At 52.7% G+C, this 57,671-nt stretch carries 50 protein-coding genes and 1 riboswitch (1 of these 51 only partly in view); of the genes, 33 read left to right on the top strand and 17 right to left on the bottom strand.

Features of this window, described 5'->3' with window-relative positions; genetic code table 11:
• From HCZ99_RS20170 to HCZ99_RS20160, 3 genes are all read left to right on the top strand, one after another.
• A protein-coding gene (locus HCZ99_RS20170; RefSeq protein ID WP_167448825.1) for a LysR family transcriptional regulator crosses the window boundary here: on the top strand, nucleotides 1–689 show its 3' portion. Its footprint begins 220 nt before the window's first position; the window shows 689 of its 909 coding nt (coding positions 221–909); the start codon falls outside the window, past its left edge; it ends in the stop codon at nucleotides 687–689.
• A gap of 152 nt (nucleotides 690–841) precedes the next feature.
• On the top strand, nucleotides 842–1,663 hold the full coding sequence (locus HCZ99_RS20165) for an AzlC family ABC transporter permease (RefSeq protein ID WP_167448824.1): 822 nt from the start codon (nucleotides 842–844) through the stop codon (nucleotides 1,661–1,663).
• Complete coding sequence (locus HCZ99_RS20160) at nucleotides 1,660–1,989, top strand: AzlD family protein (RefSeq protein WP_167448823.1); 330 nt, start codon at nucleotides 1,660–1,662, stop codon at nucleotides 1,987–1,989. Before HCZ99_RS20165 ends, HCZ99_RS20160 begins: the two co-directional genes overlap by 4 nt.
• Here the strand turns inward: HCZ99_RS20160 and HCZ99_RS20155 are convergent.
• The 4 genes from HCZ99_RS20155 to HCZ99_RS20140 all read right to left on the bottom strand — a co-directional run bounded on the left by HCZ99_RS20155 (nucleotide 1,986) and on the right by HCZ99_RS20140 (nucleotide 8,284).
• Nucleotides 1,986–3,035 carry a hypothetical protein gene (locus tag HCZ99_RS20155; protein ID WP_167448822.1) on the bottom strand — a complete coding sequence of 350 codons (1,050 nt, stop codon included), beginning with the start codon at nucleotides 3,033–3,035 and terminating at the stop codon, nucleotides 1,986–1,988. The two genes, HCZ99_RS20160 and HCZ99_RS20155, sit on opposite strands and share 4 nt — an antisense overlap.
• A gap of 1 nt (nucleotide 3,036) precedes the next feature.
• Entirely contained in the window at nucleotides 3,037–5,202 is a 2,166-nt protein-coding gene (locus HCZ99_RS20150; RefSeq protein WP_167448821.1) for a sensor histidine kinase, read from the bottom strand.
• Nucleotides 5,199–6,482 (bottom strand): DNA cytosine methyltransferase, encoded by a 1,284-nt coding sequence (locus HCZ99_RS20145; RefSeq protein WP_167448820.1) that lies wholly within the window; start codon nucleotides 6,480–6,482, stop codon nucleotides 5,199–5,201. The genes HCZ99_RS20150 and HCZ99_RS20145 overlap by 4 nt, the downstream gene beginning before the upstream one ends.
• A gap of 206 nt (nucleotides 6,483–6,688) precedes the next feature.
• Entirely contained in the window at nucleotides 6,689–8,284 is a 1,596-nt protein-coding gene (locus HCZ99_RS20140) for a peptide chain release factor 3 (protein WP_167448819.1), read from the bottom strand.
• Between the two features lie 364 nt (nucleotides 8,285–8,648).
• On the opposite strand from HCZ99_RS20140, the gene HCZ99_RS20135 reads away from it, so the two are divergent.
• The 7 genes from HCZ99_RS20135 (at nucleotide 8,649) to HCZ99_RS20105 (ending at nucleotide 18,249) form a co-directional block, all read left to right on the top strand.
• The gene (locus HCZ99_RS20135; protein ID WP_167448851.1) at nucleotides 8,649–9,002 is read left to right on the top strand and encodes an ArsR/SmtB family transcription factor; all 354 of its coding nucleotides are present in this window, start codon (nucleotides 8,649–8,651) and stop codon (nucleotides 9,000–9,002) included.
• Between the two features lie 110 nt (nucleotides 9,003–9,112).
• A complete protein-coding gene (gene arsB / locus HCZ99_RS20130) occupies nucleotides 9,113–10,168 on the top strand; it encodes an ACR3 family arsenite efflux transporter (protein WP_167448850.1) in 1,056 nt (351 codons plus the stop codon).
• The gene (locus HCZ99_RS20125; RefSeq protein ID WP_167448818.1) at nucleotides 10,165–11,208 is read left to right on the top strand and encodes an ArsJ-associated glyceraldehyde-3-phosphate dehydrogenase; all 1,044 of its coding nucleotides are present in this window, start codon (nucleotides 10,165–10,167) and stop codon (nucleotides 11,206–11,208) included. Before arsB ends, HCZ99_RS20125 begins: the two co-directional genes overlap by 4 nt.
• A 14-nt stretch (nucleotides 11,209–11,222) precedes the next feature.
• Entirely contained in the window at nucleotides 11,223–12,461 is a 1,239-nt protein-coding gene (gene arsJ, locus HCZ99_RS20120) for an organoarsenical effux MFS transporter ArsJ (protein WP_167448817.1), read from the top strand.
• A 339-nt stretch (nucleotides 12,462–12,800) separates the two neighbouring features.
• Nucleotides 12,801–13,556, top strand: a complete 756-nt coding sequence (locus HCZ99_RS20115; protein WP_167448816.1) for a PhoH family protein — start codon at nucleotides 12,801–12,803, stop codon at nucleotides 13,554–13,556.
• Nucleotides 13,557–13,722: 166 nt separating this feature from the next.
• Nucleotides 13,723–13,936, top strand: a riboswitch (cobalamin riboswitch).
• A 110-nt stretch (nucleotides 13,937–14,046) separates the two neighbouring features.
• Nucleotides 14,047–17,046 carry a ribonucleoside-diphosphate reductase subunit alpha gene (locus tag HCZ99_RS20110; protein WP_167448815.1) on the top strand — a complete coding sequence of 1,000 codons (3,000 nt, stop codon included), beginning with the start codon at nucleotides 14,047–14,049 and terminating at the stop codon, nucleotides 17,044–17,046.
• A 48-nt stretch (nucleotides 17,047–17,094) separates the two neighbouring features.
• Complete coding sequence (locus tag HCZ99_RS20105) at nucleotides 17,095–18,249, top strand: ribonucleotide-diphosphate reductase subunit beta (RefSeq protein ID WP_167448814.1); 1,155 nt, start codon at nucleotides 17,095–17,097, stop codon at nucleotides 18,247–18,249.
• Nucleotides 18,250–18,351: 102 nt separating this feature from the next.
• Here HCZ99_RS20105 and HCZ99_RS20100 read toward each other — a convergent pair whose 3' ends face one another.
• Nucleotides 18,352–19,368, bottom strand: a complete 1,017-nt coding sequence (locus tag HCZ99_RS20100; protein WP_167448813.1) for a cation diffusion facilitator family transporter — start codon at nucleotides 19,366–19,368, stop codon at nucleotides 18,352–18,354.
• 206 nt (nucleotides 19,369–19,574) lie between these two features.
• Between HCZ99_RS20100 and HCZ99_RS20095 the strand changes: the two genes are divergently transcribed.
• From HCZ99_RS20095 to HCZ99_RS20080, 4 genes are all read left to right on the top strand, one after another.
• On the top strand, nucleotides 19,575–21,557 hold the full coding sequence (locus HCZ99_RS20095) for a heme lyase CcmF/NrfE family subunit (protein ID WP_167448812.1): 1,983 nt from the start codon (nucleotides 19,575–19,577) through the stop codon (nucleotides 21,555–21,557).
• Nucleotides 21,558–21,578: 21 nt separating this feature from the next.
• A complete protein-coding gene (gene ccmI / locus HCZ99_RS20090) occupies nucleotides 21,579–22,880 on the top strand; it encodes a c-type cytochrome biogenesis protein CcmI (protein ID WP_167448811.1) in 1,302 nt (433 codons plus the stop codon).
• Nucleotides 22,881–23,211: 331 nt separating this feature from the next.
• On the top strand, nucleotides 23,212–23,658 hold the full coding sequence (locus tag HCZ99_RS20085; RefSeq protein ID WP_167448810.1) for a response regulator: 447 nt from the start codon (nucleotides 23,212–23,214) through the stop codon (nucleotides 23,656–23,658).
• A 24-nt stretch (nucleotides 23,659–23,682) separates the two neighbouring features.
• Nucleotides 23,683–26,337 (top strand): ABC transporter permease, encoded by a 2,655-nt coding sequence (locus tag HCZ99_RS20080; protein WP_167448809.1) that lies wholly within the window; start codon nucleotides 23,683–23,685, stop codon nucleotides 26,335–26,337.
• Between the two features lie 119 nt (nucleotides 26,338–26,456).
• Here HCZ99_RS20080 and atpC read toward each other — a convergent pair whose 3' ends face one another.
• From atpC to HCZ99_RS20965, 7 genes are all read right to left on the bottom strand, one after another.
• On the bottom strand, nucleotides 26,457–26,861 hold the full coding sequence (gene atpC, locus HCZ99_RS20075; protein ID WP_167448808.1) for an ATP synthase F1 subunit epsilon: 405 nt from the start codon (nucleotides 26,859–26,861) through the stop codon (nucleotides 26,457–26,459).
• Nucleotides 26,862–26,902: 41 nt separating this feature from the next.
• Nucleotides 26,903–28,321 carry a F0F1 ATP synthase subunit beta gene (gene atpD / locus HCZ99_RS20070; protein WP_167448807.1) on the bottom strand — a complete coding sequence of 473 codons (1,419 nt, stop codon included), beginning with the start codon at nucleotides 28,319–28,321 and terminating at the stop codon, nucleotides 26,903–26,905.
• Nucleotides 28,322–28,373: 52 nt separating this feature from the next.
• Nucleotides 28,374–29,270 (bottom strand): F0F1 ATP synthase subunit gamma, encoded by an 897-nt coding sequence (locus HCZ99_RS20065; RefSeq protein WP_167448806.1) that lies wholly within the window; start codon nucleotides 29,268–29,270, stop codon nucleotides 28,374–28,376.
• 30 nt (nucleotides 29,271–29,300) lie between these two features.
• Nucleotides 29,301–30,833, bottom strand: coding sequence for a F0F1 ATP synthase subunit alpha (gene atpA, locus HCZ99_RS20060; RefSeq protein ID WP_167448805.1), 1,533 nt, complete (start codon nucleotides 30,831–30,833; stop codon nucleotides 29,301–29,303).
• The gene (locus HCZ99_RS20055; RefSeq protein WP_167448804.1) at nucleotides 30,833–31,390 is read right to left on the bottom strand and encodes a F0F1 ATP synthase subunit delta; all 558 of its coding nucleotides are present in this window, start codon (nucleotides 31,388–31,390) and stop codon (nucleotides 30,833–30,835) included. Before HCZ99_RS20055 ends, atpA begins: the two co-directional genes overlap by 1 nt.
• Before the next feature lie 443 nt (nucleotides 31,391–31,833).
• Nucleotides 31,834–32,472 carry a glutathione S-transferase family protein gene (locus HCZ99_RS20050; RefSeq protein ID WP_167448803.1) on the bottom strand — a complete coding sequence of 213 codons (639 nt, stop codon included), beginning with the start codon at nucleotides 32,470–32,472 and terminating at the stop codon, nucleotides 31,834–31,836.
• Nucleotides 32,473–32,513: 41 nt separating this feature from the next.
• Entirely contained in the window at nucleotides 32,514–32,834 is a 321-nt protein-coding gene (locus tag HCZ99_RS20965) for a MazG-like family protein (protein WP_368484292.1), read from the bottom strand.
• 67 nt (nucleotides 32,835–32,901) lie between these two features.
• Between HCZ99_RS20965 and HCZ99_RS20040 the strand changes: the two genes are divergently transcribed.
• A complete protein-coding gene (locus HCZ99_RS20040) occupies nucleotides 32,902–33,732 on the top strand; it encodes a substrate-binding periplasmic protein (RefSeq protein ID WP_167448802.1) in 831 nt (276 codons plus the stop codon).
• A gap of 31 nt (nucleotides 33,733–33,763) precedes the next feature.
• Here HCZ99_RS20040 and HCZ99_RS20035 read toward each other — a convergent pair whose 3' ends face one another.
• Nucleotides 33,764–35,995: a primosomal protein N' gene (locus HCZ99_RS20035; protein ID WP_167448801.1), complete on the bottom strand. Its 2,232-nt coding sequence runs from the start codon at nucleotides 35,993–35,995 to the stop codon at nucleotides 33,764–33,766.
• Between the two features lie 196 nt (nucleotides 35,996–36,191).
• Here HCZ99_RS20035 and fsa point away from each other — a divergent pair, with 196 nt between their 5' ends.
• The 8 genes from fsa to HCZ99_RS19995 all read left to right on the top strand — a co-directional run bounded on the left by fsa (nucleotide 36,192) and on the right by HCZ99_RS19995 (nucleotide 42,167).
• A complete protein-coding gene (gene fsa, locus HCZ99_RS20030; protein ID WP_167448800.1) occupies nucleotides 36,192–36,848 on the top strand; it encodes a fructose-6-phosphate aldolase in 657 nt (218 codons plus the stop codon).
• A gap of 139 nt (nucleotides 36,849–36,987) precedes the next feature.
• A complete protein-coding gene (locus tag HCZ99_RS20025; protein WP_167448799.1) occupies nucleotides 36,988–37,677 on the top strand; it encodes a DUF484 family protein in 690 nt (229 codons plus the stop codon).
• Nucleotides 37,656–38,606: a tyrosine recombinase XerC gene (locus HCZ99_RS20020; RefSeq protein WP_167448798.1), complete on the top strand. Its 951-nt coding sequence runs from the start codon at nucleotides 37,656–37,658 to the stop codon at nucleotides 38,604–38,606. The genes HCZ99_RS20025 and HCZ99_RS20020 overlap by 22 nt, the downstream gene beginning before the upstream one ends.
• A gap of 84 nt (nucleotides 38,607–38,690) precedes the next feature.
• Complete coding sequence (locus HCZ99_RS20015; RefSeq protein WP_254869780.1) at nucleotides 38,691–39,008, top strand: YrhK family protein; 318 nt, start codon at nucleotides 38,691–38,693, stop codon at nucleotides 39,006–39,008.
• A 119-nt stretch (nucleotides 39,009–39,127) separates the two neighbouring features.
• Complete coding sequence (locus HCZ99_RS20010) at nucleotides 39,128–39,733, top strand: glutathione S-transferase N-terminal domain-containing protein (RefSeq protein WP_167448797.1); 606 nt, start codon at nucleotides 39,128–39,130, stop codon at nucleotides 39,731–39,733.
• A 100-nt stretch (nucleotides 39,734–39,833) separates the two neighbouring features.
• Nucleotides 39,834–40,325 carry a class I SAM-dependent methyltransferase gene (locus HCZ99_RS20005; RefSeq protein ID WP_167448796.1) on the top strand — a complete coding sequence of 164 codons (492 nt, stop codon included), beginning with the start codon at nucleotides 39,834–39,836 and terminating at the stop codon, nucleotides 40,323–40,325.
• Nucleotides 40,326–40,339: 14 nt separating this feature from the next.
• A complete protein-coding gene (locus HCZ99_RS20000) occupies nucleotides 40,340–40,696 on the top strand; it encodes a nuclear transport factor 2 family protein (RefSeq protein WP_167448795.1) in 357 nt (118 codons plus the stop codon).
• An 82-nt stretch (nucleotides 40,697–40,778) separates the two neighbouring features.
• Nucleotides 40,779–42,167 (top strand): glutamine synthetase family protein, encoded by a 1,389-nt coding sequence (locus HCZ99_RS19995; protein ID WP_167448794.1) that lies wholly within the window; start codon nucleotides 40,779–40,781, stop codon nucleotides 42,165–42,167.
• A gap of 153 nt (nucleotides 42,168–42,320) precedes the next feature.
• Here HCZ99_RS19995 and HCZ99_RS19990 read toward each other — a convergent pair whose 3' ends face one another.
• Entirely contained in the window at nucleotides 42,321–42,647 is a 327-nt protein-coding gene (locus HCZ99_RS19990) for a hypothetical protein (protein ID WP_167448793.1), read from the bottom strand.
• Nucleotides 42,648–43,147: 500 nt separating this feature from the next.
• Between HCZ99_RS19990 and nadA the strand changes: the two genes are divergently transcribed.
• The 4 genes from nadA (at nucleotide 43,148) to HCZ99_RS20765 (ending at nucleotide 46,877) form a co-directional block, all read left to right on the top strand.
• Nucleotides 43,148–44,170: a quinolinate synthase NadA gene (gene nadA / locus HCZ99_RS19985; protein WP_167448792.1), complete on the top strand. Its 1,023-nt coding sequence runs from the start codon at nucleotides 43,148–43,150 to the stop codon at nucleotides 44,168–44,170.
• A gap of 79 nt (nucleotides 44,171–44,249) precedes the next feature.
• A complete protein-coding gene (gene nadC / locus HCZ99_RS19980; protein WP_167448791.1) occupies nucleotides 44,250–45,089 on the top strand; it encodes a carboxylating nicotinate-nucleotide diphosphorylase in 840 nt (279 codons plus the stop codon).
• Between the two features lie 20 nt (nucleotides 45,090–45,109).
• The gene (locus HCZ99_RS19975; protein ID WP_167448790.1) at nucleotides 45,110–45,514 is read left to right on the top strand and encodes an NUDIX hydrolase; all 405 of its coding nucleotides are present in this window, start codon (nucleotides 45,110–45,112) and stop codon (nucleotides 45,512–45,514) included.
• A gap of 667 nt (nucleotides 45,515–46,181) precedes the next feature.
• Entirely contained in the window at nucleotides 46,182–46,877 is a 696-nt protein-coding gene (locus HCZ99_RS20765) for a response regulator transcription factor (RefSeq protein WP_254869779.1), read from the top strand.
• 45 nt (nucleotides 46,878–46,922) lie between these two features.
• Here HCZ99_RS20765 and HCZ99_RS19965 read toward each other — a convergent pair whose 3' ends face one another.
• Complete coding sequence (locus HCZ99_RS19965) at nucleotides 46,923–47,438, bottom strand: hypothetical protein (RefSeq protein WP_167448789.1); 516 nt, start codon at nucleotides 47,436–47,438, stop codon at nucleotides 46,923–46,925.
• Nucleotides 47,439–47,667: 229 nt separating this feature from the next.
• Entirely contained in the window at nucleotides 47,668–48,222 is a 555-nt protein-coding gene (locus HCZ99_RS19960) for a helix-turn-helix domain-containing protein (protein ID WP_217701536.1), read from the bottom strand.
• A 434-nt stretch (nucleotides 48,223–48,656) separates the two neighbouring features.
• Between HCZ99_RS19960 and HCZ99_RS19955 the strand changes: the two genes are divergently transcribed.
• The 3 genes from HCZ99_RS19955 to HCZ99_RS19945 all read left to right on the top strand — a co-directional run bounded on the left by HCZ99_RS19955 (nucleotide 48,657) and on the right by HCZ99_RS19945 (nucleotide 50,724).
• Entirely contained in the window at nucleotides 48,657–49,439 is a 783-nt protein-coding gene (locus tag HCZ99_RS19955) for a CsgG/HfaB family protein (RefSeq protein WP_167448787.1), read from the top strand.
• Nucleotides 49,436–50,191: a hypothetical protein gene (locus HCZ99_RS19950; protein WP_167448786.1), complete on the top strand. Its 756-nt coding sequence runs from the start codon at nucleotides 49,436–49,438 to the stop codon at nucleotides 50,189–50,191. The genes HCZ99_RS19955 and HCZ99_RS19950 overlap by 4 nt, the downstream gene beginning before the upstream one ends.
• Nucleotides 50,192–50,271: 80 nt before the next feature.
• A complete protein-coding gene (locus tag HCZ99_RS19945; RefSeq protein ID WP_167448785.1) occupies nucleotides 50,272–50,724 on the top strand; it encodes a hypothetical protein in 453 nt (150 codons plus the stop codon).
• 126 nt (nucleotides 50,725–50,850) lie between these two features.
• Here HCZ99_RS19945 and HCZ99_RS19940 read toward each other — a convergent pair whose 3' ends face one another.
• Nucleotides 50,851–53,556: a DUF3772 domain-containing protein gene (locus HCZ99_RS19940; RefSeq protein ID WP_167448784.1), complete on the bottom strand. Its 2,706-nt coding sequence runs from the start codon at nucleotides 53,554–53,556 to the stop codon at nucleotides 50,851–50,853.
• A gap of 165 nt (nucleotides 53,557–53,721) precedes the next feature.
• On the opposite strand from HCZ99_RS19940, the gene HCZ99_RS19935 reads away from it, so the two are divergent.
• From HCZ99_RS19935 to mdh, 3 genes are all read left to right on the top strand, one after another.
• Nucleotides 53,722–54,711 carry a zinc transporter ZntB gene (locus HCZ99_RS19935; protein ID WP_167448783.1) on the top strand — a complete coding sequence of 330 codons (990 nt, stop codon included), beginning with the start codon at nucleotides 53,722–53,724 and terminating at the stop codon, nucleotides 54,709–54,711.
• Between the two features lie 168 nt (nucleotides 54,712–54,879).
• Nucleotides 54,880–56,007 carry a cell division protein ZapE gene (zapE, locus tag HCZ99_RS19930; protein WP_167448782.1) on the top strand — a complete coding sequence of 376 codons (1,128 nt, stop codon included), beginning with the start codon at nucleotides 54,880–54,882 and terminating at the stop codon, nucleotides 56,005–56,007.
• A 619-nt stretch (nucleotides 56,008–56,626) separates the two neighbouring features.
• A complete protein-coding gene (mdh, locus tag HCZ99_RS19925; protein ID WP_167448781.1) occupies nucleotides 56,627–57,577 on the top strand; it encodes a malate dehydrogenase in 951 nt (316 codons plus the stop codon).
• Nucleotides 57,578–57,671 lie beyond the last annotated feature (94 nt).

Here is a 57,671-nt window from a genome sequence, read left to right as displayed (position 1 = left end):
ATAGCTTGCTTAAAAACATCGGCCAATTTGAAACCAAGATGCGGTCGCTGCGCGATAAACTGACCGGGACGCTGACCATTGGATTGACCGACAACACCATCACCGATCCCGGCGCGCGCAAAATCGAACAAACCATTGCGCGATTTGTCGACCGTGCGCCCGATGTGACGCTGCATGTTGAAACAAGGGCCCCGAATGACCTGCTGCGCGAAGTGGTCACCGGGGTCATTCAGGTCGGGATTTGTGCCTTTCCCAAAACGGTGTTGGGTCTGACCTATGTGCCGCTTTATTCGGAAATGCACCGGTTTTACTGCGGGGCGGAACATCCGTTGTTTGATCAGCCCGACGCGACGATTGATATTGATGAAATCCGCCGGTTTCGCATTGTTGGGCGCAAATTCTGGCTGGGCCGCGACCTTAAAGATTTCGCCATCGCCAAGCCGCACGCCATGGTTTCGGACATGGAAGCCGAAGCGCGCCTGATCCTGTCGGGGGCTTATTTGGGATATTTGCCCGAACATTATGCGCAACAATTCGTTGCAAACGGACGCATGCGGGCCATCCGCCCCGAACAGTTCTTCGTCGACACGCTGTTTCAGGCAAGCTTTGATAACAGCAAGCAGCTTGACCCAGTCGCCAACCTGTTTCTGGATATTTTGATCGAGGATTTCGGCGCGACACGCCCGTAAAGAGACGCACGAACCACTCGTCCACGCAGAGCAATATTATACAAGACGCGACGTCTGTATTGCGCGATCGTAGCGTAAGGCTCCAATCCTCGCCCACCGCAAAGCGTCAGATCAACTGATGCGCAAACAAACAAGACTTGGAAACGTTTTAAATGTCACGCCCCGACAAAGCCCCCAAATCGCCCAGCAGCCAGTCCGCTGTTGGGCATTTTGATGCAGATACCGTCAGGCGTGGCGCACTTGCCTGTGTGCCACTGCTGCCCAGTACACTGATTTTCGGCGCGGTGCTGGGCGTTTTGGCGTCTCAGCGTGGCTTGTCATTGGGCGAGCTTTTATTCATGAGCCTGACGGTCTTTGCCGGATCGGCCCAGTTTGTGTCGGTCGATTTGTGGCGCGAAGCGGTGCCAAGTGCCACCATTATCGTCGCAACGGCGGTGATTAATATGCGCTATATCCTGATTGGCGCGTCGCTGCGCCCGGTATTTCGCGGGCGTCCGCTGTGGGTCAAGATATGCGGAATGCATATGGTTGCCGATGAAAACTGGGCCGTGACCATGACCCAGCCAAACCTTGCCAATCCGGGGTTCTTGCTAGGCGGCGGGCTGTTCCTTGGTGTTGTTTGGGCGACGGGCAATACGGTGGGGTATTTGCTGGGGGGCGGCATTCCCGACCCGGAAGTTTACGCACTTGATTTCGCCTTTACCGCCGTGTTCGCGGCCCTGACGATTGGCATGTGGAAAGGCAAGGTTGACCTGCTGCCATGGGGCGCGGCGGCCATTGGGTCGATCATCGGGCATTACCTTTTGCCCGGCACATGGTCGATCTTGGCCGGTGCCGGGGCGGGCGTTGTGACCGCAGCGCTGACATGGCGCGATGATATGGATGATACCGGCCCCGAAGCCGAGTTTGCCGTTGATGGCAAAACCGCCTATGGCGCGCCCGAAGGTGCCCTGACGTCGGAGGCTGGCAAATGAATACGTTTCCGGATTTAACCAGCTTCAGCGCAGAAGCCGTTTTAACCATCCTTGGCATGGCGGCAATCACCTATGGCATGCGTTTGGGCGGCCTTATGATGGCGGATCGTTTGCCACAACATGGGCGTTGGGCACATGTGCTTGAACGCCTGCCCGGTGCGGTTTTGATTTCTGTCTGGGTGCCAAGTGCGCTTTCCGCCGGACCGATTGGCGTTTTAGGTGCCGCCGCCACCGTCATCACCATGGCACTTGCGCGCAACCTGTTTGCCGCCATGGCCGTTGGGATGGTTGTGGTGGGTGTCGGTCGCCACCTAGCGGCTAGCTAATCTTCCAGCTCTGCATGTGTGAGCGTCGGCTGACCTTGGCGACCGTAATACGCAGAAAACCGGGCAACTATATCTTTTGTAAATGCAGGAGCTATTTGAAGAGCTGGCTTTTGAAAAGTTTCTTCGAATAAATCTTTAGACACGGACATTAAGAATTCAAAATCCAAATACCCGCCACCAAAGAAGGAAGTTCTTGGCAGGGCATGGCTCGATGACTTTTTGTTGTTGTCAATATTATCCTTAAGCGAACTCCTACCCTTGGTGTTTCTTTTATTTTCCGGCAACTGGGCAGCTAATTCATCAAAAGATGCAACTTTGCAAAGTAAAATTTTCCTTGCGTTGATCTCCCCATTAGCACGAACTGTTAAATCGCACAAAGGGTTCATTACAGCATAAAAGCTGTCATCTTTCTTACTCTGCACCACACTTCCGGTTCTCAAAGCATCATCGACTGGCGGAGAGATATAAAACTCCTCGGGGACACAACTTTCTTCATCAAGATCGACTATTTGAATTAAGTGACTTAGCACATGCCGCATTAGAGCTTTTTCGGATTTCTCCGAGTCAATTTTTCCGTATTTTTTCCAAACCTCTTTCTGACTAAGAATGTTCTCTTTGTAAACCTTTCCTAAAAGCTCCTCTAACAGCCCCCGGGCTCCCATGACTTTTGTTAAACCGGAAGCATGTACAAGCACGAAATCCTCTAAGATTTCGTCATGGCTCGTATCTTTGGTTTTCACTTCAATATGAACATATTGCTTATCTGCTGCCGTTGGAGTACCCGTAAAAACAACCACTGGTATACGCAGATTTATATCCCCAAGCAGCTTTAGGAACTGATTACCCTCACCGCCGTCAGGGCCTAACTTCATATCAACAACTGCACCATCGAATGTACCATTGATCTCCTTAAATGCTTCGTCCAGATCTGAGCATGAGTGCACTTGAATGCTTGTGCCGCGCGCATGATTGAAGCGCTTTACACTATTTAAAAAACCATCTCGATCTTTTTCGTTATCCTCTACGAGTAGAATTTTAATACTCATGTTATTCCCCATCTGCCCTCTGAAGCCGGAAGTAGGCGCCGCGATCAGTGTCTAAAACATTCAACTCTAGACCGTTTCTAGATGCAGCCTCTCCGGCAATAGCAAGCCCCAACCCCGTACCGTCCGTTTTCGTTGAGAATTCCGGATCAAATATTACCTCAGACTCTATTAGAGATTTATCAATACCCGGGCCAGAATCCCTGTAATCAATAAATGACAATTTACCATCCTCGACTTCAAACCGAATAGAAATCGAAGCATCATCTACTTTCTTTTCCGACATCCAATAAATACTGTTGTCAATTAGGTTCGTGAAGATAGCGTAGAAATCCTGCTTCCAGCCAATGAACTCAAAATCTCCAGGGCCATTTATTCCAAAATTTATGCCTGAATCTCTCAAGGTATTATCAAACACCTTGAATGCCCCTTGAAGCACCTTGAGCAAATTAAAAGACGCGGGTTCTGCACGCTTGCCTGCTGCAAGCGGATCAAGCCTTCCAAACAACTGAGCAAACACATCTGCATTGTGCCCAAGCTCACGTGCAATTGGCAGAATATTATCCAAGTTTTCCGAGGTAGGATCTTTCTCAAACACCCCTCCCCAATATTCCAAGTTTGGAACTTGATTTTTAAAGAAATTAAGAGGCCTACGACCTTCATGTAAAACTACATTTACAATTTTACCAAGAGTGGCTTGACCTTGGTAAACAGCAACAGTTTGTCGTAAACTTTCAGCTGCCTTATTTTTGACCGCAATATCTTTCGCCAAGAGTTCTGAAATCTCTTTTATTACACTCTCACCGATTCCCGAACGTTCAAGCCGCTTCAGCACATCCACTCTAATGTGGTCATCGGAGAACAACTGCCGGATCTGCTTTTCGACCCTAGACTTCGGCTTCCCCAACTCAAGAGAGCGACGCAGGGCAAATCTCCGAGCTTCGAGCTCCTCAATAACTTTTGTAGTAACCTCAATCAGTCTTTGGTAAGCAGCATTTTCCTTTAAGCCGTCACGCGCACTTTTTTCCACTAACCCCGATTTTTCCTCTGATTCTATGTGCACAAAACCAATTACTTGATTACTACCCACTTTCCTCGAAGGATTCTGAATCCTCTGTTGGTTTAGTTTCAGCCAGTCAAACTGAGCATCCCCCAAAGGACGAATTCTAAATCCGTTCCGGTAAACACCGATCCCATTATTAAAATTCAAAAGCTGGCGGGCAGCCAGATTCCCCAAATAATGTCCGTCCTTGTCCTTGAGCCCTCGCCTAATGATTTGGTCGATGTCATCTTTGTTGCGGTCATAGACCCTTATGTCAAAACTCAAAGATCCACAGGTTTTCTCAAAAAACCCTGAGAAATCGACGGAAAACTGTTCCGCACTCGCATTCTCAATTTTTTGAGTTGAGTACCTCAGTACCCCAGCACCATTCTCATCCACCGTCCCCGAAATCATGTAATCGTAGAATTCCAGAATAGGAAAAGAGGAGATTGTCTCTTCAGTATCTGGAACCCCTTGAAAACCTGATATCTTCAGTTGAATTTCGAATTTCTCCTGCTTTAGCTCAACACCTGATACAGCAGCAACAGGAGGTGTCAATTTTCGCAACTCATACTGCAAACGCCTAAATTGAGCATCGTTCCACTCTTCCAAGCCTGCCTGCCCACCTTTAATTGTAAGCACAGTACCAGCCTGCTCCCCAGCATCTCGGGTCTCAATTAGAAGTTCGACTTGATCTAGATAATGGGCGGCTTCAAACGTTTCCCATTCAACGAATACCGACGTTTTTTCTCCGCTTTTGGTAGTAGTCTCTAATAACAAGTCGTCGCCAAGAATGGACGCAGCAAATCGGCCAACCCCCTTACGCCCTTGCAGAACCCTGCCATTCGGGCTGAGCTTCCTCTTGAGCTTATCGTTCGTAGAGGGAACCAGCCACCGCTCAACCACATCGTCACGGGACATGCCGTGACCACCATCTGAGATTACAATACAGTATTCTCCGACACTCGGCTTAGCTCGAAAATCTAACTGCACAAATTCAGAGTCAGCATCAAACGCGTTTTTGACCAATTCAACTACTGCAGCATAGGGGTCTTGAATTAGGTCCCTACCAATTGTCAAAATATGGCGACCAGCAGGGCGGATAGTAAATACACCTTCTTCGCTCATGACCAATTCTCCAACAATGATTCCGCCACCTGTTGTGCAAGTAGAACAGGAACAGCATTCCCAATTTGCTTGAACGCTGAGGTCCTACTAGGCTTTTCGCTGGCACCCTCAAAATAATAATTATCCGGAAAAGTCTGAATCCTTGCAGCCTCTCTAGGAGTCAAAGATCTATTCTGATTACTATCCGGATGAATATAGTAGTTTCCGTCTTTAGCAATGTGCGCCACAATTGTATGAGACGCGCGCAAGTTAGAAGCCACCACCTTGAAGCGATCCAAGAACGATTTTCTATTTTTGTGGGTTTTTAATTTTTCAGGCAAATCATTGTAATTGAGCCGCTCCCGTTGGCTCTCCCAGCGGTGTACCACTTCTTTAAATATTTGAAGATCGCGATCGTTATGAGGCCGCGCGTCGTGCCAAGTTACTGACCGGTCATCAGAAAGAATACCTGACTGCTTCAACCAATCACTCGGCTCAAGCGACAAATGAACGGAAAAAGGCGTTCCATCTCCTGCGCTCAAACTTGGCAAGTCACCTATGACATCGTTAACGCAAAATCCCTCGTCGCGCTTGCTAATTTCCGGAAAGAAGCTAGCTTTTCTTCCCTCTCGTCCCACAAGAATAATTCTCTTTCTTTTTTGCGGAACTCCAAAATCATCTGAACTTAGAACCTGCCACTCTACAGAATAACCTACCTCTTCAAAGAGAGCCATCATCATGTCGAGATATCGACTACCATCCTTTTCGCGCGCCGACAAAAGCCCCACTACGTTTTCGAAAACAAAGTATTTTGGTCGATACCTCTTCAGGAACTCTACGTAGTAAACGAACAGGTAATTCCTATAGTCTCCAATCATTCCGAGTTCTGAACGTGCTCGACCAACAAGAGAGTAGGCTTGGCATGGGGGCCCTCCTATGAGGACATCTGGTTTCCTCCCATGAGAGAGAAAATCAACATGATCAAATATTTTCTGGAGGTTTTCCCTGCATATAACCGCATTGACGACATTTGGAGCATTTTTTCCAAAAGCCGCTTCATATAGCTTTGTTCGAGTTTCTTGCCCCTCTGCATATCGTGAATATATACGCAAGTCGCCTTTTTGGCTCAGTCGGTGAAATGCTTCCCGAGTACGCAAAGTGTAACATGCGGCAACGTCCATCTCCACGTGCGCAATCGGCAAAAAACCTGCCCGAACGAAGCCCTCGGACATTCCTCCTGCCCCAGCAAAGAGGTCTATGAAATATGGACCGTGGCTACTGCCGGAAGAGAGCTCATACATTCACAGTTCTCATGAAACGACTGAAGGGCATGATCAGTTTACATCCAATAAAGGCAATCTAGATTTATGCAAAATTGCTTCATTGTCATCTATTGGTTGATAGATTGAATCACAAACGGCCTGCAGGTAGCAACAATAAAGCAAGCACCAACACGTGCGATAAGAATCTAAATACGATTCCTAGGCTCCACAGAAAAAGACATAGCCTAGGCAGCAACCATATTCTGTTCGCGGGTGGATTCGAACCGCAGGTTCGGCCAGTCGCGTTGGGCGGTTTCGAGATGCCAGGCGTTGCGCGCGATGAAGACGAGGGTTTCGTCGTGATCTTCGAACAAGGCGGACTGGTTGGCATCGCGGAATTTTTTGATTTCGAGCGGATCATCGCCCATGACCCAACGTGCGGCATAGGCCGGGGTTGGTTCGAAATGGACTTTGATGCCGTATTCCGCCGAAATGCGTTCTCTGAGAACTTCGAACTGAAGTTGCCCAACCACACCAACGATCCAATCCGCACCCATCATCGGTTTAAAGACCTGCGATGCGCCTTCTTCGGCAAGCTGTTCAAGCGCGCGCTGAAGATGTTTGCCTTTAAGCGGATCATCAAGGCGGACTTTTTGCAGCAATTCTGGTGCAAAGGCCGGAACACCCCGGAAGCGAAGGTCTTCACCCTCGGTCAGGGTATCGCCAATGCGCAAGGTGCCGTGGTTCGGAATGCCGATGATATCACCCGGCCAGGCTTCTTCAGCAATATCACGTTCATTGGCAAAGAACAGCATCGGGTTATGCACCGCCATCTGTTTGCCCGCACGCACATGTTTTAATTTCATGCCGCGCTTAAAGTGGCCTGAGCACAACCGAATGAAGGCAATACGGTCACGGTGGTTCGGGTCGATATTGGCCTGCACCTTAAAGACAAAGCCCGCCACCTTTGGCTCAACCGCCTCAACCAGACGCGTTGCCGCTTCCTGAGGGCGCGGGGTTGGCGCGATTTCGCCAATACCGCGCAACAATTCACGCACACCAAAGTTATTGACTGCTGACCCAAAGAATACCGGGGTCAGATGCCCTTCGCGGTAGCTTTCCAAATCAAATGGCGGGCACATTTCGCGCACCATTTCGACTTCTTCGCGCAGCTTTTCCAGAAGATAATCCGGGATCAGTTCATCAAGCTTTGGATCATCAAGACCCTTGATCGGAATGGCTTCCTTGACGACATTGCCGCCTTTTTCCATGAACAGCAGCTGATCATTGACCAGATCGTAACAGCCATGGAAATCACGGCCCGAGCCAATCGGCCAGGTCACCGGCGACACATCAAGGGCCAGATCCTGTTCGATTTGATCAATCAATTCGAACGAATCACGGGCTTCACGGTCAAGCTTGTTAACGAATGTTGTGATCGGCACGTCACGCAGACGGCAGACCTCAAACAGCTTGCGCGTCTGGGCCTCGATCCCCTTCGCACCGTCAATCACCATGACGGCGGAATCAACCGCGGTCAGAACGCGATAGGTATCTTCGGAAAAGTCTTCGTGGCCCGGGGTATCAAGCAGGTTGAAGATGTTCTTTTCAAACTCGAAGGTCATCACCGCCGAAGACACGGAAATACCACGGTCCTGTTCGATCTTCATAAAGTCCGAACGTGCGCCCTTTTGTTCCTTTTTCGCCTTAACCGCACCGGCCATCTGAATGGCACCCCCGAAAAGAAGCAGTTTTTCGGTCAGGGTGGTTTTACCCGCATCCGGGTGGGCAATGATGGCGAAGGTACGGCGACGCGATACCTGCTGGTCAATCATCGACATGCTTATCAACTTTAATCCGATGTGAATTTCTTGGCGCGCAATGTAGCGATTTTTGAGGCCATTGCCACCGTGAAATCAACATATCGGACATGTAGCGCCCTGATTGAAGGTCAGTCACCCCAACCAAAATCGCCAAACCACCCCCATTCCGCACGATCCGGCCCACAAATGCGCCCTTTAAAACGTCACAGACCACGCATTTGACCACGGCAACAAACAATGGGATCGTTGGCATTATCGCGTGCCGCCGCAAAGGAAAAACAACGTCCGGCAACGTATGAACGCGCGCTTGTCGCAAGCATCTGTGGATTCGAAACAGAAATGTCACTTGCCCGAATGCCAATATGTCGATATTTCTCGACATATGGAAACAAGTAACGCAATTAGTGCGCTGGGCGCATTGGCACAAGAACACCGGTTGGCGGCATTTCGCCTGCTGGTGCGGGCAGGAAAAGACGGCATCGCGGCGGGTGAATTGGCACGCCAAACCACGGTCGCGCATAACACCATGTCGTCCCATCTGGCGATCCTAAGCCAAGCCGGGTTGATCACGGCGACACGGCAAGGACGGTCGATCATTTACCGGATGGTGCCCGACGTGATGCGCGATCTTTTGGGGTTCCTTGCCGATGATTGCTGCCAAGGGCGCCCGGAATTATGCGGCCTGACGCACAGCACAACCACGAACAACGACAAAACCGACGCCAACTGTTGCTAGTGGCCTTTGGGGTGCGAGCAACACAGCGCCATTTTGATGAACAGGGATCGGCCAAAATGAACCCAAACACCCCAAGCGCATCTGACCAAGAGGCCAGCAAGGCATCCCCGATGGGCGTTTTTGAACGTTTCCTGACCGTGTGGGTCGCGAGCAGCATCATTGTTGGCATTACGCTGGGTGAGTTTTTGCCCGACCTGTTTCAGGCGATTGGCAATCTGACCGCCTATGAGATCAATCTGCCCGTGACGGTTTTGATCTGGTTGATGATTGTGCCGATGCTGATGAAGGTGGATTTTAAGGCCCTTCATGAAGTTGGAAAGCAATGGCGCGGCATTGGCGTGACGCTGGGCGTGAACTGGTTGATCAAACCGTTCACCATGGCCGCCCTTGGGTGGTTGTTTATCGGGGTTTTGTTCCGCCCGTTTTTGCCCGAAGCAGAAATTGAAAGCTATATCGCCGGTTTGATCCTTTTGGGGGCGGCCCCCTGCACGGCGATGGTGTTTGTCTGGTCACATTTGACCAAGGGCGATGCCAATTTCACGCTGAGCCAAGTCGCGCTAAACGACACGATCATGATTTTCGCCTTTGCGCCGATTGTAGCCCTTTTGCTGGGCCTTTCGGCAATTACCATTCCGTGGGAAACGCTGACGATTTCGGTGGTGGCATTTATCGTGATCCCCGTCATCATTGGCCAGATGTTGCGCCGTATGGTGATGGCAAAGGGATTGGCCGCGTTCGAACGGTTTGATGCCAAGCTTAAACCGGTTTCCATGATCGCGCTTTTGGCGACCCTTGTTTTGTTGTTTGCCTTTCAGGGGCAGCAAATATTGGCCCAGCCGGTGATCATTGTGTTGCTGGCGGTGCCGATTATTTTGCAGACCTATTTCATTGCCGCACTTGCCTATGGGGCGAACAAAATTCTGGGCGTTTCGCATAAAATCGCCGCCCCGTCGGCGATGATTGGCGCGTCGAACTTCTTTGAATTGGCCGTTGCCACCGCCATCGGCCTGTTTGGGTTTTCATCGGGTGCGGCACTGGCGACGGTGGTTGGTGTGTTGGTCGAAGTCCCGGTGATGTTGTCGCTGGTGGCGATCGCCAACCGGTCACGTCACTGGTTTGATGCGTCCGCACACCCTACCGCACATCGTTCCGGGGGATCGAAATGACCCAAAAAACACGCATTGGCATTAATGGTTTTGGCCGCATGGGGCGGTTGGCCCTGCGTGCGGGGTTTGGGCACCCGGATCTTGAATTTGTCCATATCAACGAAATCAAGGGCGGGGCGAAAACCGCCGCCCATCTTTTGGAATTTGATTCGGTCCATGGCCGGTGGCCCCAGCAGGTTGAATGCATCGACGAACAGGTGGTGATTGATCAATCCCAGCACATATCGTTTAGCGACAACCCAAAACCGGGCGATACCGATTGGGCTGCACTTGGCTGTGACATTGTGTTGGAATGCACAGGCAAGTTTAAAACGCCCGAAACACTGGCCCCGTATTTTGATAACGGCGTTCAAAAGGTCATTGTTGCCGCACCGGTCAAGGACGGCGCGCTTAACATCGTTTATGGCGTGAATGATGATCTTTATGATCCGCAAAACACCCATTTACTGACTGCAGCCAGCTGCACGACCAATTGCCTGGCCCCAGTGGTGAAGGTGATCCACGAAAAGCTGGGCATCAAACATGGGGCGATCACGACGATTCATGATGTCACCAATACCCAGACGATTGTAGATGCCCCGCATTCGGATTTGCGCCGTGCGCGGTCTTGCCTGCAATCGCTGATTCCGACCAGCACCGGTTCGGCCACCGCAATCACGATGATTTACCCCGAACTTGCCGGCAAGCTAAACGGGGTTGCGGTGCGGGTACCGCTTTTGAATGCGTCGCTGACCGATTGCGTGTTTGAAGTCGGCGTTGATACGGATGCCGATACGGTCAATCAATTGCTGCGTGCGGCATCAGAAACCTATCTGGCCGGTATTTTGGGATATGAAGACCGCCCGCTGGTCAGTGCGGATTATCTGAATGATCCACGGTCTGCGATCATTGACGGCGGATCGACCATGGTGATCGACAAGCGTCAGGTCAAAATTCTGGCGTGGTATGACAATGAATGGGGTTATGTCAGCCGGATGGTGGACCTTGCGGCCAAGGTTGCCAAAAGCCTGCCCGGCACCCCCCGCATCGCAACCGCATGATCGGGCCGTAAATCATGACAGCGGCAATCACACCGGCAATCCGAAATTATGCCTTGGTCACCGGGGCCTATTGGGGGTTTACCCTGACCGATGGGGCGCTTCGGATGCTGGTCCTGTTGCATTTTCATGCACTTGGCTATTCCGCGTTTGAAATCGCGCTGTTGTTTGTTCTTTACGAAGTGGCGGGCATCGTCACCAATTTGATGGGCGGGTGGATCGCGCAGCGGCACGGATTGCGCTTTACACTTTATGCCGGTTTGATTTTGCAGATCGCGTCGCTTTGCGCCCTTTCGCTGACCAATCCCGATTGGCTGGCGGCTGTTTCGGTGGCCTATGTGATGGGGCTTCAGGCGGCATCAGGTGTTGCCAAGGACCTGACCAAAATGTCGAGCAAATCGGCGATTAAGGTGCTTGTCCCCGCCGATGCCAAGGGCGCACTGTTTCGCTGGGTCGCGCTTTTGACCGGATCGAAAAACGCGCTTAAGGGCATCGGGTTCTTTATGGGCGGTGCGCTTTTGGCATGGCTGGGGTTTTCCGGCGCACTTTTGGCCATGGCGGGTGGACTTGCGATTACATTGATTGCGGTTGGGCTTTCGCTTGGCGATGCAATGGTCCCGGCATCAAACGCGGCCAAAGCAAAGTTTCGCGATGTCTTTTCCAAGGACCGCAAGATCAATGTCCTGTCTGCGGCACGGCTGTTTTTGTTTGGGTCGCGCGATATTTGGTTTGTTGTCGGGTTGCCGGTGTTTTTGGCATCCGAACTGGGATGGGGCCATATTGAGGTCGGCAGTTACATGGCCGCCTGGGTGATTGGATATGGCCTGATCCAAGCGATTGCGCCCAAGATGCTGCGTGCACAAAGCAATGAACCCGATGGCCGAACTGCGCGGGTTTGGATTTTTGCCCTGATCCTTGTCACGGGCCTGATTGCTCTGGCAGTTTATCAGAACATTGCACCGGAAATTGCGGTTCTGGCGGGGTTGTTGGTGTTTGGCGTTGTCTTTGCGGTCAATTCATCGCTGCATTCTTATTTGATCCTGGCCTATGCCGATGGGGATAAGGTCGCGATGAATGTTGGGTTCTATTACATGTCCAATGCCATCGGGCGCCTGACGGGGACCGTCCTTTCGGGGGTGGCGTATGTTTATGGCGGGTTGGTTGGGTGCCTCGTTACATCGATGCTGTTTTTGATCCTTGGCTGGCTGATCAGTAGCGCCCTACCGCGTGACACAACATCCAAACCGCATGGTTGAACAAAAAAATCCCTTCGCACCTGCAAGATAAGCATATGAAAAGACTCAGTTTCCAATTTCATGGAACTTTCATCATACAAAAAACCGTGACAAGACACTGCATATGGGGGTACGATTCCAATTAACGGTCAACACGTAGACCGCAAGGAGGAGTTCCCGAGTGCCGCAAAACAGCGTCGTAAAACGAGAATTTTCGCCCCCCGGATCGCACATGCAACATGATGTGTCCGGCGGAAACTCCTACCGCCACTTCCATCTGAATATTAAAATTGAATGCGCGCCCTTCCATGATGGAACGGCGCGTTTTGCTTTTTTGGCACACTTGATGAGGTGATCATAATGGGTAAACGCGCAGCACGCCGTCGTAATCGTCCGCAACAGTCAGACACCAATGTCCATGAGCTGTTTGATGAAAAGAACGCAGATTGGCACCCACTTGAAACTTCAGCGGAAAAAGGACAACGCGATCAAAGCTTCCGCCGTCATATTCGGCCAAAAAGTGAAAACCAAGCAGCCTTGATGGAGGCAATTGATAACTTTAACCTCGTCCTAGCATTGGGCCCGGCGGGAACGGGGAAAACCTATATCGCGGTATCCAAGGCGGTCGAAGCGCTTGATAAAGGGGAAATTGCCCGCATCGTTCTGGCCCGCCCCGCGGTTGAGGCCGGTGAAAATATCGGGTTCTTGCCCGGCGACGTCGAAGCCAAAATGGCCCCGTATCTGCGCCCGCTTTATGATGCGCTGAATGATCGATTGGGGACCAAGCGGCTTCGCACCTATATCTCGGACGGGACGATTGAAATCGCGCCGATTGGCTATATGCGCGGTCGTACATTGAACAATGCGTTTGTTGTGATTGATGAGGCGCAAAACTGCACCTATGGGCAGCTTAAAATGCTGGTCACCCGCCTTGGCTGGAATGCGACCATGATCCTGACGGGCGATCCGGACCAGACCGACCTTTTGCCGGAAATGTCGGGTCTTTCGGAAATGTCCGATCGTCTTGAAAATGTCGATGACATTGCCTGTGTCCGCCTGCGCGACAAGGACATTGTCCGTCACCCGCTGGTGGCGAGCATGCTGACCGTTCTTTAAGGTCCGACCGAGCAAACCAAAGAAGAAAACAGGCGGCCCCTCAAAAGGGGCCGCCATTTTTTTACGCTTCCCGTTTTCGCAGAATTTCTTGGCTTCGCGGTTTTTCAAAGCATGCGTCAAATCCTGTCAAGAAAACATATATATTGACGAAACACCCCAACAGATCGCAACATATAGACATCACGGTCCTTCGTTTCATGCGAAGGCTAAGAGGGAATTCGGTGCATTTTGCCCTGCAAAATAATGCCGAAGCTGCCCCCGCAACTGTAAGCGGCGAGCTTGCATCCAACTATGGTCACTGAAGCAGAACTGTTTCGGGAAGGCCGGATGAAAGCGCCATAGCCGTAAGCCAGGAGACCTGCCGTGAGCACGAGTTAACATTCACGGGCGGGGTGTCCCGGTGGAGTGCTGGCGATCTGGCGTCTATACGCCATCCATCCCTGCATGCCTCCGTTTGGCCTTTGCCCCCAACGAATTGGGGCACAAGAATATGTCTGCAACGCTTGAAGCGGATCGCGCAACTGCGTCCGAAGCAACGCCATCATCCGAAACCATTCATCAGGTTATTCGTCGCAACGGATCGGTTACCGCATTCGATCCGGCCAAGATCAAAACCGCACTGACCAAGGCCTTTTTGGCGGCCGAAGGCGAAACAGCATCCGGATCGCACCGGGTGCATGATATTGTCGATACGCTGGCGGAACAAATTGCCAGCACACTTTTGCGCCGGACTTCACCCGGTCGCCCTCTTCAAATCGAAGATATTCAGGATCAAGTTGAACTGGCCCTGATGCGCAGCGAACATCACAAGGTCGCGCGCGCCTATGTGCTGTATCGCGAAGACCGCGCCCGCGAACGCGCCAAGCTTGAAGCACGTAAGAAAAAGAAAAAGCCCGACGCCCCCCACATCAATGTCACCCAGCCCGATGGCAGCAAGGCACCGCTTGATTTCGACCGACTGCATACCGTGATTGCAGAGGCCTGCGGCGACCTTGAAAGTGTCAGTGGCGACCCGATTTTTGAGGAAACCCGTCGCAACCTGTATGATGGCGTCACCACAGGCGAATTGGCCTTGGCCCCCATCATGGCGGCCCGAACGCTGGTTGAGCGCGAACCAAACTATGCCTTTGTCAGTGCGCGCCTTCTGCTTGATAAAATGCGCGCCGAGGCCCTTAGCTTTGTTGCTGGCCAGCCAGAACAGGCAACCCAAGCAGAAATGAGCGACCGGTATGCGACCTATTTCCCCGCCGCACTTAAGGCCGGGATCAAGGCCGGGTTGATTGACGGCGAATTGGCACGGTTTGATCTGAAAAAGATAACCGCTGCCCTTCGCCCTGAGCGTGATCTTAACTTCCAGTATCTCGGCCTTCAAACGCTTTATGATCGTTATTTCCTGCATGTCAAAGGGGCGCGGTTTGAACTGCCGCAAGCGTTCTTTATGCGCGTTGCCATGGGTCTTGCCATCCGTGAAGTCGACCGCGAAGCCAAGGCGATTGAATTTTATGATCAGCTTTCGACATTCTCTTTCATGGCATCAACCCCGACCTTGTTTAATGCGGGTACCTGCCGCCCGCAGCTTTCATCTTGTTTCTTAACCACCGTTCCCGATGACCTTGATGGCATCTTTAAAGCGGTTAAGGACAACGCGCTTTTGGCGAAATATTCCGGTGGCCTTGGCAATGACTGGACCCCGGTTCGCGGACTTGGTGCGCATATCAAGGGGACCAACGGCGAAAGTCAGGGCGTGGTGCCGTTCCTTAAAGTCGCCAATGATACGGCGATTGCGGTTAATCAGGGGGGCAAGCGCAAGGGCGCTGTTTGTGCCTATCTTGAGACATGGCACATCGACATCGAGGAGTTTCTGGACCTTCGCAAAAACACCGGCGATGACCGCCGCCGTACCCATGACATGAACACGGCCAACTGGGTGCCGGACCTGTTTATGGAACGCGTGATCGCCGATGGGCCTTGGACCCTGTTTTCGCCCGATGACACACCCGACCTTCATGACCTGTATGGGCCGAAGTTCAAGGCAGCGTATGAAGCATACGAAGAACAGGCCAAAACCGGCAAAATCGCCAATTATAAAACCGTGCGCGCGGTTGATCTTTGGCGGCGCATGCTGACCATGCTGTTTGAAACCGGGCATCCTTGGATCACGTTTAAGGACCCGTGCAACATCCGATCCCCGCAGGGGCATCGTGGGGTGGTGCATTCATCCAACCTGTGTACCGAAATCACGCTTAACACATCTGCCGATGAAGTTGCGGTGTGTAACCTTGGTTCGATCAATTTGGCGGCACATGTCACCGAAAACGGTATTGATCAGGACAAGCTGGCAAAAACGGTTAAAACCGCGATGCGCATGCTTGATAACGTGATTGATATTAACTTCTATACGATCCCGGAAGCCCGTTACGCGAACCTGCGTCACCGTCCTGTTGGCCTTGGATTGATGGGTTTTCAGGATGCGTTGCAGAAGATGAAAATTCCCTATGCCTCGGATGAGGCCGTAGCCTTTGCCGATGAAAGCATGGAAGCGATTTCGTTTAATGCCATTTCGGCATCGGTCGATCTGGCGTCTGAACGTGGCCGGTATGAAAGCTTTGACGGGTCGCTTTGGTCGCGCGGGATTCTTCCGATTGATTCCCTTGATCTGCTCGCAGAAACCCGTGCGGAATTCAATGTTGATCGCAGCATGCGACAAGATTGGGCGACCTTGCGCGAACGGGTCAAAACCATTGGCATGCGCAATTCCAACACCATGGCGATTGCCCCGACCGCGACGATTTCAAATATCTGCGGTGTCAGCCAATCGATTGAGCCGTCTTATCGCAACCTGTTTGTCAAATCGAACATGTCGGGTGATTTCACTGTGGTGAATGCCGCCCTTGTCAATGATTTGAAAGAACGCGGCCTTTGGGATGAGGTCATGATTTCCGATCTGAAATATTATGATGGCAGTGTCGGTCAAATCGATCGTATCCCCGATGACCTTAAGGCGCTTTACGCCACAGCGTTCGAGCTTGATTCATCCTGGCTGATTGAGGCGGCATCGCGCCGTCAGAAATGGCTCGATCAGGCACAGTCTTTGAACCTGTATATCGCCAACCCATCGGGCAAGAAGCTTGATGACCTGTATCGTTTGGCGTGGTTGCGGGGCCTTAAAACCACCTATTACCTGCGATCAAGTGCCGCCACCCATGTCGAGAAATCAACATTAAAAGGCACCGATGGCCGCCTGAATGCCGTGGTCAATGCCCCAGCGGCGACCGCAGCCGCAGCGCCATCCCCAACCGCAACCGTTGCATCCGCGCCACCGGCGGCAACGGCCGCCCCCATAATGGCGTCTCCGTCGCCTGTCCCCGCGCCGTCGCCATCTGCCACGCCTGCGGCACGTCCGGCAGCGGTGGTTGATCCCATTGCTGATGGTCAGGCATGGGGCAAGGCCTGCTTGCTGGACGATCCGGAATGCGAAGCATGCCAGTAAATCGCCCCACCCCAGCGCACACCACTTTTGAAACCGGAAATGAAAACCATGCTTGATTGGGTTGAAAACGAAAACACCCCCGCCGCCAATGCCGAGGCATCCGTCCCGCCATCAACTGATGGTGGGGCCGGTGCCGGTGCCGGCGATGCCGACTCCACCGGACTGGGCGACATTGATCGCGGTGCGGCCCGTGTCACCGTCAGTGACAAGGCGATGATCAATTCACGCGCAGATGTGAACCAGCTTTTGCCGCTGAAATACGGTTGGGCATGGGAAAAGTACCTTTCGGGGTGCAACAATCACTGGATGCCGACCGAAGTTTCCATGCAGGCCGATATTGCCCTTTGGAAATCCCGTGATGGATTGACCGAGGATGAACGCCGGATGCTTAAACGTAATCTGGGTTTCTTTGCCGCGTCAGAAAGCCTTGTTGCCAATAACATTGTCTTGGCGATCTATCGGCATCTGACCAATCCGGAATGCCGTCAGTATCTTTTGCGTCAGGCCTTTGAAGAAGCGGTGCATACCCATACGTTCCAATACATTGTCGAAAGCCTTGGCCTGGATGAGGGAGAGCTTTTCAACATGTATCGCGAAGTGCCGTCCATCACCGATAAAGCCGCGTGGGCGTTACGCTATACCAAGCATCTGGATGATCCCAATTTCGCCACGGGCACCCCAGAACGTGATCAGGATTTTCTGCGTGATCTGGTCGCCTTTTACGTCGTGTTTGAAGGGATGTGGTTCTATACCGGCTTTGCGCAGATCCTGTCACTTGGACGTCGTAACAAGATGGTCGGCATTGCAGAGCAATATCAGTACATCCTGCGCGACGAGAGCATCCACCTTAATTTCGGCATCGACGTGATCAATCAGATCAAGGCCGAAAACCCGCATCTGTGGACCACGGAATTCCAAAATGAAATCCGTACCATGCTGCGTGATGCCGCCGAGCTTGAGGCATCATATGGGCGCGACACCATGCCCAACGGGTTCCTTGGCCTGAATGCGCAATTGTGTGAGCAATATATGCATTTCATCGCCAACCGCCGTTGTGGTCAGCTTGGCCTTGCCCCGGTCTTTGCCGAGGTTGAAAACCCGTTCCCGTGGATGTCGGAGGCCATGGACCTTAAGAAGGAAAAGAACTTCTTTGAGACCCGCGTCATCGAATACCAAAACGGTGGTTCGTTAAGCTGGGACTAAGCAATAAAAAAACGGCTGGCAGGTGTATCTGGGGTTCGCCCCAACGCATCTGTCAGCCGTTTTGATGACTTAAGAGGTTAATTAGATACCGAACAGCGACGCCTAGCGGCCCATTGCGGCGATTTCACCGCTGTTTGACACTGGAATGTCGTGCTGACCTGCGCGTTTGGCGCGACCTGTATGCCAAAATTCCGGATCTTCGGTATAACCGCTGAATTCATCAAGGTGGATGTCTTCGGGCGGTTCAGGGTGAATTGTAATATCAACATCGGGATATTCGGCGCGGATGCTGTCCATCACCTGATGACAGATGGTGTGGGATTCGCGCATCAACATGCCACCATCCATGATCAATTCAATCTCGGCAAAGCGATGCACCCCCGATGAGCGGGTCCGCAGCCGATGAATACCAATCACGTCCGGATTTTTCATGGTCAGTTCGATGATCCGCTGACTATCGGATTCGGGCAATTCGGTATCCATCAGTAGTTCGACCGAGCTGCGGCCAACTTTTACAGCGGAATACAGCAAGAACGCCGCAACAACGCCACCAATGGCCGGATCGGCCCAGTGGAACCCGGCAACACCGACAAACAATGCAACGATCACCGCAAGGTTTGACACAATGTCACTGGTGTAATGCATCGAATCGGCATCAACCGCGACCGATCCTGACATCCGAACGGCTTTGCGTTGCAAAAGGACAAGACCAATGGTCATGACCAGCGACACGGCCATAATCCAAACGCCTTCCATCGCAAAGGCAATCGGTTTTGGCTCGGCCAGGCGTGATGCGGCTTCTGCCAACACCAAAATCGCGGCCCCGATCATAAAGGCGGATTGGAAAAGCCCGGCCAAGGGTTCGGCCTTACCATGACCGAAACGGTGGTCGTGGTCCGCAGGACGCCATGCAGAACGCACAGCCATGAAGTTGATCACAGATGTTCCGACGTCAAGCATGCTATCGATCATCGACGACAGCAAACTTACAGAATCGGTCAGGAACCAGCCAACGGCCTTAATGAGGATCAACGTCGCAGCAATGACAATAGAGGCCGTCGTTGCACGACGCGCCCAAATTTCTTTTTGTGCAATGTCAATGACAGGACATTGACTCATATAAACTGACCTTTAGCGTTCAATTTCCGCAGCCTATAAGCCATTTTATAGCGCGTTTGAAACTAACATGTAATGTCTATTGCCACATTTTCCGAGGTCGCTGTGACGCAAATAGCGCATATTTGATATTCCGCAAGGTTTCCAAGCCACCTTCAAGCGATTATATCTCGCAGCCACGCATACAAAACCCAACCATAGGCCGACTGATGATTGTAGAGATTGGACATTACGCGCTGATACTGTCACTTGTGATGGCATTTGCCCAATCGACCATCCCGTTTATTGCCGCATCGCGGCGCGATCCGGTGTTGTTAACGGTTGCCCCACGCTTGGCAATCACCTGTTTTGCCTTGGTTGCCGCAAGTTTCCTTGCCCTGACCTATGCGTATGTAACGTCCGACTTTTCCGTTTTGAACGTTCTGTCAAACAGCCACACATCAAAACCGATGATTTATAAAATCACCGGGGTTTGGGCCAACCACGAAGGGTCCATGCTGCTTTGGGTGATGATCCTGACCCTGTTTGGTGGGGCGGTTGCCGCGTTTGGCCGCAACTTGCCGCCGACCTTGTTGGCGCGTGTGCTTGGTGTCATGGGCCTGATTGGCGCCGGGTTTATTCTGTTTATTGTTTTAACGTCGAACCCATTTGATCGGGTGATGAACCCGCCCCTTGATGGCGAAGGCATGAACCCGCTTCTGCAAGATCCGGGCATCGCCATTCACCCGCCGTTCTTGTATCTCGGCTATGTCGGGTTTTCTGTCGCCTTTGCCTTTGCCGTGGCTGCCCTGATTGAAGGCCGGGTTGATCCGGCGTGGGCACGTTGGGTGCGTCCTTGGACGTTGGCAGCATGGGTGTTTCTGACCGCGGGTATCGGACTTGGATCCTGGTGGGCGTATTACGAGCTTGGCTGGGGCGGCTGGTGGTTCTGGGATCCGGTTGAAAACGCATCCTTTATGCCGTGGCTTGCCGGAACGGCGTTGCTGCATTCGGCCATCGTTGTTGAAAAGCGCGACGCCCTTAAAAGCTGGACGATCTTTTTGGCGATCTTGGCGTTTTCCTTCTCGCTTTTGGGGACGTTCCTTGTGCGGTCGGGTGCGCTGACATCTGTGCATGCCTTTGCCACAGATCCGACGCGCGGCGTGTTTATCCTGTTCTTGCTGTTTGCCGCTGTTGGCGGGTCCTTAACACTCTATGCGTGGCGCGCACCGACCTTAAAGGGAGGCGGGCTGTTTCAGCCGATTTCGCGCGAAGGGGCGTTGATTTTCAACAACGTCCTGTTGTCGATTGCTGCGGCAATGGTGTTGCTGGGAACGCTTTATCCGCTGCTGCTTGAAACGCTGACAGGGGAAAAGATTTCCGTTGGCGCGCCGTTCTTTAACGCGACATTTGTTCCGATCATCACGCCGGTCATCATTGCCATGGCGTTTGGTCCGTTGATGCCATGGAAACGTGCCGATCTGTTTGCGGTGATGGGCAAGCTTAAAATTGCCTTGGCCGTCACGGTTGTTGTGGTTCTGGTCACCCTTTGGCTTTCGGGTGGTCCGGCATTCGCCGTGTTTGGCATGGGCCTGGCGGCTTGGTTGTTTGTTGGTTCGATCCTTGAATGGGCCGGTCGGATCAAACTGTTCCGCGAGTCATTTGCCACCAGTTTCCGCCGGATGCGCAATTTGCCGCGTTCCGCCCATGGCACCATGTTGGCCCATGCCGGTGTGGCGATTGTGGTGGCGGGCATCACCGGATCGCAAGCCTGGACCGAAGAAGCGGTTCAATCGCTTAGCGTTGGTGAAAGCACGCAACTTGCCGACCATACCTTTACGCTGTCGGGTATTCGCGAATATCAAGGACCAAACTTTGTCTCGCGCGAAGCAACCGTGACCATCACCACGCCGGGCGAAAAGACCATTGTTCTGACCCCTGAAAAACGCGTTTACACGGTCGAAGGCATGCCCACGACCGAGGCTGGTATTCGCTCTGGCTTTACCGGCGATATCTATGCGGTGATCGGCGATCAGGATGAAAGCGGTAAGTGGATTACGCGTTTCTACGTCAAACCAATGATCCCATGGATGTGGACCGGTGGTCTTGTCATGGTCTTTGGCGGATTGATGTCGCTGTCGGATCGGCGTTATCGCATTGGTGCGCCAGTGCGTTCGAACAAAACATCCGCAAAACCAGCCCCAGCAGAATAAGCGTCACGACAGGATAGATTTATGACCATCGCAATTGTTCTTGGCGCAATAACCCTGCTTGTGGCGGGATTCGTTTTGTGGCCGATCTTTCAAAACCGCAAACAGTCTGATCAGACCAAAAACGTCGATGCTGGTGCAAAAGCCGGTTCGACCGGTACCCAAACCGCACAGGCAGAAACATCGTCAGACATCCTTGATGCCGATGATGAAATGCTGCGTGATTTGGCGGTATACCGTGATCAGCTGTCAGAGATTGAACGCGATATCGAGCGTGGGGTCTTAACCCCGGAACAAGCCAGTGCGGCGCGCATTGAAGTGCAGCGGCGTATCCTTAACGCCGATCAGCGCATCAAAAAGGACGTCAAAGCGCATCCCAAACCCAAAAATGGAACGGCCTTGCGCCCGATGGCAGCGGGGCTTTTCGTCCTGTTTCTGATCGGCGGCATTGGGCTTTATGTTGATCTGGGCAGCCCGACCATGCCCGATCGACCGATTGCAAGCCGCGGGGATGAAATCAATGCCATCCGCCAGGCACAAGCCATGGATCAGGACCGAAAAGAAGTCCTGAACCGCGCGGTAAGTGATTTGTCCCAGAAGCTTATTGAGAACCCGGACAATATCAAAGGATGGGAATTGCTTGGTGCCAGCCTAATGGCGCTTGGTCGCCCGGCAGAAGCCCAGACCGCCTTTCTTGAGGCCGTTAAGCTTTCGGGACGCGATGGTGATTATCTGGCGATGTATGCCGAAAGCCTGATCCGTGCAGATAACGGACAAATCAACGCCATTGCCCGGGGTGCGCTGAACGAGGCGGCAAAGTCCGACAGCACCGATCCCAGAATTCAATATTACCTTGGCTTGGCCGATATTCAGGATGGCAACTATGAAGCCGCCATTGATCGTTGGATTGCCCTTGCCAATGGGGCCCCAGCGGATGCGGCGTGGCTTCCGATGGTGGTATCGCGCATTCAAGACGCAGCAGCTGCACAAGGCATCGATATCGAAGGTCGCCTGACGGTCAAACAAGCACCACCGATGGTGGCCGGCCCGACCGAGGATGACATCAAAGCCGCGCAAGAAATGACGCCGGAAGAACGTCAGGAAATGATTGCGTCCATGGTCAACAATCTGGCCGAACGCCTGAAAGACAATCCGGATAACCCCGAAGGCTGGGCGCGGTTGATAAGGGCTTATAGCGTGATTGGTGACCGGGAAGAGGCGCAGTCGGCTTATGAAAGTGCCCATCGTCAGTTTGCTGATCAGCCCGAATTGCTGTCCCGATTGAATGGCTTGGCCAGTGAATTGGGGCTGAAAATCGTCGAGTAAATTCCAAAAGTCGAATTTTCTGAGCAATTGCGACTTGATATCATAATCATTACCGCATATTTGATAGGCAGTTTTTCAGATCCGGAGACACCATACGCAAGAATGGTTTATACGCCTCAGGGATTAGAGTGATGTCCCTAATTTCAAGCTATGGTGTCGCCAACTGACTTGAGATATATGCGACATCATATTAGAAATACAAAATAGAAAGATCGTCTACTGGGAGTTATGGGCGGTTTTCCAAACCAACATCGTTCAGAAAAACGATGCGTTTGCAAAAAGAGATGGGTTTGACGATAAAAAAACACCCCATCCAAAAGGATAGTTAACAATGTCGCCAACGACGAATGGCAAGCCCAGCAATATCCTTCTGATCGAAGATAATCCTGGGGATGCGCGCCTTGTTCGGGAAGCTCTACGCGAATTCAAACATCCCGTTGAATTACATCATGTAAAAGACGCGATCACTGCGCTGCAGTTTTTGCAGAAAGATGGGCCATACAAAAATGCGCCCCGGCCGCGACTGATCCTGCTTGATCTGAATATGCCGCGCAAAGACGGCCGCGAAATGCTGCGCGATATCCGCAATGATCCAAATTCCGCATCGATCCCTGTGATTGTTCTCACAACCTCTGGGGCGGAGCATGATGTTGATCTGTGTTATGCTGCCGGGGCAAATTGTTATTTGCGCAAACCCGTTGATGTGACGGAATTCATCGATCTGATGAAAATGATCGAATCGTTCTGGCTGGGACTTGCCTTAACCCCCACGCCGTAACCCACGTTTGCCAGCGAGACTGCCTTGTCCCTGCCGATTTCTCGACCTTATCAGAGTATCGCTGCGGGCTTGCGGTTTAGTCTGCGTGAGTTGCGGGCGCCGGGAGCTGGGTTGTGGTCGCTGTGGGCGACATTGGTGTTTGCCATTACGGTACTGGCTATTTGCACCAACCTGACCCAGACCATCCGAAATGCCACCCTGCAATCGGCCCAGAACACCATTGGCGGTGATCTGTCGTTGCGCCTGTTTCACCGTGCACCAACCGCGCAAGAAATCGCGTTTCTTAAAAGCTTTGGCACGCTTAGCCTCACGACTGAGCAACGCGTTATGGTCGCCGCCCCAAATGGCGAGACCTCCATTCTGACGGAAATGAAGGCGGTTGATGCGCCCTATCCGCTCTATGGCGAACTGACATTATCATCGAGCCTGTCATCTTCCCACTCAGACAACCTTTTATCAAACCTGCCATTGCACACGACATTGCAGCCCAAAGACACCCAATCCCCGCCGGGTGTTGCTGTTGTCCCAAGTCTTCTGGAAGCATTGCATGTCGGGATCGGAGACATGATCACGGTTGGGGCGCAGGATTTTATCATTCGTGCTGTGATCACATCCGAACCTGAACGGGCGTTTCGTCTTTTTTCGCTTGGGCCACGGATGATCATTTCCAGCGATGCCTACGCGCGAACCCAAATTGGCGCGGGTAATGCCCAAGTCTATTGGTACGCGCGCATCCGTCTTGATGCCGCCCAACAGGCGCAAAGCCAAGACATCATCAAGGCGATAGAAACACGATTTCCAGACGCTGGCTGGCGCATTGTCAATGCTGCCGACGGTATTCCCGGGATTGAACGGATCAATGATTTTGCCATGGCATTCGCCCGACTGATTGGGATTGCCATCTTTGTCATCTGCGCAACGGGGATGCGAAACGCACTTTGTGCGTACCTTGATACGCGCCAATCACGTTTGGCCATGTTGCGCAGCATGGGTGCAACACGCGGACAGGTTTTGGTCGCGATCGCCGCACAGGTTGCCTGCGTTACCCTGTTCGCGCTTGTGGTTGGCGCGGGGCTTTCGATACTGATTGAATATTTGGCACTGCCTGTTTTTAACAACATGCTGGGGCTCGATATTTCGCCATCAGTCGCAGCATCGCTTGGCAGGTTCTGCGTTATAGCCGCCTTTGTTATGCTTTTCATGGCGGTGATATCCATTGGGCCGCTTTTGACCGCGTGCCGCACCTCGCCCGCACGGTTATTCCGTCACCAAACGGAACGGCGTGGCGCTCATTGGAAATCGGTCAAAGCGCACATTTCGGTTAAACGGCTTGTGCTTTATGGCGTCCTCGTTGCCGGGCTTTTCGGCCTTGGTGCGCAGCTGATCGGAATGGGGTGGTTTGCGATCATCCTGATGGTTGGATTGGTGCTGTGTTTGGCGCTATTTGCGGCCATCGCTATGGGGCTTCGGGCCGGGTGCCGGTATTTATCGCGCCGTATCATTAATATGCCCCCCTCGCTTCGGCTGGCGTTGCGCACCCTTGCCAAACCCAGCGCCCCGACCCTGACCGTCATGACCTCTGTCGGGGTTTCAGTCACCTGTCTGATGACCGTGATGCTGTTTGCAGTGATGGCGGGACATCATTTGACCTCTACCTTGCCAAGTGACAGCCCCGATCTGGTATTTTTTGATCTGCTGCCCGAGGACGGCGACGCGTTCGTTAAGGCCGCACATGCCATACCAACGGTGCAATCGGTCGACCAGATGCCGTTCCTGCATGGGCGGGTCACCCATATCAATCAAACCCCGGTTAGTGCCCTTAACGTGCCACGGCGGTATCAATGGTTTGTGCGCGGTGATCGTGGCCTTTCATGGACGGATCGTCCCCATGCCGCAGCACACAATACGCCGATCATCGCAGGTGCGTGGTGGATGGCAGGGAAACAGGCCGAACGCCAAGCATCATTAGATGCTGATATCGCAAAGACCCTTGGCATTCAGGTCGGCGATCAGATCACGGTTAATATGCTGGGCCGTCCCCATCCGGTCACGATTGCCAACCTGCGCAAAATCGACTGGACGCGCCTGAGGTTGGATTTTCCGATTGTTCTCTCACCGCCATCTGAGGCGATCGCACATGGTTTGGTCAGTACCATTGATCTTGTGACAGACCCAAGTGATGGCGCCCCCAACTCAAATACAGCCGCTAGCGTACAGGGGATGTTGCAGACCAAATTCCCCAATGTCCCGACGATTTTGATGCCGGATGTATTGGCGAAACTGGAAAAGATATTTTCCCAGGTCGTGACCGCGGTGATGACCCTGACTGTGCTGACGACAATCGGGGCCTGCTTGGTGGTGGTCAGTGGCCTGATTGCGCTTCGTCAGGACACGGCAAAAGAGTTGGCGATGCTGCGTGCCCTTGGCATTCAGCCGGGACAAATCCGCCATATTGCCGCTTGGGAAACCGGTATCACCGTCGCCAGTAGCGGGATTGTCGGCATCGCGCTGGGTGCTGGCATTGCGGTGATGGCCGCAAATGCAATTGGTGCACAGGTCACCTCGTTTCCATTCATAATAATTGGCATTGCGATGGTTGCGGTGACAGTGCTGGGATTTGGCGCTGGCAGCCTTATGCAACGCGCCTCTTTGCGCGGCCAACAGGGTTGGCGAGGATAAGGCAGCGTGATCTGCGGCAACTTGGTCGCCGCTCTCAACAGTATTTACAAAAGCCCCAGACAAACAAAAAGGCCGCCTGCATGACACAGGCGGCCTTTTTAAAATCGTAGAACCGACGCTTAGTTCGACAGGGCAGAAATCTGTGCCCGTGCAATTTCGAGCTCACGCTCGGCATTGGCTTTGTCGTGTGGCGTGCTAGCAGCCTTAAGAGCAGCATCTGCTGCTTCAAGACGTGCCTGCGCGTCGTCGGCTTTCAAATCGGAAACCGCAACCGCTTCTTCCGCCAGAATGGTGCAACGCTCGGGATTAACCTCTGCAACACCGCCAGCGACGAAGATACGCTCGGAAACCTTACCACCTGCATAGATGTCGATGACACCCGGACGAATGGTCGAGATCATTGGCGCATGCTTTGGCAGCACACCAAAATTCCCTTCCATGCCCGGAACAACGACCATCTCGACCGGCTCAGATTTGAGCAGGGCAGACGGCGAAACAAGTTCCAGTACAGTCGTATCAGTCATGACAATCCTCGCTCCTTAGCCGGAGGGGGACCGAAACTGCCTTAGGCAGCTTCGGCCATCTTCTTGGCTTTTTCGATGGCTTCTTCGATGGTGCCGACCATGTAGAATGCCTGTTCTGGCATGTGGTCGTATTCACCAGCGCAGATCGCAGCGAAAGCCTTGATGGTGTCTTCGAGCTGAACGAACACGCCCGGGGTACCAGTAAAGACTTCAGCAACGTGGAACGGCTGCGAAAGGAAACGCTGGATCTTACGGGCACGGGCCACGACCAGTTTGTCTTCTTCCGAAAGCTCGTCCATGCCGAGGATGGCGATGATGTCCTGAAGACCTTTGTAGGTCTGCAGAATACGCTGAACTTCACGCGCGGTCTCGTAGTGTTCCTTGCCGATGACGCCCGGATCGAGCGCACGCGAGGTACTATCGAGCGGATCAACTGCCGGATAGATGCCGAGCTCGGCAATCTGACGATTGAGCGTCGTGGTCGCGTCAAGGTGAGCAAACGAGGTTGCAGGTGCCGGGTCAGTCAAGTCATCGGCCGGGACGTAAATTGCCTGAACCGAGGTAATAGAACCTTTTTTGGTCGAGGTAATACGTTCCTGCAGCGCACCCATGTCGGTTGCCAGCGTCGGCTGATAACCCACAGCAGACGGGATACGACCGAGAAGTGCGGACACTTCCGAACCTGCCTGGGTGAAGCGGAAGATGTTATCCACGAAGAACAGAACGTCCTGGCCTTCTTCGTCACGGAAATATTCCGCCAAGGTCAGACCGGTCAGTGCAACACGTGCACGTGCCCCGGGGGGTTCGTTCATCTGGCCGTAAACCAGTGCAGCTTTTGAATCGCCCTCAAGGTTGATAACGCCTGATTCCATCATCTCGTGATAGAGGTCGTTACCTTCACGGGTACGTTCGCCAACACCAGCAAAGACCGAATAACCACCGTGGCCTTTGGCCACGTTGTTGATCAATTCCATGATAAGGACGGTTTTACCAACGCCCGCACCACCGAACAGACCAATTTTACCACCTTTGGTGTACGGCGCGATAAGGTCGATGACCTTAATGCCGGTAACCAGAATTTCGGTGTCGGTCGACTGATCGATGAAAGCCGGAGCTTCGCGGTGAATCGGTGAGCGTTTTTCGGTTTTAACCGGACCACGTTCATCGACCGGCTCGCCGATCACGTTCAGGATACGACCAAGGGTTTCCGGACCAACCGGAACCGAGATCGCGTCACCGGTATCGATGACTTCCTGGCCACGCTGCAGACCTTCGGTGGTGTCCATCGCGATCGTACGGACCGCGCTTTCACCAAGGTGCTGTGCAACTTCGAGAACCAGACGCTGACCGTTGTTGTCAACATGCAGCGCATTCAGAATGGGAGGCAGTTCGCCGTCGAATTTAACGTCGACGACGGCGCCCATTACCTGGGAAATTTTCCCCGCCTTCTTGTTCGCCATAGGTATTGTCTCCTGCTCGGACAAAACTATCCGTTAACTTCCTGCGACCCGCTTACAAAGCCTCGGCGCCGGAAATGATTTCAATCAGTTCATTGGTGATCTGTGCCTGACGTGAGCGGTTGTATTGGATGCTCAGTCGGTCGATCATGTCGCCGGCATTGCGGGTTGCGTTATCCATAGCGGACATACGCGCACCGTGCTCGGATGCACTGCTTTCCAGCATCGCACCGAAAATCTGGACGCCAACATTACGCGGCAGCAAATCAGCCAAGATTGCTTCTTCGGACGGTTCGTATTCGTAAACCGCAGAAGAACCAGTGGCTTCTTCTTCCTGCTCTTCGTCAACTTCTGCCCCCGCGAACGGAACCAGCTGCTGTGCTGTAACGACTTGGGAAATGGCGGACACGAACTTGTTGTAGAAGATCGTGCAGACGTCAAATTCGCCTTCGTCGTAAAGCGCCAGAATCTTGTCAGCAACGTCGGAAGCGGCAGAGAAATCAATGCCTTTCTTACCTTCGATGCCGGTATACCGGGCGACGATATCGTCACCAAATTCACGCTTAAGCGCATCTGCGCCTTTGCGGCCAACACAGATCAGCTTCACGGTCTTGCCGTCGGCCTTAAGGGCGCGAACTTTAAGACGTGCTGCTTTGACGATCGATGCGTTAAAACCACCGCAAAGGCCGCGGTCCGCGGTGAACACGACGAGCAAATGCACATCGTCTTTACCGGTACCGGCCAGAAGCTTTGGTGCCCCTTGTGATCCACCTACCGCAGCTGCGAGGCGTCCCAGCATCGTCCCCATGCGATCAGCATAGGGACGCGCTGCTTCCGCTGCATCCTGCGAACGGCGGAGCTTGGAGGCAGCCACCATCTTCATCGCCGAAGTAATTTTCTTCGTCGATTTGACGCTGGCAATGCGCGAGCGCAGATCCTTCAAACTAGCCATTGCGTTTCCTCCTTCGCCTAAAGTTCAAACTTACGCGAAGGTTTTCGCGAACTTGTCGAGGAACGCTTTAAGCTTGGTTTCGCTGTCATCAGACAGAACCTTCTCGGTGCGGATCGCATCGAGGATGTCAGCACCGCTCGAACGGATGTCCGACAGGAACTGCTCTTCGAAGGCGCGAATTTTGCTAACGTCGACACCGTCAAGGTAGCCTTTAACACCAGCGTAAATCACAACAACCTGCTCTTCGACTTTAAGCGGCGAGTACTGCGGCTGCTTGAGCAGCTCGGTCAGACGTGCACCACGGGCCAGAAGTTTCTGGGTTGCCGGATCAAGATCCGATGCGAACTGTGCGAATGCTTCCATCTCACGATACTGAGCGAGTTCCAGCTTAATCGAGCCAGCAACCTGCTTCATCGCTTTGATCTGTGCGGACGAACCAACACGCGAAACCGACAGACCAACGTTCACAGCCGGGCGAACACCCTTATAGAACAGGTCGGTTTCAAGGAAGATCTGACCGTCGGTGATCGAAATCACGTTGGTCGGAATAAACGCGGAAACGTCGTTGCCCTGGGTTTCAATAACCGGCAGAGCGGTCAGCGAGCCAGCGCCGTTTTCGTCGTTCATTTTCGCCGCACGTTCCAGAAGACGGGAGTGCAGATAGAAAACGTCACCCGGGAATGCTTCACGTCCCGGTGGGCGGCGAAGCAGGAGCGACATCTGACGATAAGCAACTGCCTGTTTGGACAGATCATCGTAGAAGATCGTTGCGTGCATGCCGTTATCACGGAAGTACTCGCCCATTGCGCAAGCAACAAACGGTGCAAGGAACTGCATCGGTGCCGGGTCAGAAGCGGTCGCAGCAACAATGATGGTGTTTTCCATCGCGCCGCGTTCTTCGAGAACCTTAACAACCTGTGCAACGGTCGAACGTTTCTGACCGACGGCAACATAGATGCAGAACATCTTGTCGCTGTCGCTTTTCGCAGCATCGTTCACCGGCTTCTGGTTGAGAATGGTGTCGATGATGATCGCGGTTTTACCGGTCTGACGGTCACCAATGATCAGCTCACGCTGGCCACGGCCAATCGGGATCAGGGAGTCAATGGACTTGATCCCGGTCTGTACTGGCTCGTGAACCGATTTACGCGGGATGATGCCCGGTGCTTTAACGTCGGCAAGGCGACGTTCGGTGGCACCAAGATCACCTTTGCCATCAATCGGGTTACCCAGCGCGTCAACAACGCGACCGAGAAGTTCTTTACCAACCGGAACGTCAACGATGGCGCCAGTACGTTTAACCTGGTCACCTTCTTTGATCGAACGGTCAGAACCGAAGATCACGACACCAACGTTGTCTTCTTCGAGGTTAAGGGCCATGCCCTTAATGCCACCTGGGAAGTCAACGAGTTCACCTGCCTGAACATTGTCCAGACCGTGAACACGGGCAATACCATCACCGACGGACAGAACCTGACCGACTTCGGCGACTTCGGCATCAGCACCAAAATTGGCAATCTGATCCTTAAGAATAGCGGAGATTTCCGCGGCGCGGATTTCCATCACGCAACCCCTTTCATAGCGAGCTCGAGCTTCTGAAGTTTAGTCCGAAGCGAGGCATCAAAAACCCGGGAGCCGACCTTGACGATAAGACCGCCAAGAACCGCCGGATCAATTTTAAGGTCCACTTTTACAGTGGCGCCGACAACTTCTTTGAGAGCGCCGGTAACGGCTTCGATTTGCTCTTTCTTCAGCTCGGATGCCGAGGTCACCTGAGCGGTCACCTCACCATTGTGAGCTGAGAGCATGGAAAGGTAGGAATTGATAACACCCGGCAGGGCAAACAGACGACGCTTCTGACATAGAAGCCCGACAGTCTTCTTGGTCAACTCGGAAACACCAAGCTTATCCAGAAGAGCAGCCATCGCCTTGGCCTGCACATCCCGGGAAATCACGGGACTACGGAGCACATTCCGAAGGTCATCGCTGGTTGCGATGGCCTGGTCGAGCAATTCAAGATCGCTTTTGACAGCATCAAGCTGCTTAGCCGATTTGGCCAAGTCAAATAGTGCTGTGGCATAGCGCCCTTGGAGCCCGGTCGCGGCAGTATTTTGGGACACCGGTGAAAGCCCTCAATTCTGGTTATGAGAACGACTCGGATACGTATAAAAAAATGGTTCCCCGAAAGGGTTTCCTTCCGAGAAGCGAGCGTTTGGTATCACATGTCCTTTGCATGGGCAACCCCCGCGCAACCCCATTTGGACGGACTTTTTCATTCTGCGGCAAAGAAGTGCCCAAACAGCACCAATTCGCCTGTTTTTCGTGCAGTTCTACAACTATTTAATAATAGGCTTAATAACAGTCAGGGCCACAAGCACGATGTTTTGGCCTGCGCACCGCACGACTTCAAAGCGCGATTCTCCCGCCATTTTGATGACTTAGCGTGGGAAGCGAAACGGGCGCGCCACAAAGTTTCGGGCGGAAAATGTGACCTTGGTTACATTTTAGCAGACAAAACGCCTATTTCGCCGTTCAAGCTGGCGGGCCGAGGTCGCGTTGGATATTAGGCGGGCCATGCCGGAAGACCTTCGCGGTCACAAAGGTCCCCAAACGAGGGTCGTGCGCAAACCTGATCAATATAGGCGCGTAAACGCGGCCATTCGATGGCGTTACACGGCATATTACGCGACCAGCGCATCAACATAATGGCCAGCATATCAACCACACCAAAAGTGTTTCCCATTAAACAGGGCCGCCCGTCTTCAAACCGGGCTTCGAAATCATCCCAAACCGAAGAAATACGCTTTTGCGCAAGCGCCTTTACAGCCGCCGCCCCGTCCGGATTGCCATCCTTGGCCGCGTACAGCCAATCGCGCATCGCGGGCATCAGGGTATTTGCAATATAAAGGGTCAACTGGAGCCATTCAGCACGGTTCGGCGAATTTGGTTCTGGCACCAAACCCGATCCGGGGTGACGTTCCGCCAGCAGCAGCATCAAGGCCACCGATTCACCATATGGCGCACCGTCGATCACAAGGGTCGGCACCCGGCCGGACGGGTTCAAACGCAGATAGTCCGGATTGCGCTGTTGGCTTTGATCGATATCGACAAGCACCGTTTCAAACGCCACCTCAAGTTCGATCAGCATCCAGTGAACCGCCATGCTTGCGGCACCAGGCGAATAGAAAAGCGTATACAACATCTTGCCTTTTCCAAAAATGAGAGGATGACGGGCAGACCCGATCAAATATGTGATCCGGTGCCGTCTCCCTTTTTTATCCATGTGCGTGACAGATTGATCCCCATCTTGCCGGCAACCTCGCGATCCAGATCAAGGCCAAACTGATCGGCAAGACGGTAAAGCAAGATCAAAACATCCGCTGCCTCTTTGCCGATTTCGGAATGATCCCCCGCCAGAACGGCTTCTTTAAGCTCGTCCATTTCAAGCATGGCACGCTCGACCAATGAAACAGGTGCGCTGACAGGCCCAAAGGTGATCTCGGCCCATTCACAAATGCTGCGCTGTGTTTCGCCGCTTGATGAAACCGTTTTATCGTTATTCACAACACTATATTCCGTATACAATTAAGGGAGTTTGATACGCCGCAGCAGCTTAAGGGATGAGAGGCGCATGATCCATCGGCATGATAGAGCAGCCTCCTGGCCGTTTCGAAAAACGGTTTATCTTCTTGCCATCATCATTGGATTGACGATTTCCCATTGTCCGGCGCACGCCCGAAAATTGCTGATCGAAGGGCTCGAGGAACCGCCGCTTAAATGGCTTTCGGGCAAAAAGCCGCAAGGTATCGATGTCGATATCATGACCGAGATCCTGCGCGAAATGGACATCAATGATTATGAGTTCCGCTTTGTCGATAGCGGTCGTCGGTTGCTTTACAATGCGAAGCAGGGCTTTTCGGATATCGTTTTAACGCTTTCCCAGAACAAGGAACGATCGGGCTATTTGCTCTATCCCGAAGAAAACCACCTTTTGCTGGACTGGCGTTTTGCCATTCGCGCCGAAGACGTCGACGCCATACATTTTGATGACTATTCCGATTTACGCGCCTATCGCATCGGTGCGGCCGCTGGCTATTCATATACCCCAACCTTTTGGGGTTCAGAGCTCGACATTGAAACCGTTGCCAGAAATGACCTTTTGATTCCCATGTTGCTTGAAAACCGGTTTGATGTTGTCCCGGTCAATTATCTGAGCACGGTCTATGAGGTGCTTCAAAACGGATCACGCAGTAAAATTGCCTTTTTGAATAAGCCCCTTCGCCGGGCGGCCTATTACAATACATTTTCTCGCGCGTCCGATTACCCGGACAAAGAGATGTTTCTTGCCCGCTACGACGAAATATTGCGTGAAATGCGCCATGACGGCAGGCTGGTCGCCATTTTCAAGCGCTATCTTGGCCCGGACGGGGTCGAGTTTTGGGAAACGCAATACGGCAACTAGAACAGGTTGCTTTCAGCCCGGCAGAGTCAGGTTACATGAAACTGTAGGGGTCGATATCGACCTGCACACGCACGCTGCCCGGCGTTTTAACCTGTGACAGCCAATCATGAATAAGAGCCTGCATTTTTACGCCCTTATCCGCCCGGATCAGGAACCGGCGGCGATAGCGCCCGCGCAGAAGCGACAAGGGGGCGGGGGCTGGCCCCAGCACCATCAAGCCATCACCACGCGGTGCCACGCGACCGATCCGCCATGCGGCTTCATCGACTTCGTTTTCTTTCTTGCCACTGATAATAAGGGCGGCCAATCGTCCATGGGGCGGCATGCCGTGTGTCATGCGTTGGGAAAGCTCCACCTCGTTAAAGGCATTGCGATCACCTGCGGCAATTGCCTTGATCACGCGGTTGGCAGGATCGGCGGTTTGCAGCATCACGGTCCCCGGACGATCCCCACGCCCGGCACGCCCGGCCACCTGGGTCAGCAACTGATAACTGCGTTCAGCCGCACGCAAATCCCCACCCGCCAAGCCAAGGTCCGCATCAACGACCCCAACCAAGGTCAGCAAGGGGAAGTGATAGCCCTTGGCCAAAATCTGCGTGCCGATCAAAAGATCAACTTCGTGGTTGTGAACCCGTTGAACCAGTTCTGCGGCCGCCTTTGGCCCCATGATGTTATCGGATGTCGCAACCTCGATCCGGATATTGGGGAATGTTTCGAGCGCTTCTTCGTATAGCCGTTCAACACCGGGACCACAGGGGGCCAATTTGCCTTCTGCGCCGCAGGCGGGACATACATCGGGTGCCTTGGCCTGATAACCGCAGTGATGGCATTGTAATTTGCCCCATGCCCGATGTTCCACCAGCCATGCAGTGCAATTGGGACATTGGAACCGATGACCACACGCCCGACACAGGGTTAGCGGCGCATAGCCACGGCGGTTCAAAAACAGCATCGCCTGTTCGCCATTGGCAAACGTTTCGACCAATCGCTTTTTTAAGGTTGGTGTGATCCAGCGCAGCCGTTCGGGTTTGTCTTGGCGAATGTCGATCACCTCGACACTCGGCAAAACGGCGGCCCCGTGACGGTTGCCAAGCTCCACACGGTAATAGCGCCCGGCTTCAACATTGGCCAAGGTTTCAAGCGATGGGGTGGCGGATGCCAAAACAATCGGAATACCGCCAAGGTGCGCGCGGGCAACGGCCATGTCGCGCGCATGGTAAATCACGCCGTCTTCTTGCTTAAAGGCATGTTCGTGTTCTTCGTCGACCACGATCAGACCAAGATCCTTGTAAGGAAGGAAAAGGGCGGAACGCGCCCCAACCACCAACTTGACCGAACCATCGGCCACCGAACGCCACGTATCGCGGCGGCGTGCCTGCCCGACTTCGGAATGCCAAAGGGCGGGCACGACACCAAACCGATCGCGGAAACGCTGCAACCATTGGGCCGAAAGTGCGATTTCTGGCAGCAGAACCACCACCTGTTTGCCCTCGGCCAATGCGGCGCGGATTGGTTCAAAGTAAACTTCTGTCTTGCCCGACCCGGTGATGCCATCGAGCAACGTGCAGGAAACCCCGCCCGCCTCAACACGGTCACATAACGCATCGGCGGCAATGGTTTGCTCATCCGACAGGTTCGGGCGACCGATGGACAAATCGGGCAAATCAAACGGTGATGGCGGTTTAACCATCAGGCGCCGTACGGCACCGGCTTCGACCAATCCCTTGACCACGCTGACACCCGCACCGGTTTCGCGCAGGATATCGCCCTGCTCCATCGCGGGGTTTTCGCCCAAGAATGCCATGACGCGTTTGCGCGGCGGGGTCATGCGCAAACTTGATGGGTCAAAATCGGTACTCAGGGTAAATCGAAAAATCGGTTTGGGTGGTTCCAGCGCATCGGGGACGCTCATGGCCATGCGCAGCACGGCCCCCTGTGGGGCCATGGTATAGGCCGACACCCAATCAATGAATTTGCGGGTAACGTCGGGCATGGGTTCGGCCGGAAGCACGCCATAAATTTCACGCAGCTTACTCGACTCGACATCGCCCTTGGCATCGCCCCAAACGACACCGCGCTGAGTTTGACGGCCCAGCGGGATTTCAACAAAATCTCCCGGCTGCACCGATAAACCTTCGGGCACCATATAGTCATACGGCCCTGCCAACGGCAGCGGCGGCAACACGCTTATGGTCTGTGCGGTGATCTGAAAGGCCGGATCATCAGCAAACAGATTTCCAGATGTGGCCTTTGCCGCGCTCATATATTATAAACCCCGTCGGAATGCTTGTTGGACCATTTGGAACATTTACCTGATTTGGTCCTTGGCATAATAGAAAACGGTCCCACAGCTTGGATCTGGAGCCGCTCGTTGAATTGGTCCAGACCCTAACGCTAACCGCATCATCGAACAACGATCTTCAAACGACGATCTTGAAAAGGTCCGAATAGGAAATCCAATGAAGTTTTTCATCGATACTGCCGACATTGACGCAATCCGCGAAATCGCCATGTCCGGCCTTGTAGACGGCGTCACCACGAACCCGTCGCTGGTAGCAAAAACAGGCCGACCGTTTCTCGAACTGATCAAGGAAATTTGTGACGTCGTCGACGGCCCGGTCAGCGCAGAAGTTGCAGCGACCGATTACGAGACCATGGTTGCAGAAGGCCGCAAACTGGCAAAAATCGCCGACAATGTCGTCGTCAAATTGCCGCTGACCTCTGACGGTCTTAAAGCCTGCCGTACCTTCACCGACGAAGGCATCAAAACCAACGTGACGCTTTGCTTCTCGGTTGGTCAGGCGATCTTGGCTGCCAAAGCCGGTGCGACCTATGTTTCGCCGTTCGTTGGCCGCTTGGACGACATTTCGTCTGACGGTATGCAGCTGATTGCAGACATCGTTGACGTTTATAACAACTACCCGAACTGGCAGACCGAAGTTCTGGTCGCATCGGCTCGTGGTCCGCAGCATGTTGTCGACTCGGCCCGTCTTGGTGCTGATGTTGTCACCATCCCGCCGCAGGTTCTGACCCAGCTGACCAAACACCCGCTGACCGACAAGGGCCTTGAAACGTTCCTTGCTGACTGGGAAAAAACCGGCCAGTCGATCCTTTAATTTTCATCGTATCGATTGCCATTCCGGCGAACGACACGATTAAAACCGACATTGTGAACGGTTTTTAACACGCATTTAACCCGGCGGCCCGCATTGTGGCCGCCGGGTTTTTTATTTCTCATTTTTCAAGCCGGAACCGATGGAAAAGACAGCACTGCGCGCCGACGATGTCGCAACCTTTCTCGCCGAACATCCTGATTTCTTCACAACGCGCCCTGACTTGCTTGAAAGTCTTGAATTGCCGGTCCGTGAAATGGGATCAGGCGTGGCCGATATGCAGCAATATGTTGTCGCGCGTTTGCGTGACGAACGCGAAAAGCTGCGCGGTGCCACCAGCGAACTGATCAATATTTCCAAATCCAACCTTGAAACCCAAAGCCGCATCCACCGTGCGGTTCTGGCGATTTTGAATGCGCGCGGCTTTGAAACCTTTGTCGAAGCGTTACAGGACCTTGTCCCGGAATTGCTTGATCTTGATGCCATCGCATTATGCTTTGAAGAATGCGCCGAGGCGCCCGTACCAAGCTGTGATGGGCGGGTTCGCCGCCTTGTTACCGGTGCGGTTGATCAGGTTCTTGGCGAAGATCAGGATGTTTGGCTTTTGCCAGACGATGCCGGGGATGAGGCGATCTTTGGGCCACGGGCATCTGAAATCCGGTCGGCAGCAATTGTTCGTATTGCGCCATTTTATGGTGATCCGGTTGGTATCGTTGCATTTGGTGTTAAGGAACCGGGATATTTCAGCCCGGCCCAGGCCAATGACCTGATCATGTTTTTGGCATCCGTCATTGAATTTGGGGTGCGTCGATGGCTGACCCAAACGGTCTAACCGCCTTAAAACTTCTGGCAGACATCCGCGAAGCCATTGCCGATTGGCGCACATGGCTTGCGGATGAACGCCGCGCATCGAACCACACCACTGAAAACTATCTGGCCGACCTTTATGCTTTCCTTGGCTTTATTGGCGAGCATATGGGTGAAACCCCGAACTTGGACACGCTTTTGCGGTTAACCCCGCGCGATTTTCGAAGCTGGCTTGCGCGGCGGAGCACGGATGGGATGGCCAAAACGTCCACCGCGCGTGCGTTATCATCCTTGCGAAATTTTTATCGGTTTCTTGACCGATCTGGCCGCGGCCAAAACGCAGCGGTGAGTTCCATACGCAATCCGCGTTTGCCGCAAAGCACGCCCAAGCCCCTTTCGCCGGTGGATGCGTTGGCGATGCTTGAAAATGCGGGGGCGTGGCAAGATGAACCGTGGCTAGCAAAGCGTAACCTAGCACTTTTTACCCTGCTTTATGGCTGCGGCCTGCGTATTTCTGAGGCGCTGGACCTTAATGCGGATCAACGTCCGCGCGGGGATTCGATGGTGATCACCGGCAAAGGCAACAAGCAGCGTCTTGTTCCGGTCTTGCCGATCATCCGCGAGGCGATTGACGATTACCTGTCCGCCTGCCCCTATGCGCCCGATGGCAATGATCCATTGTTTGTCGGGGCGCGTGGCAAACGATTGGTGGCACAGGTTGCCCAACGCGAAATGCGCAAGGTCCGCGATCTTTTGAACCTGCCGGATACCGCGACCCCGCATGCGCTGCGTCATTCCTTTGCCACGCATCTTTTGGCGGGTGGCGGTGATTTGCGCACCATTCAGGATCTTTTGGGCCACGCATCCCTTTCAACCACCCAGCGCTATACTGCGGTGGACAGCGAACAACTGATGGCGGTCTATAACGGCACCCATCCGCGTGCCCGGCGGTAAGGTGGTTAAATCACCCACAGGTGGAAACGATCCGACTTCTGGTGCGTTAGGGTAATGCAATATAAAAAATAGCAAGGAAGCCTGATGAAATTTCACCCGATGAAGCTGTTTCAGACACGCCGGTTTGATGCCGGGCCCAAACACCGCAAAATATACAGCGCCTATGAGATCGCCTATTCGGTGATCGACCTTTTGGCGGCTGTTTTGTTTATCGTCGGCAGTGTCCTGTTTTTGGATGAGGCAACGGTTTACGCGGGCACGTGGCTGTTTATCATCGGATCGGTGTTTTTTGCCGCCCGCCCGACGGTACGCTTGGCGCGTGAGCTTCATCTGGCCGGACTTGAAGACCCCAACCAAACTGCGGGTGAAACACCGGCATCTGGCGGCAAAAACAACGGATAAGGTTGGCTTCTGGTTTTGATCACGGCTTGGGCGGTGATTTTGGAAAAATTCATTTCGTCTTGTGGTTATTTCCCCCTTACACTGCGCGCAATCAATTAAAACGCCCGGAGTAACCACCCATGATTCTGCGATCAAGTGATCCGTCCCCGTTTGGCCGCAAGGTAAAAATCGTTGCCAAAGTTCTTGGCCTTTACGACCAATTGTCGGTCGAAATGTCCAATACCAATGATCCGCAAGACAGCCTTCGCAAACAAAATCCGTTGGGGAAAATTCCGATCCTGATCCTTGATGATGGTCGGAAGATTTTTGATTCACGTGTGATTTGTGAATATCTCGACGCGCAGGTCGACGGCGTGACGGTGCATCCAACCGAAAGCGACGCGCGTTGGGACGCGCTGACCTTGCAAGCACTTGGCGATGGCATTGTCGATGCATCGATTTTGCAGGTCTATGAAACCCGCATGCGCACCGAAGACAAACGCGATGACGGCTGGCTTTCTTATCAGGCCGACAAGGTCAAACGCGCCTTGGATCAGCTGGAAGCAAACCCACCGGCACTTGGCGCTGACCTTCATATCGGTCATATCGCGATTGCCTGTGCGCTGGGCTATCTTGATCTGCGTTTTGACGGGAAGTGGCGGCAAACATATGGCAATCTGGTGAAATGGCTGGATGAATTCCGGGGACATGTTCCGGCATTCGATGCCACCCAATTCAAACCGTAATTTATCGCTTTTAATGCCCGATGCCTTGGCACCGGGCATTTTTTGCACCAGATTAACGCCAACAATGCGTATTGCCCCATAACCCCGGAGACCCGATTAAATGTCACGCCTCAACAGTGTTATCCGCCGCCTGCAAGCCCAACGCGACTGCCTGAATGCGGCCGCGGACATGATCAAGGATCAAGACGGGATCATTTTGGAAATTGGCCTTGGCAACGGTCGCACATTTGATCATTTGCGTGAAATCATGCCCGACCGGGAAATCTATGTGTTCGATCGTCAGATTGCCGCCCATCCGAAATGCATTCCAGATGATGACCACCTGTTCCTTGGCGATATTTTTGAAACCCTGCCGACCGCGGTTGAACGGTTCAAAGGCAAGGTGGCACTGGTCCATTCCGATGTTGGCACCGGGGACGAAGACCTGAACGCCAAAATCGCGGCCTTTATTGGTCAAACCCTGCCGAAGGCGCTGATGACCGGGGCGATTGTTGCATCCGATCAGAAGATCGACGTGCCCAATACCATCGAAGAACCGCTCCCAGAAGGTGTGCCGAAAGATCGCTATTTCTTCCGTCGTTTTCAGGGCTAAGGATATCGTCAAAAATGATAACAAAAACCACAGTACCTCTTGGCATCGTGCAGGCACAGCTTGACGCATATAATTCAAAAAAGATCGATGATCTTCTCACATGCTATGACAAGGATGCTGAGCTTTATGCGTTACACGGCGCATTACTGGCCACAGGCCACGCGGAAATACGCCAAAGATTTGAAGCTCGGTTTTTGGAACCCGACCTTCATGCGCGGTTAATTCATCGCTCGGTCGTGGGAAACGTTGTGATTGACCATGAAATGGTTACACGCAATTTCCCCCAAGGCAAAGGCGAGGTAGAAATGCTGTGTATTTACGAGATAAATGATGGCCGCATCTGTAAAGCGACATTTTTTACCAAGAACTGATAGCTCTCTGAATTGGCAATAATGCATCTCGCCCCCGAAGCGATAACACTTCGAAGGATGTAACGGTCAGGACCGAAACCGCATGAACAATACGACAACAACCTCGCCCAGCGGATCAGCGATCACCGAAGCCGAGGCATTCCTTGCGAAATATCCGGATGTTGAAGCCATTGATATCATCCTCACCGATTTTCATGGCATTGGCCGGGGCAAGATGATCCGCCGTCACGAACTCGAAAGCATCTATAAATCCGGGCGGGGCCTGCCAAGTTCCATCTTTGGGCAGGATGTATCTGGCGAAGATGTCGATGATTGTGGCTTGGTCCAGACCGGTGGCGGTGGTGATTGCCGATGCTGGCCGGTGCCGGGCACGTTGGGCTATTTGCCCCATACCGGGCGTGGGCAGATTTTGATCAGCATGTATGAAGAAGACGGCACGGGGCACGATGTTGATCCGCGCAATGTGTTTGTCAGCCAAGTCAAACGTGCTGCAAAAATGGGTTTTACCCCCATGGGCGCGTTTGAGCTTGAATTTTACTTGGTCAATCCAACCCCGACGGCAGATGGCCTTTATGAGCCAGCGTCATACGCCCTGACAAAGCGGCGGTCGCGCCTGCGCAATACCATGTCGGTTGATGAAATCGATGAAATGTCGCCGCTGTTTGATGCGATTTATGAAGGCGCCAAGCATCTTGACCTGACGCTGGAAACGCTGATTTCTGAGTATGGTCCGGGGCAATATGAAATGACGATCCGGTATCGCAATCTTTTGCGGGCCGCCGATGACGTTATTATCGCCAAACGCCTGATCCGGACTGTGGCGCGACGTTTTGGGCTGGAAGCTGTTTTTATGCCCAAACCATTTGGCAATGAAGCCGGATCGGGCATGCATTTGCATTTATCCCTGGCCGATGAGGACGGCAACAACCTGTTTGCCGATCAGGCGGATGGTTCGTTAAGCCCGCTGATGCTCAACGCCATTGGCGGCGTGCGCGGCACAATTGGCGAAACCATGCTGTTGCTCGCCCCGTTTATGAATTCATGGCGCCGGTTTGCATCGGCGATGTATTCGCCGGCCTCAGATGATTGGGGTGTTGAAAACCGTACCGTGGCATTGCGTGTGCCCGGAACGCCGGGCAAAACCCGCCATTTTGAACATCGCATCGCCGGTGTGGATGCCAATCCGTATCTGGTGGCCGCCGTGACCCTTGGCGCCGCACTTGACGGGATTGAAGGCAAAATTGATCCGGGCAAGGCATGCGAAGATGAAATCGGTCAGGCCAAAGCCCCCAATGACCTTCCGCGTCATTGGCTCGACGCGATTGATCAATTTGCCGTATCTGATTTTAATAAGCGCACACTTGGCCCACGGTTCCACACCGCCTTTACCAAAATTAAGCAGGCGGAATATGAACAGATGGCGCTGAAAGTCAGTGCGGCTGAGTGGGAATATTACGGGTTTTCGATTTGATCGCTGCTGATGCGGCAATCTGGTCGGACTTTATTTAAGCCCCAAAGCAGCTTTGGGCGGCCTTACATTCGGGCCGCCACATGCGCTTTTTGTTATCGCTAAGTATCTTGTGTAAGCATGGCGTCCGGTCAGGTTTCCCTAACCGGGGGACGATCAAAAGACGCGTTTGGCGCGGGTATTCGACCCTCTGGCCGAAAAGGCGACTTTTGGGCGGGCATCGATCATTCTTTGATCGCGCAAATACGCCACTTCAAGATCACGCGGATCAACAGCCATCATCCGGGCATCGTCGGAACGGTCCGAATTGGTGTTTAGGTGCATCTGCGTCGAAACCCACTGCCAGGTTGGATATGTGACTTTCTCGTCCTGCATTTCTTCGGTCATGACTTTATAAGACCCGGCAGGCAGAACTTCGGCCAGACCACGCAAGCTAAACGGTCTTACAAAATTCAGAATTTTAGATGTGGTACGATTTGTCAAAATAGCTCCTACCGCGCAACAGCGCGTTGGTTAGGAAGAACCAACAGAATTTTCCATTGGTGAAAGGGTCGGATATATTTTTCAGTAACAGAGAGGCAAAATTCACACTTATGCCTTGGGAATACGGGGCATAACCTATCCGCATCTCATAAATAAAAATCGAACAATCACTTTCTTTATTTATGTGACGCACCAAAAAATCATCCAGCATTCACTGTATGAACATTTATTGATATTTTACAATGAACATATTTTTATTTTTAATTGACTCAGTATTCGCTTAACCGCCATTTCGATCTTTTTGCGCGGGCACCGTTACAGCAGCAAATGGCCAAACATCAACCGATTAGCCCCGAAACCCCGGACAATCCGCAACAGTTTGCCCATTTCCTTGCTATCGCGGCCTAATGGCGATATTCAGGTTTCAAACTGTCATTAACTTGCAATGCTGGGCCCCGCTTCTTATCTCCGGCTTGCAACAGGCGAGATGAGACGACGCCATGAATGAAATGATTACAATTGCCGAAGCTTCGGCGGACGCAATGTCGGAAATGCAGATTGATCCGACTTTGGATCTTGAGGCGGAAATTGCCCGCCTTAAGAAAGAAAAGAATGCGATCATTCTGGCCCATTACTATCAGGATGGGGAAATTCAGGATCTTGCCGATTTTGTCGGCGATAGCCTTGATCTGTCGCGCAAAGCGGCCGAAACCGATGCGGATGTCATCGTGTTTTGCGGCGTGCGCTTCATGGCCGAAGTGGCCAAGATCCTCAGCCCGAACAAAACCGTTCTGCTGCCTGATTCAAAAGCGGGTTGCTCGCTTGAAGATTCTTGCCAGCCAGAGCCGTTCCGCAAATTCCGCGAACAGCATCCCGATCACGTATCGATCACCTATATCAACTGCTCGGCAGAGGTGAAGGCAGCATCGGACATTATCGTGACCTCGTCCAACGCGGCCGAGATCATTGATCAAATCCCAGCTGACAAACCAATCCTTTGGGCGCCAGACCGCCATCTTGGTAGCTACCTTGCCAAGAAAACCGGTCGTGACATGACGCTGTGGAACGGATCGTGCATCGTGCATGAGCAGTTTTCCGAGCGTGAATTGATCCGTCTGAAAACCCAGAACCCGGATGCCAAAATCGCCGCCCACCCAGAATGCCACGACGGCATTTTGAAACATGCCGATCACATTGGATCGACCCGGGCGATTTTGGAATATGTGATTAACGGTCCAGATCAAAAATATCTGATCGCCACCGAACCGCATATCATCCACCAGATGGAAAAAGCAGCCCCGCACAAGGAATTCATTCCAGTCCCAGGTGCGGATGGCAGTTGCGCGTGTAACAATTGCCCGTTCATGGAGCTTAACACGCTTGAAAAGCTGTATCTGTGCTTGGTCAATAACGGCCCACAGATTGTCATGCCCGAAGATTTGCGCGTGGCAGCGGTTAAACCGCTTGAACGGATGCTGGAAATGTCAAAAGGCATTCCATTGAAAAAAGACGACGCGGCCTAAGCCAAGCTGTCGAACAGCCCCGCAGGCCATGCGGGGCTGTTTTCCATTTCCCAGATGACTTCAAAACGGCTGCCCCATCATGAACGCCCTGACCGCTGCTGAAATTTCGCAATTCATCGACCATGCCTTTGCCGAGGATATCGGCCCTGGCGACATCACATCGGACAATGTGGTGCCCGAAAATGCGCGGCTGCGTGTGGCACTTGAAACGCGCGAAGATATCGTGGTCGCCGGGCTTGATATTGCGCTGGAATGTTTCCGCAAACTGGTCCCGGATGCCAAAATCACCAAAAACTGTGAAGACGGTGATGAGATTTCGGCCAAGGACGTTCTGGCAGTGGTTGAAGGCAATGCGCGCGGTATTTTAACCGCAGAGCGAACCGCCCTGAACACCCTGCAACATTTATCTGGCATTGCGACCACGACGCGGACCTATGTGGCGGCAATGGGCGACACAGAAGCGACCCTTCTAGATACGCGCAAAACACTTCCCGGTTGGCGCAAGCTTGAAAAATATGCCACCCGCATGGGCGGCGCTCAGAACCACCGCATGGGCCTCTATGACGGGGTGATGATCAAGGACAACCATATCGGTGTTGTCGGATCGATCACCAAATGCGTGCAAGCCGCACGCGCCGCCAACCTGCCCAAGATCGAAGTTGAATGCGATACCCTTGATCAAGTGACCGAGGCCGCGACAGCAGGTGCCGACATCATCCTGCTTGATAACATGGGTCCGGATATGCTGCGCAAAGCCGTTGCGATTGTCGATGGCCGCTGCAAAACCGAAGCATCGGGCGGTGTGAACCTTCAGACCATTGGTGCGATCGCGGCGACCGGTGTTGATTACGTATCAGTTGGCCGAATTACCCAATCGGCCCCGGCCGTCGATATTGGGCTTGATGTCGCCATTTTGTAAGACAAACAAGATTTTGGGACATGACACAGCCTGATACCGTCAAAGTCATCGAAACCGCCAATTGGATCTTGCGCGATGGTGCAAAGATCCTATCCGTGCGCAGCCACGGCCGGGATCGGTTTTATCTGCCTGGCGGCAAGGTTGATCCGGGCGAAACACCCCTTGATGCCGTCAAACGCGAAATCAATGAAGAACTCGGCGTGACACTTCTTCCCGAAACCATCCGCGAACTTGGCATTTTTGCCGGACATGGCCATAACCAGCCAAACGGTGCGATTGTGCGTATGACCTGCTTCATCGCCGACTATACCGGGACACTATCGCCGGCGCGCGAGATTGCCGAGATGCGCTGGCTTACCCCGCACGAACGTCACCTGATGGCACCGATGGGTCAAAAGATCACCGCCGCCCTTTTCGACATCTGATCTGCCCCGCCCCAAAGACACGGTGAAACTTACCCGCAAGGGTAGTACTTCATACTCTTCTAAAGAACAGCCGGTCGCGACCATTAAGGATGGGGGCAACCTCTTGCGCAGGGGAAAAAATCGCAGTTTTCTGCCGTTTCTCAAGACGCGACTCGGAGCATTCTTTTCGCGATTCGCGGTCTTTTTGTGGACACCAAGGTCCAAATAACGCTGCGACGTCGAATTTAGACCTTTACTAAGCGCTCCGGATATATCCGAGTGGATAGGCCCAAAATATCAATAGAAATCAAACTCTTTGGGCATTTTCGCACAAGATTTCGACGACAAAACACCCTGTTTTTTATGAAAAAAAGTACGAATAGGTGCATTTGCCCCTAACACTTCTGCTTCCGCCATGCTTAACAATGCGCACAGCCCAAGGACACAAGATGGCTACCCCTTATGGGTCGCGACCGTGGGTTGATTAACCCTGGTGGATTATAGACCGATCATCTTAATCGGACTAACTTAACGCCACTCATCAAAGGGGGACACACCCCGCAAACAACAATAAGACTCTTAAGGGGGCCTCGCTGCCTCCATCGGAGCAGAAAAGTGATCAAACTTTTATCTTGGGGGACGTGCTCTGCAAATAGTCGGAGTGCGCCGTAAAACAGGGGCTATCACTATGCGACCGAACAATGAAACTACATCGTCAATGATTGCTGTAGTTCACTCGAGCACTCTTTTGCGGAGTGGTTTGACAAGCATTTTGGGCAAGATAGACGACACCCACATCATGGGCGCGCCCAATCTGGAAAAACTGATCAAGACTATGCCCGATGACGAAGATCTTCGTACGGTGATCTTCAACATCGATACATTCGATGACCAAATCAGTCAGCTCAGTCAGTTTCACCTGAACTTCCCTGATGTCAACATCATGACTCTGGCCAATGATTATCGGGCAGATCAACTGTTCACGTTGTTTCAGCTAGGGGTTAGCGGCGCACTGTTAAATGATGTCTCGCAGACAACCATTGAGCTCTCATTGCGGCTTATGAGCGAAGGCGAAAAGATTTACCCTTCAAATCTGGCCAATGTGATGATGGAGCGCTTTCAGTATATGTCGTCCATCGGGATTTCCGATCATACATGCGACAATATCGATCTTTCTCACCGCGAAAGAGAGATCCTTGATTGCCTGGCGCGCGGCGATTCCAATAAACGCATTGCTCTGAACTTAAATATTTCAGAGGCGACCGTAAAAGTGCACGTGAAAAGTATCCTGCGCAAAATAAAGGTCGATAACCGCACGCAGGCGGCAATCTGGGCATTGCGTTCCCGGCCGACACCTGCCTTTAGAACGGTCGAGATCGCCTGATCTCAACCGTTCTTAAACCTGAATAATTCCTTTGTGCCCATCCCCCTAGTTCCAGCGGACCATCGAGGTCCAGGCATCGATGGGGGACGGCGCACCATAGGAAATCAAAGGAACACCGCGCGTATCGACCAAATTTATCCACCCGTTAATCGCATCGCGCGCATGAAGATTATAGGGAGGGCGGTCGACGGTACTATCGGAAACAAAGTAGCTGTTAAATGCACCTGCAAACTGCCCCGAACCAAATACGTTCGTTCCGCGATAACCTGGCAGAGTTGCCCCCGCAGAATCACGAACAAGCGCTGTGCCGCCTTTGCTTTTCTCAACCGACAAAAGCTCACCTGTTAGGCCGCGTAACATATTCTGCGGACGAACATTAAAAAGCTGATCGTTAATGATCGCTTGCTTTGCCGCCCTACTCATCCCGACAGAGCCATCGGGCGTCCCAAAGGAATAAGGTTTATTGTTGAGTTGCGCATGCGCATCAAACGGCAGGCAGGCAAATACAATTAGCAGAAATGTAGAAATTGACAGAAACCGGAAGAGACTGGAGCTGGTCATTTTACTACCTCATTTTCCTAAAAGCCTCTGAAATATTTGAGACTTCAGACAAGAATCGAATAACGATTTTTATATAGTCTGAAAAAACTCAGAAACATCCAATAAAGGGGAAATACCCCCTATGATCCCGAAAATATCTATCGGAATGACTATCTGGCATTCGAAATAATACCATCGATAATCTGGAGTTATTTTCAGACAGAGATGAGTAAACAAACGCTGACTTCGATTATTCTCGTTCCATGGCCAAATAAAAAGCAACGATAGCGGCCTGCGTCCGGTTCTCAACGCCCAACCGTCGATATAGCTCGATCAATTTCACTTTGACCTCGCTAATATTCAATTCAATTTTCGCGGCGATTTGTCGGTTCGAAAGTCCGTCCTTTAGGCAATTGAGAAATGCCCATTCGACGTCACCAAATCCGGCGCACAAATCGTCCCGCGATTTGCCCAAAAGCAAATCCTGCCATTCCAGTTGCCCGGGCAAAGCCCAATATCCCGCTTTTCCAAGCTGACATACTTTTTCGAGCATTCTTAGTCGGGATCTGAAAATCAGCCCGTCGGGTATGCACGGGCAATGACGAGAATCAAAGAAAATCGCATCCGTCACATAGGCCAGTAGCGGCATTTTGCGGGTCAGCTCGACCAGATAGCGCGCCTGATTATATTGCAAACTGCCAAGCTGTTTCTGATCGATAATTGCGCCATCAAAACCGACAGTGTCGCGATGAAGCAAACTGAATTCTGGATCAGCAAAAAACGACAGCTCATTTCCATCGGCCAATGCTTTGCTTTCAGACGCATTAAACCCAACAGCCAGAACCCGGCGTGGCTGGGAATGAGCGTCGTGCATCATATTCATATCAATGCCCTCCTTGGGTTTGCCTTACCCCCGTTTTCAGGCTCGGCTATTCCAAGCGCATTGACAATTGCACATCCGGGTCCCCACGCATCTCAAAAGGACTAACCCAAAATATTCAGAAAGACGAAAAAGAATAAAAAAGAACATAAATGGTTAAAAATAAAGCACCTGAAGTTTCCACCTTATAACTATTTATCTCGCTTACTAAATAACACCCCCTGATCAATAATAAATCATGCAAAGGCGAGCTGTATAAGCCTGCATTCGTAAAGGGGAAGGCGAATATGTTTCGAAAATTAGCAGCAACAACTTTAACATTGTGCAGCTTAACGGGGTGCGGGGTCGGAGTTAGCGCAGTGAATGGCTCGGTAGAGCCAATGGTTTCGTTTCCGGTCACCAGTAACGAAACGCCATACAGCGTCTGCTTAAGACAGCTTGCAAATGTTGAAGCAAGCCAGCTGCCAGTATTCGCTGTTGGTGAAATTGCCGACAAGACGGGACAGATCAACTACGACGAAAACGGCCATGCCGTTTCCCAAGGCACGACAGAAATGGTTATGAGCGCGCTTTATAAAACCGGTCGCGCGAACCTTGTCGAGCGATTTGATCTTCGCATTCCACTGGCCGAAGTAAAACTGTCGGAACAGGGTCGGCTTAATCGCGAACCGACTGAATATGACAAGATTCCTGCCTCTGACTTCATCTTGGTCGGGGCCATTACCGAACTCAATTACAACATCCTGAGTGAAGGCGCGCAGCTTTATATCCGGGGCATTGGCGGCGGCGGACGTACCGTCGTGATCAATGTGGCCATGGATATGCGCGTAATCGATTCCCGAAACTTCGCAGTGCGATATGTCAGCTCTTTGCAAAAGCAGATCCTCGGATACGAGGTAGGCGCCGGCGTGTTTCGGTTCTTCGGGATAAATTTGGTCGAATTTGACGCCGGGCGGATCCGCAATGAACCGCTCCAACTCGGCGTCAGGGCAGTAGCAGAAATGGGGGTCTATCAAATCATGACAGATTTCTTGGGGCTGCCACAGCAAGAGGAATGCCAGCTCGATGAAGGCAGCGACATGAGCAGGCATTTGGAGCGGTTTTCAGCATCACGTAAAGACCAACAGGAGACAGTGAAATGACCAAGTCAAAACTTATGATCAGCACCCTTATGGCTGGTAGCATGATTATGTTTGCCGGACAGGCATTCGCCTGGGACTGGAATAACGGCGGCGGCAGCGGCGGCGGCAATTCCGGCGGCAGCTCATCATCCAATAACTATAAATGGGATTGGGAAGCTGACGTTGACAGCGCAGTAAACATCAACCTGAACATCAACCAAGCAGAAGACTATTTGCTTGGCGAACTCGAACAGGTCCAGATCGGCGACATCAAAGCAGTGTCAAAGATTGACGGCGTGCTCGGTAAAGAGTTGAAAGTCGACAGTGCAGCAACGGCTGTTGGCAACAACATGTCGCTTGAAGGCGAAGAAATCGGCAACATCCACACCACTCAGTTCGTGATGGATTCACACGGCCATGGTGGCGGCGCTGAAGACCTTTCCGATGCCCTCGACATGACCGACGCCGCACTCGGTGGTGGGCTCGATCAGGCAGAAGTAAAAGCCTACTCCGAAGTGATGTGGACGGGTGGCGTCAAAACGGTTGATGCAACTTCGACCGCTATTTCCAACAACCTGAGCTTCACGGTCAATCCGGGTGACACCGAAAGCGTCGCAATTGCCGATGCCTCGCAGTTCTCCTTTGCCGACGTAACAGCCATTACCCAAGTTGGCGGCGTTGCAAGCGGCTGGGGGAACCCAGGTGCGAAGGTCAATGCAGCTGCTTCGGCCATCGGGAACAACATCTCGGTCAAAGTTGGCTTGGACGACTAACGTCAGCCCAGCGGGAGAACAAATTGTTCTCCCGCACCTTTTTGCCTGACAAGGCAACATAACCTTAGGAGGGATGGATCATGGCTTATCCCGCTCAGACCACGAACTTTCCAAAAACGCGCCGCATGCTGAAATGGGGTGCACCCGTTTTGGTGGCCGCAGGAATGCTGTTAACGCAGGTTGCGCCAGTCTCTGCTCAGATGTTTGAAAAGCCGTGGTCAGCAAAATCACGAGATCGCTCGTCACTTGCTGTCTATATGAAGCAAGCCGAAAGCGGTCTTTTTGATAAATCCACCGGCACTGGTACTGGCACCGGCGGCAGCCTGACCCAATTGGTCTGCGGTGGTGGCGGTGGCACGTCCTCTGCGACGGCGAACTCCGCCTGCATCATCATGAACAATTCAAACGGCGTCGTCGATACGGGGCAAGATTCCACAGGCGACCAGACCGCAAACACCACAGATAATTCAACGAATTCCACGAGCGGCTCACTGAGCGACGCTTTGGCAACTGCATCCGGCGCAAACAATTAGAACCAATATTGTCGGTCGGCCGCTTTTTTTCGCATGTCCAAGGCGGCGCGATTTTACGTTCTTGCCCCTTTGAGAACGTCTTTCCCGGCCCTTACAGCGTCCCCGCGGGCCGGGATTATTTTGTCCTTATCGCGGGGCATCCCCGTCCATATCACCACCGGCATCAGGAAGCGACCGCCCGGCAGCATCCCGGTCACGCGACACATCCTTTGCCGCAGATGACGGGGCTGCTTTTTGCTTTGCACCTTCGCCAATTTCACCGCCATCCGCATCATTATCTGACGATGCTTCATCGGGCGTGTCCGTCTCCGTCTGCTTTTGGGACTTCGCATCCTCTTCGGTTTCAGATCCTAGTTCGTCTGCGCCCGAATTTTCAGGAGCTTTCGGTCCCTGTCCCGCCCCACGAATGGCATCGGTCAGTTTGTCGATATCGCGCAGGTGAAGGTCGCGCTGCGCGAACGGCACTTCGATCCCTTCGTCACGGAAACGCTGAACCAGTTCAAACCGAATGGAACTTGCAACAGCCAGCACGTCGCCGATATCGCGCAAGAAATAGCGCAATTCAAAATCAAGCGAGCTGGCCCCAAAATCCATAAACACGACTTGCGGCGCCGGATAGCTTAGGATTTCCCGGCGGCTTTCAGCCATTTCAAGCAGGATTTCACGCACCTTTTCGACATCAGACTCATAGCCAACACCGATTTTAATGATACCGCGCCCAGACCGCTCTTTAAGCGTCCAGTTCAGGACCCGATTGGAAATCAATTCGGAGTTCGGAATGACAATCGAAGACCGATCAAAGGTTTCAATTTCCGTTGCGCGCACCCGGATATCTTTGACAAAGCCCTGATCCGCACCAACCACGATCCAGTCACCGACCTTAATCGGGCGTTCGACCAGCAAAATCAGGCCAGATACAAAGTTATTCACGATACTTTGCATCCCAAAACCGATACCGACCGAGATCGCACCAGCAATGATGGCAAGGTTGGACAAATCCATACCCGCCGCCGAAATCGCCATCAGAACAGCAAGACAAATCCCGGCATAACCAAAGATCGCCGAGACAGAATGCTGCAAGCCCTGATCAAGCTTGGTGTTGGGTAAGACCCGGGTGGAAAGCATCCGCTGGAAAAAGCGCATCAGGCCCAGCACGATGACAAAGATCAGCACCGCCAACAAAATCGATCGCAGCGAAAAGTTGATGCCGCCAACCTGAATGCCAACAAACGCCTGCTCGCCAGCGCTAAGCAAATCGACCCACGCAATATCGGTGAAGACCATCACCGCAGCGGGAACTGCTATAATGATCATCACGACATCGATCATCACCCGCAGCCAGAAATACAAGGTGCCATGAACCGTATCAGGTGCACTGTCATCTGTGGCTTCTTCGGGTTTGACCAAATAGGTATGCATCAAGGCCCGGAAGAAACCGCGCAGCAGCCAGTAACAGGTCGCAAACGCCATCGCCATCATCAGGTTTTCAAGGATGAAGCGCGCCAGCGCGACATAACCCAAAAGCATCAAAAGCGGCAAAACAATCGACACCGCCTTCATGAACCGCCGACTACGGCGTTCAAGCTTGGCCCAAAATTCGTGTCGGTCGCGCTCATCGTGGACCCAAAAGGCACCCAAAGAGCAGATAAACAGCAAAACTGAGATCAGCAGAACGTTGGTGATGCTTTGGATCAACGCGACATTCAAAGAGGTGCCAAGCGTGGTTGCACCTTGAAGCAGGATCATGTCCAACGCAAAAATCAGCGCCACCCCAAGCGATGCAATGCCAACCACCCGGGCACCTGTTACCGTGGTGCCGGACCGGCGCAAGCTTGGCGCGAACGGGGAATGCACACTGCGCACCGATGCCCCGACAAACAGCAAGAACAAAGCCGCAGCAAAACATTGATGGATGAAATCACCCATGCTGCCCTTAAGCAGCTCTTCCTGAGAATCAATAATGCTATAGGCAATCAAAAGGGCAACGCCGGGCACCAGCGCGGTAAACAAAAACCGTGTGCCCGATATCATGGCAATCCGATCGTCACTCGATACCGTTTTCCAGCGCGCCGGAATATATCGCAGCACGATGACCTCGCCACCGATCAAGGCCGCCAGCACAATCATGGCGAGAAACACCAGACCAGGGGCCACATCCGAAAGCTCGGATGCGATTTTGCCGTCTAGCTCAAGATTGGCATATCGGGCCTGAATGGTGCTGGGGATTGCAAGTATTTCGCTGCTGGCATCAATCCAAACCGCCGGGTTCATCGGCACATCGACACGGCCAAGAATACGCTGAGTAAAGCGCTCCCGTGCTAGGGTTGATAACCGGTCAGATAGCTCAGACGCTTGAAAATTAACCAGTTCGATCTGTTTAATCACGCCGCTTACATTGGCGATTTCCTGGCCAAGGCGTTCGCGCTCCCGCGCGACGGCGGGGACTTCATCCTGCCCTTCGGCTGGTGGCTCACCAAGCTTGCCATTGGCCGCTTTTAGGCGCTTTAGCCGTTCTTCGGCCAGATCACGCAAAGACGTTGCTGAATCAACAATTTGCTCAGTATCTGTGCGCCCGGTCGCAATGATCCGGCCCGAAACATCGCCGGCATCAAGCGTTTGATTTAGTGTATCAAGCTGCTTTCCCCATTCCGCGATGCGCGACTGGGCATTTTCCAGTTCGACTTTTGGGGCGGCTTCTTCGTCTGCGGCTTGACGCGAAGCCTCGCTCGTTGCGGCGACCAGTCCGTTGTCCTGTGCCTGCAACCCCGGTGCTAGTGTCATTGCCAAAAGGCAAATAACAAACCCAACACACAAATGCCGTACTGAAGTCATGCTTGATATTCCATCATGTTCTTAAGAGAACGGTATTTGACCGTTTTTCCCAATTTGCAAACAAGTTACACTGAAGGCGCTAACGAATCACGAAACGTTTCGTTCCCTTCAACATGGGAACACCCAACGCATCGCACAAAGTCAAAATCCGTAAGGGTCCCCAAGATGAAGACATCCGGTCTGATCAACGCATTTGATATCGCCCCGAACGGTTCGGCACAACCGATTGGCTGGGAGGACATCAAGACAAAACTGCCTGTCCTTACAGATGGTCATTATCTTTGGGTTCATTTGGATTGGATGGCTGATGGTGTTCACGATTGGCTGATTGAAATTGCGGGCATTGATCCAACGATTGCCACCAATCTTGCGACCCGTGGCACGCGCCCCTCTGTGTTCTTCTATGATCATGGTTTTTCCATGAACTTGCGCGGCGTTAACTTGAATGCGGAAAATGATCCCGCCGATATGATTTCGGTGCGTTTCTGGCTATCGGAAAACATCATTATTACCCTGCGCAACCAACCGCTTAAGGCCTTTGACGATATCCGTTCGGCGATTGCGGCGAGCACCGCCCCGCACAGCCCGGATGACTTTGTTTTAACCGTTGCCGAACGGCTGGCATATCGCGTGGAAAATGTTGTTCGCGATCTTGAGGAAAATGTTGAAGCCGTCGAAGATGACCAAGAAACCGTGACCGAGGGTAAGACCCTGCCCCTTCGGATGCGCGGATCGGATATCCGCAATCAACTGTCGCGCCTGCGCCGTCATTTGGCCCCACAGCGCGATGCGCTTGCGATGTTTGTCGAACAAAAACCAAGCTGGGCGGATAAACGGTTCAAACGCCGTGCCCGTGCACTGACCGACAAAACAATACGCCTGGTCGAAGATTTTGATTCCTTGCGCGAACGCCTTCAGATCGTGAATGAAAACCTGATGGCCCTTGAAAGCGAACGCATGAATAGGACCATGTATTGGCTCACCGTGATCGCGGGCTTGTTCCTGCCAATTAGTTTTGTCACCGGGTTACTCGGCATTAATGTTGGCGGCATTCCGGCATCAGATAGCCCGTGGGGATTTGCTACCGTGGCCGCCCTTTTGGCCGTGATCGTCGCGTTCGAAATCTGGCTGTTTAAAAAATTGCGCCTGATTTGAACATTTAAACAAAGACACTGTCACCGTCAGACGGTTCCTCCAACATACCTTCGTAAGATGTGCTGCCCTTGAAACAGCATTGCAAAGCGGCTGGTTGCAAAGCGGTACTGCTTGGCGCTATGACTTTGAACGCACCCGAATTTTATTCACTGCAATCGAGATATATTGATGACTGCTGGCCCGCTTTCACGTTACCGCGCGAAAATCACCGATGGTGAGCTGACTCATGATCCGATGCAGGAATTGTGTGCAGAAAAGCTGCAAAGCCTGATGAACGCCTTATCGCATTACGAACCGTCGACTGGTTCTGGCGGCTGGCGCGAACGGTTTGGATTAACCCGCCGACGCGACGAGCCAACCCCGCCATCGGGACTTTATATTTACGGCGAAGTCGGACGCGGCAAATCGATGCTGATGGATCTGTTTTATGAGACCGTCGACATTGAAAAAAAGCGTCGGGTGCACTTCCATGATTTTATGCAAGATGTGCATAGCCGGATGCACCGGTATCGCCAGTCAAAGAAAAAAGACGACGCCGATCCAATCCCACCGATTGCGAAAGACCTGGCCGAAGATGCGTGGCTTTTGTGTTTTGATGAAATGCAGGTCACCGACATTACCGACGCCATGATCTTGGGGCGCCTGTTCGAACAGTTATTCGATCATGGGGTGGTGATTGTCACGACATCAAACCGCGAACCCGATGACCTTTACAAGGACGGCCTGCAACGTCAAAACTTCCTGCCCTTCATTGATATGATCAAGCAGAAGCTTGATGTTCTCGAACTGGCCAGCCCAACCGATTACCGCATGCGCAATCTGACCGCGTCGGACGTGTTCATCTATCCGATATCGCGCGAAGAAGCCCAGCCGAAAATCGATGAAATGTTCACCACCCTGACGGAGGGCGCACGCGTTGCGCCCGACAGCCTGACGGTGAAGGGCCGCAAAATCGAAATTTCTGCGGTTGGTGCCGGTGTTGCCAAATTCAGTTTTGATGAATTGTGCACCCGCCCGTTGGGGCCCGGCGACTACATTGCGTTGGCAACCCATTTCCATACCATTGTCATTGATTTCATACCGAAATTGCATGATGGCCGTCGCGACTGGGCGAAGCGTTTTGGCACCTTGATCGACGCGATGTATGAACACAAAACCAAACTGATTTGCGCCATCGAATGCGATCCGGCCGAAATTTACACCGACGGTGATTATTCGTTTGAATTTCAACGCACTGTGTCGCGCATGACCGAAATGCGCAGCCAGGAATATCTCGACATGGCGCACCTGACCTGATGCCATTCATAGGCGGCGTTATCTAAGCCGACCCTAACGTCCAAAAATCGTGCCGACACGCCAAATCCGAAACCGGTTTCGGGTGGGTATAAAACGACTCCACCCACCTGAGTTTAAAACAATTGCAATTATTCGCCGTTTGGTAGCTTTTCAGGCGCAAATTATTGCGTGCGCCCGATCACACTGGCGCAAATTCGCAATTTTTGCTGAACCCGCATTTTTTCGAATGCACATCCCCGCATAGCAGACGTCAGTTTCATGCAATGCTGTACCAATGGGAAGATTATCTCGCGCTTGAATTCGCGGCAAAAGCGCGGACTGCCTTTCCTTTAGGCAACTCGCAATCGCAAACTGGCTTTGGTTTTGCTGCATATCGCGCCCTGTTCGCGTGCGCAACATGAACGGTTTTTAAGCGTTTATACGATAGTTGCAACAAACCTCGAAGCGGCGGTTTTCCTCGTTAAAACAGCGCCCTTTCCCCTTGTAAATCAGGACAAATCAGTTTACGACACTTGATGTTTGCGAACGATTATTTCGCGTTCGCAGGTTTAAATTTTCAATCGCGCTCCCAAGTTGAGTTTCGACACCTAGGAAGTGCAATAGGGAAGAAGGTAACGGAATGGCCCGCAACAAGATCGCGCTCGTCGGTGCTGGCAATATTGGTGGCACACTCGCTCACCTCGTCGGCCTGAAAGAGCTTGGCGACGTCGTCCTTTTCGACATCGTTGATGGCATGCCCCAAGGCAAGTCGCTCGACATTGCTGAATCCTCCCCCGTCGACATGTTTGATGCCGACCTTAAGGGTAGCAGTGACTACAAAGACATTGCAGGCGCTGATGTCGTCATCGTCACCGCAGGTGTAGCCCGTAAACCGGGTATGAGCCGTGATGACCTTATCGGCATCAACACCAAAGTCATGACCCAGGTTGGTCAGGGCATTAAAGAACATGCACCCGACGCATTCGTCATCGTCATCACCAACCCGCTTGATGCGATGGTTTGGGTGATGCAGCAGGCAACTGGCTTCGATCCGAAGAAAGTTGTTGGCATGGCTGGCGTTCTGGATTCTGCACGTTTCCGTTACTTCCTCGCAGAAGAATTCAATGTATCGGTCAAGGACGTTACCGCATTCGTTCTTGGTGGACACGGCGACACCATGGTCCCGTCGATCCGCTATTCGACGGTTGCCGGTATCCCGGTTCCTGACCTGATCAAAATGGGCTGGACCACCCAGGAAAAGATCGACGAAATCGTTCAGCGTACCCGCGATGGCGGTGCTGAAATCGTTGCTCTTCTGAAAACCGGTTCTGCTTTCTATGCCCCGGCTGCTTCGGCAGTTGCGATGGCAGAAAGCTACCTGAAAGACCAGAAACGCGTCATGCCGGTTGCTGCTTATCTGAGCGGTGAATACGGCGTTGATGGCATTTACGTTGGTGTCCCGGTTGTTCTGGGCGCTGGCGGTGTTGAACGCATCGTCGAGATCAATCTTGACGAGTCCGAGAAAGCAAACTTCGAGAATTCCGTGGCAGCTGTCCGCGGTCTTGTTGATGCTGCCAAGGGCATGCTCTAAGAACGCGAAGCGGGCTGGTCAGTGACCGGCCCGTTTTTCAATCATTGTTGTTTTTCAAACATCAATGATCGCGGGCCTCGCAATAAAGTCCCTC

Source organism: Thalassospira lucentensis (assembly GCF_011806425.1).
In the GTDB taxonomy this organism is placed as follows: domain Bacteria; phylum Pseudomonadota; class Alphaproteobacteria; order Rhodospirillales; family Thalassospiraceae; genus Thalassospira; species Thalassospira lucentensis_B.
The sequence above is the reverse complement of the archived record's forward strand: the minus strand, read 5'-3'. Positions and strand labels throughout refer to the sequence as shown.

Excerpts from the sequence above, each read along its gene's own strand:
- HCZ99_RS20000 (WP_167448795.1), top strand. The coding sequence starts at position 40,340 with ATGATAACAAAAACCACAGTACCTCTTGGCATCGTGCAGGCACAGCTT.
- HCZ99_RS20135 (WP_167448851.1), top strand. The coding sequence starts at position 8,649 with ATGGAAACAAGTAACGCAATTAGTGCGCTGGGCGCATTGGCACAAGAA.
- HCZ99_RS20095 (WP_167448812.1), top strand. The coding sequence starts at position 19,575 with ATGATTGTAGAGATTGGACATTACGCGCTGATACTGTCACTTGTGATG.
- HCZ99_RS20105 (WP_167448814.1), top strand. The coding sequence starts at position 17,095 with ATGCTTGATTGGGTTGAAAACGAAAACACCCCCGCCGCCAATGCCGAG.
- arsJ (WP_167448817.1), top strand. The coding sequence starts at position 11,223 with ATGACAGCGGCAATCACACCGGCAATCCGAAATTATGCCTTGGTCACC.
- HCZ99_RS20145 (WP_167448820.1), bottom strand. The coding sequence starts at position 6,482 with ATGTATGAGCTCTCTTCCGGCAGTAGCCACGGTCCATATTTCATAGAC.
- HCZ99_RS20115 (WP_167448816.1), top strand. The coding sequence starts at position 12,801 with ATGGGTAAACGCGCAGCACGCCGTCGTAATCGTCCGCAACAGTCAGAC.
- mdh (WP_167448781.1), top strand. The coding sequence starts at position 56,627 with ATGGCCCGCAACAAGATCGCGCTCGTCGGTGCTGGCAATATTGGTGGC.
- HCZ99_RS20110 (WP_167448815.1), top strand. The coding sequence starts at position 14,047 with ATGTCTGCAACGCTTGAAGCGGATCGCGCAACTGCGTCCGAAGCAACG.
- HCZ99_RS19935 (WP_167448783.1), top strand. The coding sequence starts at position 53,722 with ATGAAGACATCCGGTCTGATCAACGCATTTGATATCGCCCCGAACGGT.
- HCZ99_RS20140 (WP_167448819.1), bottom strand. The coding sequence starts at position 8,284 with ATGTCGATGATTGACCAGCAGGTATCGCGTCGCCGTACCTTCGCCATC.
- HCZ99_RS20050 (WP_167448803.1), bottom strand. The coding sequence starts at position 32,472 with ATGTTGTATACGCTTTTCTATTCGCCTGGTGCCGCAAGCATGGCGGTT.
- HCZ99_RS19945 (WP_167448785.1), top strand. The coding sequence starts at position 50,272 with ATGGCTTATCCCGCTCAGACCACGAACTTTCCAAAAACGCGCCGCATG.
- atpA (WP_167448805.1), bottom strand. The coding sequence starts at position 30,833 with ATGGAAATCCGCGCCGCGGAAATCTCCGCTATTCTTAAGGATCAGATT.
- ccmI (WP_167448811.1), top strand. The coding sequence starts at position 21,579 with ATGACCATCGCAATTGTTCTTGGCGCAATAACCCTGCTTGTGGCGGGA.
- HCZ99_RS20025 (WP_167448799.1), top strand. The coding sequence starts at position 36,988 with ATGGAAAAGACAGCACTGCGCGCCGACGATGTCGCAACCTTTCTCGCC.
- HCZ99_RS20015 (WP_254869780.1), top strand. The coding sequence starts at position 38,691 with ATGAAATTTCACCCGATGAAGCTGTTTCAGACACGCCGGTTTGATGCC.
- arsB (WP_167448850.1), top strand. The coding sequence starts at position 9,113 with ATGGGCGTTTTTGAACGTTTCCTGACCGTGTGGGTCGCGAGCAGCATC.
- atpC (WP_167448808.1), bottom strand. The coding sequence starts at position 26,861 with ATGACTGATACGACTGTACTGGAACTTGTTTCGCCGTCTGCCCTGCTC.
- HCZ99_RS20765 (WP_254869779.1), top strand. The coding sequence starts at position 46,182 with ATGCGACCGAACAATGAAACTACATCGTCAATGATTGCTGTAGTTCAC.
- HCZ99_RS20155 (WP_167448822.1), bottom strand. The coding sequence starts at position 3,035 with ATGAGTATTAAAATTCTACTCGTAGAGGATAACGAAAAAGATCGAGAT.
- HCZ99_RS19995 (WP_167448794.1), top strand. The coding sequence starts at position 40,779 with ATGAACAATACGACAACAACCTCGCCCAGCGGATCAGCGATCACCGAA.
- HCZ99_RS20165 (WP_167448824.1), top strand. The coding sequence starts at position 842 with ATGTCACGCCCCGACAAAGCCCCCAAATCGCCCAGCAGCCAGTCCGCT.
- HCZ99_RS20150 (WP_167448821.1), bottom strand. The coding sequence starts at position 5,202 with ATGAGCGAAGAAGGTGTATTTACTATCCGCCCTGCTGGTCGCCATATT.
- HCZ99_RS20160 (WP_167448823.1), top strand. The coding sequence starts at position 1,660 with ATGAATACGTTTCCGGATTTAACCAGCTTCAGCGCAGAAGCCGTTTTA.
- HCZ99_RS20065 (WP_167448806.1), bottom strand. The coding sequence starts at position 29,270 with ATGGCTAGTTTGAAGGATCTGCGCTCGCGCATTGCCAGCGTCAAATCG.
- atpD (WP_167448807.1), bottom strand. The coding sequence starts at position 28,321 with ATGGCGAACAAGAAGGCGGGGAAAATTTCCCAGGTAATGGGCGCCGTC.
- HCZ99_RS20085 (WP_167448810.1), top strand. The coding sequence starts at position 23,212 with ATGTCGCCAACGACGAATGGCAAGCCCAGCAATATCCTTCTGATCGAA.
- HCZ99_RS20035 (WP_167448801.1), bottom strand. The coding sequence starts at position 35,995 with ATGAGCGCGGCAAAGGCCACATCTGGAAATCTGTTTGCTGATGATCCG.
- HCZ99_RS19950 (WP_167448786.1), top strand. The coding sequence starts at position 49,436 with ATGACCAAGTCAAAACTTATGATCAGCACCCTTATGGCTGGTAGCATG.
- fsa (WP_167448800.1), top strand. The coding sequence starts at position 36,192 with ATGAAGTTTTTCATCGATACTGCCGACATTGACGCAATCCGCGAAATC.
- HCZ99_RS19975 (WP_167448790.1), top strand. The coding sequence starts at position 45,110 with ATGACACAGCCTGATACCGTCAAAGTCATCGAAACCGCCAATTGGATC.
- HCZ99_RS20100 (WP_167448813.1), bottom strand. The coding sequence starts at position 19,368 with ATGAGTCAATGTCCTGTCATTGACATTGCACAAAAAGAAATTTGGGCG.
- HCZ99_RS19965 (WP_167448789.1), bottom strand. The coding sequence starts at position 47,438 with ATGACCAGCTCCAGTCTCTTCCGGTTTCTGTCAATTTCTACATTTCTG.
- nadA (WP_167448792.1), top strand. The coding sequence starts at position 43,148 with ATGAATGAAATGATTACAATTGCCGAAGCTTCGGCGGACGCAATGTCG.
- HCZ99_RS20005 (WP_167448796.1), top strand. The coding sequence starts at position 39,834 with ATGTCACGCCTCAACAGTGTTATCCGCCGCCTGCAAGCCCAACGCGAC.
- HCZ99_RS19940 (WP_167448784.1), bottom strand. The coding sequence starts at position 53,556 with ATGACTTCAGTACGGCATTTGTGTGTTGGGTTTGTTATTTGCCTTTTG.
- HCZ99_RS20040 (WP_167448802.1), top strand. The coding sequence starts at position 32,902 with ATGATCCATCGGCATGATAGAGCAGCCTCCTGGCCGTTTCGAAAAACG.
- HCZ99_RS20020 (WP_167448798.1), top strand. The coding sequence starts at position 37,656 with ATGGCTGACCCAAACGGTCTAACCGCCTTAAAACTTCTGGCAGACATC.
- nadC (WP_167448791.1), top strand. The coding sequence starts at position 44,250 with ATGAACGCCCTGACCGCTGCTGAAATTTCGCAATTCATCGACCATGCC.
- HCZ99_RS20125 (WP_167448818.1), top strand. The coding sequence starts at position 10,165 with ATGACCCAAAAAACACGCATTGGCATTAATGGTTTTGGCCGCATGGGG.
- zapE (WP_167448782.1), top strand. The coding sequence starts at position 54,880 with ATGACTGCTGGCCCGCTTTCACGTTACCGCGCGAAAATCACCGATGGT.
- HCZ99_RS20010 (WP_167448797.1), top strand. The coding sequence starts at position 39,128 with ATGATTCTGCGATCAAGTGATCCGTCCCCGTTTGGCCGCAAGGTAAAA.